The sequence below is a fragment of the Herbaspirillum camelliae genome (genome assembly GCF_001929405.1).
GTDB lineage: Bacteria > Pseudomonadota > Gammaproteobacteria > Burkholderiales > Burkholderiaceae_D > Herbaspirillum > Herbaspirillum seropedicae.
The window spans coordinates 4,684,861-4,739,273 of record NZ_KV880769.1 but is presented as its reverse complement, the minus strand read 5'-3'; the positions used below and the strand labels follow the sequence as shown (position 1 = coordinate 4,739,273).

Annotated in this window: 60 protein-coding genes and 1 riboswitch (2 of these 61 only partly in view); of the genes, 44 read left to right on the top strand and 16 right to left on the bottom strand. The window is 64.4% G+C overall.

Translation table 11 applies throughout. The annotated features are described in order from the left end of the window. A protein-coding gene (locus BGK68_RS21200) for an MFS transporter (RefSeq protein ID WP_075258704.1) crosses the window boundary here: on the top strand, positions 1-794 show its 3' portion. Its footprint begins 478 nt before the window's first position; the window shows 794 of its 1,272 coding nt (coding positions 479-1,272); its start codon lies off the left edge, out of view; the stop codon is at positions 792-794. Between the two features lie 26 nt (positions 795-820). On the opposite strand, the gene BGK68_RS21195 is transcribed toward BGK68_RS21200, so the two are convergent. Both BGK68_RS21195 and BGK68_RS21190 read right to left on the bottom strand, forming a co-directional pair. After that, positions 821-4,003 carry an EAL domain-containing protein gene (locus tag BGK68_RS21195; RefSeq protein ID WP_075258703.1) on the bottom strand — a complete coding sequence of 1,061 codons (3,183 nt, stop codon included), beginning with the start codon at positions 4,001-4,003 and terminating at the stop codon, positions 821-823. 196 nt (positions 4,004-4,199) lie between these two features. Continuing rightward, the gene (locus tag BGK68_RS21190) at positions 4,200-4,388 is read right to left on the bottom strand and encodes a hypothetical protein (RefSeq protein ID WP_143433131.1); all 189 of its coding nucleotides are present in this window, start codon (positions 4,386-4,388) and stop codon (positions 4,200-4,202) included. Between the two features lie 210 nt (positions 4,389-4,598). Here BGK68_RS21190 and BGK68_RS21185 point away from each other — a divergent pair, with 210 nt between their 5' ends. Continuing rightward, positions 4,599-5,705, top strand: coding sequence for an S-(hydroxymethyl)glutathione dehydrogenase/class III alcohol dehydrogenase (locus BGK68_RS21185; protein ID WP_013234687.1), 1,107 nt, complete (start codon positions 4,599-4,601; stop codon positions 5,703-5,705). Between the two features lie 10 nt (positions 5,706-5,715). Continuing rightward, positions 5,716-6,564: an S-formylglutathione hydrolase gene (gene fghA / locus BGK68_RS21180; protein WP_075258701.1), complete on the top strand. Its 849-nt coding sequence runs from the start codon at positions 5,716-5,718 to the stop codon at positions 6,562-6,564. 66 nt (positions 6,565-6,630) lie between these two features. On the opposite strand, the gene BGK68_RS21175 is transcribed toward fghA, so the two are convergent. Beyond that, positions 6,631-7,554 carry a Gfo/Idh/MocA family protein gene (locus BGK68_RS21175; RefSeq protein WP_075258700.1) on the bottom strand — a complete coding sequence of 308 codons (924 nt, stop codon included), beginning with the start codon at positions 7,552-7,554 and terminating at the stop codon, positions 6,631-6,633. A 57-nt stretch (positions 7,555-7,611) separates the two neighbouring features. Continuing rightward, entirely contained in the window at positions 7,612-8,601 is a 990-nt protein-coding gene (locus BGK68_RS21170; RefSeq protein WP_075258699.1) for an aldo/keto reductase, read from the bottom strand. 112 nt (positions 8,602-8,713) lie between these two features. Between BGK68_RS21170 and BGK68_RS21165 the strand changes: the two genes are divergently transcribed. Beyond that, positions 8,714-9,631, top strand: coding sequence for a LysR family transcriptional regulator (locus tag BGK68_RS21165; RefSeq protein ID WP_075258698.1), 918 nt, complete (start codon positions 8,714-8,716; stop codon positions 9,629-9,631). Positions 9,632-9,650: 19 nt separating this feature from the next. On the opposite strand, the gene BGK68_RS21160 is transcribed toward BGK68_RS21165, so the two are convergent. The 3 genes from BGK68_RS21160 to BGK68_RS21150 form a co-directional block, all read right to left on the bottom strand. Beyond that, positions 9,651-11,225, bottom strand: a complete 1,575-nt coding sequence (locus BGK68_RS21160; protein ID WP_075258697.1) for a DHA2 family efflux MFS transporter permease subunit — start codon at positions 11,223-11,225, stop codon at positions 9,651-9,653. A 43-nt stretch (positions 11,226-11,268) separates the two neighbouring features. Further along, positions 11,269-12,507: an HlyD family secretion protein gene (locus tag BGK68_RS21155; protein ID WP_075258696.1), complete on the bottom strand. Its 1,239-nt coding sequence runs from the start codon at positions 12,505-12,507 to the stop codon at positions 11,269-11,271. Between the two features lie 137 nt (positions 12,508-12,644). Then, positions 12,645-14,132, bottom strand: coding sequence for an efflux transporter outer membrane subunit (locus BGK68_RS21150; RefSeq protein WP_075258695.1), 1,488 nt, complete (start codon positions 14,130-14,132; stop codon positions 12,645-12,647). A gap of 272 nt (positions 14,133-14,404) precedes the next feature. Between BGK68_RS21150 and BGK68_RS21145 the strand changes: the two genes are divergently transcribed. From BGK68_RS21145 to BGK68_RS21105, 9 genes are all read left to right on the top strand, one after another. Continuing rightward, on the top strand, positions 14,405-15,058 hold the full coding sequence (locus BGK68_RS21145; protein ID WP_083657861.1) for a TetR/AcrR family transcriptional regulator: 654 nt from the start codon (positions 14,405-14,407) through the stop codon (positions 15,056-15,058). Between the two features lie 205 nt (positions 15,059-15,263). Beyond that, positions 15,264-15,893, top strand: a complete 630-nt coding sequence (locus BGK68_RS21140) for a methylamine utilization protein (protein ID WP_075259934.1) — start codon at positions 15,264-15,266, stop codon at positions 15,891-15,893. Positions 15,894-15,926: 33 nt separating this feature from the next. Then, positions 15,927-18,317, top strand: coding sequence for a putative bifunctional diguanylate cyclase/phosphodiesterase (locus BGK68_RS21135; protein WP_075259933.1), 2,391 nt, complete (start codon positions 15,927-15,929; stop codon positions 18,315-18,317). A 66-nt stretch (positions 18,318-18,383) separates the two neighbouring features. Next, positions 18,384-19,391 (top strand): DUF3034 family protein, encoded by a 1,008-nt coding sequence (locus tag BGK68_RS21130; RefSeq protein ID WP_075258693.1) that lies wholly within the window; start codon positions 18,384-18,386, stop codon positions 19,389-19,391. Positions 19,392-19,402: 11 nt separating this feature from the next. Beyond that, positions 19,403-19,837 (top strand): group I truncated hemoglobin, encoded by a 435-nt coding sequence (locus BGK68_RS21125; protein ID WP_075258692.1) that lies wholly within the window; start codon positions 19,403-19,405, stop codon positions 19,835-19,837. A gap of 112 nt (positions 19,838-19,949) precedes the next feature. Further along, the gene (locus BGK68_RS21120; protein ID WP_013234671.1) at positions 19,950-20,321 is read left to right on the top strand and encodes a COG4315 family predicted lipoprotein; all 372 of its coding nucleotides are present in this window, start codon (positions 19,950-19,952) and stop codon (positions 20,319-20,321) included. A 23-nt stretch (positions 20,322-20,344) separates the two neighbouring features. After that, on the top strand, positions 20,345-20,899 hold the full coding sequence (locus BGK68_RS21115) for an RNA polymerase sigma factor (protein ID WP_075258691.1): 555 nt from the start codon (positions 20,345-20,347) through the stop codon (positions 20,897-20,899). Continuing rightward, positions 20,896-21,732, top strand: a complete 837-nt coding sequence (locus BGK68_RS21110) for an anti-sigma factor family protein (protein WP_075258690.1) — start codon at positions 20,896-20,898, stop codon at positions 21,730-21,732. Before BGK68_RS21115 ends, BGK68_RS21110 begins: the two co-directional genes overlap by 4 nt. A 183-nt stretch (positions 21,733-21,915) precedes the next feature. Further along, a complete protein-coding gene (locus tag BGK68_RS21105; protein ID WP_075259932.1) occupies positions 21,916-22,104 on the top strand; it encodes a hypothetical protein in 189 nt (62 codons plus the stop codon). A 79-nt stretch (positions 22,105-22,183) separates the two neighbouring features. On the opposite strand, the gene BGK68_RS21100 is transcribed toward BGK68_RS21105, so the two are convergent. Beyond that, positions 22,184-22,519 carry a helix-turn-helix domain-containing protein gene (locus tag BGK68_RS21100; protein WP_075259931.1) on the bottom strand — a complete coding sequence of 112 codons (336 nt, stop codon included), beginning with the start codon at positions 22,517-22,519 and terminating at the stop codon, positions 22,184-22,186. Continuing rightward, a complete protein-coding gene (locus tag BGK68_RS21095) occupies positions 22,500-22,886 on the bottom strand; it encodes a type II toxin-antitoxin system RelE/ParE family toxin (RefSeq protein WP_075258689.1) in 387 nt (128 codons plus the stop codon). The genes BGK68_RS21100 and BGK68_RS21095 overlap by 20 nt, the downstream gene beginning before the upstream one ends. Positions 22,887-23,099: 213 nt before the next feature. Between BGK68_RS21095 and BGK68_RS21090 the strand changes: the two genes are divergently transcribed. From BGK68_RS21090 to BGK68_RS21075, 4 genes are all read left to right on the top strand, one after another. Beyond that, complete coding sequence (locus BGK68_RS21090; RefSeq protein WP_075258688.1) at positions 23,100-23,288, top strand: YjfB family protein; 189 nt, start codon at positions 23,100-23,102, stop codon at positions 23,286-23,288. Between the two features lie 194 nt (positions 23,289-23,482). Further along, positions 23,483-23,785, top strand: a complete 303-nt coding sequence (locus BGK68_RS21085; protein WP_075259930.1) for a helix-turn-helix domain-containing protein — start codon at positions 23,483-23,485, stop codon at positions 23,783-23,785. Then, positions 23,782-25,134, top strand: coding sequence for a type II toxin-antitoxin system HipA family toxin (locus BGK68_RS21080; RefSeq protein ID WP_075258687.1), 1,353 nt, complete (start codon positions 23,782-23,784; stop codon positions 25,132-25,134). The genes BGK68_RS21085 and BGK68_RS21080 overlap by 4 nt, the downstream gene beginning before the upstream one ends. Beyond that, on the top strand, positions 25,131-26,030 hold the full coding sequence (locus tag BGK68_RS21075) for a pseudouridine synthase (RefSeq protein ID WP_075258686.1): 900 nt from the start codon (positions 25,131-25,133) through the stop codon (positions 26,028-26,030). Before BGK68_RS21080 ends, BGK68_RS21075 begins: the two co-directional genes overlap by 4 nt. A gap of 11 nt (positions 26,031-26,041) precedes the next feature. Here BGK68_RS21075 and BGK68_RS21070 read toward each other — a convergent pair whose 3' ends face one another. Then, a complete protein-coding gene (locus tag BGK68_RS21070) occupies positions 26,042-26,710 on the bottom strand; it encodes a GntR family transcriptional regulator (RefSeq protein ID WP_075258685.1) in 669 nt (222 codons plus the stop codon). A 145-nt stretch (positions 26,711-26,855) separates the two neighbouring features. Here BGK68_RS21070 and dctP point away from each other — a divergent pair, with 145 nt between their 5' ends. The 14 genes from dctP (at position 26,856) to BGK68_RS21000 (ending at position 38,525) form a co-directional block, all read left to right on the top strand. Next, complete coding sequence (dctP, locus tag BGK68_RS21065) at positions 26,856-27,878, top strand: TRAP transporter substrate-binding protein DctP (RefSeq protein WP_075258684.1); 1,023 nt, start codon at positions 26,856-26,858, stop codon at positions 27,876-27,878. Further along, on the top strand, positions 27,875-28,453 hold the full coding sequence (locus BGK68_RS21060; RefSeq protein ID WP_075258683.1) for a TRAP transporter small permease: 579 nt from the start codon (positions 27,875-27,877) through the stop codon (positions 28,451-28,453). The genes dctP and BGK68_RS21060 overlap by 4 nt, the downstream gene beginning before the upstream one ends. Further along, a complete protein-coding gene (locus BGK68_RS21055; RefSeq protein WP_075258682.1) occupies positions 28,450-29,799 on the top strand; it encodes a TRAP transporter large permease in 1,350 nt (449 codons plus the stop codon). The genes BGK68_RS21060 and BGK68_RS21055 overlap by 4 nt, the downstream gene beginning before the upstream one ends. Next, positions 29,800-31,467, top strand: a complete 1,668-nt coding sequence (gene mdcA, locus BGK68_RS21050) for a malonate decarboxylase subunit alpha (RefSeq protein ID WP_075258681.1) — start codon at positions 29,800-29,802, stop codon at positions 31,465-31,467. A 35-nt stretch (positions 31,468-31,502) separates the two neighbouring features. Beyond that, on the top strand, positions 31,503-31,817 hold the full coding sequence (mdcC, locus tag BGK68_RS21045) for a malonate decarboxylase acyl carrier protein (protein WP_041310847.1): 315 nt from the start codon (positions 31,503-31,505) through the stop codon (positions 31,815-31,817). Further along, positions 31,814-32,710 carry a biotin-independent malonate decarboxylase subunit beta gene (locus tag BGK68_RS21040; protein WP_075258680.1) on the top strand — a complete coding sequence of 299 codons (897 nt, stop codon included), beginning with the start codon at positions 31,814-31,816 and terminating at the stop codon, positions 32,708-32,710. The genes mdcC and BGK68_RS21040 overlap by 4 nt, the downstream gene beginning before the upstream one ends. Positions 32,711-32,719: 9 nt before the next feature. Beyond that, positions 32,720-33,460 (top strand): biotin-independent malonate decarboxylase subunit gamma, encoded by a 741-nt coding sequence (gene mdcE, locus BGK68_RS21035; protein WP_013234655.1) that lies wholly within the window; start codon positions 32,720-32,722, stop codon positions 33,458-33,460. 5 nt (positions 33,461-33,465) lie between these two features. Next, complete coding sequence (gene mdcG, locus BGK68_RS21030) at positions 33,466-34,179, top strand: malonate decarboxylase holo-[acyl-carrier-protein] synthase (protein ID WP_075258679.1); 714 nt, start codon at positions 33,466-33,468, stop codon at positions 34,177-34,179. Beyond that, entirely contained in the window at positions 34,167-35,111 is a 945-nt protein-coding gene (gene mdcB / locus BGK68_RS21025) for a triphosphoribosyl-dephospho-CoA synthase MdcB (RefSeq protein WP_075258678.1), read from the top strand. The genes mdcG and mdcB overlap by 13 nt, the downstream gene beginning before the upstream one ends. Further along, entirely contained in the window at positions 35,108-36,052 is a 945-nt protein-coding gene (locus BGK68_RS21020) for an acyltransferase domain-containing protein (RefSeq protein WP_075258677.1), read from the top strand. The genes mdcB and BGK68_RS21020 overlap by 4 nt, the downstream gene beginning before the upstream one ends. A 151-nt stretch (positions 36,053-36,203) precedes the next feature. Beyond that, positions 36,204-36,452: a DUF6139 family protein gene (locus tag BGK68_RS21015; protein ID WP_041310845.1), complete on the top strand. Its 249-nt coding sequence runs from the start codon at positions 36,204-36,206 to the stop codon at positions 36,450-36,452. 33 nt (positions 36,453-36,485) lie between these two features. Further along, positions 36,486-36,728 carry a hypothetical protein gene (locus tag BGK68_RS21010; RefSeq protein ID WP_075258676.1) on the top strand — a complete coding sequence of 81 codons (243 nt, stop codon included), beginning with the start codon at positions 36,486-36,488 and terminating at the stop codon, positions 36,726-36,728. Positions 36,729-36,931: 203 nt separating this feature from the next. Continuing rightward, positions 36,932-37,864 carry a 2-hydroxyacid dehydrogenase gene (locus BGK68_RS21005; protein ID WP_075258675.1) on the top strand — a complete coding sequence of 311 codons (933 nt, stop codon included), beginning with the start codon at positions 36,932-36,934 and terminating at the stop codon, positions 37,862-37,864. A gap of 181 nt (positions 37,865-38,045) precedes the next feature. Then, positions 38,046-38,525: an acyl-CoA thioesterase gene (locus tag BGK68_RS21000; protein ID WP_013234649.1), complete on the top strand. Its 480-nt coding sequence runs from the start codon at positions 38,046-38,048 to the stop codon at positions 38,523-38,525. 16 nt (positions 38,526-38,541) lie between these two features. Here BGK68_RS21000 and BGK68_RS27655 read toward each other — a convergent pair whose 3' ends face one another. Beyond that, positions 38,542-39,090: a hypothetical protein gene (locus BGK68_RS27655; RefSeq protein ID WP_143433130.1), complete on the bottom strand. Its 549-nt coding sequence runs from the start codon at positions 39,088-39,090 to the stop codon at positions 38,542-38,544. A 243-nt stretch (positions 39,091-39,333) separates the two neighbouring features. On the opposite strand from BGK68_RS27655, the gene BGK68_RS27890 reads away from it, so the two are divergent. Beyond that, a complete protein-coding gene (locus tag BGK68_RS27890) occupies positions 39,334-39,501 on the top strand; it encodes a hypothetical protein (RefSeq protein WP_158035489.1) in 168 nt (55 codons plus the stop codon). Continuing rightward, a complete protein-coding gene (locus tag BGK68_RS20995; protein ID WP_075258674.1) occupies positions 39,485-41,098 on the top strand; it encodes a methyl-accepting chemotaxis protein in 1,614 nt (537 codons plus the stop codon). The genes BGK68_RS27890 and BGK68_RS20995 overlap by 17 nt, the downstream gene beginning before the upstream one ends. A 90-nt stretch (positions 41,099-41,188) precedes the next feature. Here the strand turns inward: BGK68_RS20995 and BGK68_RS20990 are convergent, their stop codons facing one another. Both BGK68_RS20990 and BGK68_RS20985 read right to left on the bottom strand, forming a co-directional pair. Then, a complete protein-coding gene (locus BGK68_RS20990) occupies positions 41,189-41,977 on the bottom strand; it encodes a 2-keto-4-pentenoate hydratase (protein WP_075258673.1) in 789 nt (262 codons plus the stop codon). 55 nt (positions 41,978-42,032) lie between these two features. Beyond that, entirely contained in the window at positions 42,033-42,482 is a 450-nt protein-coding gene (locus BGK68_RS20985; protein WP_013234643.1) for a CopD family protein, read from the bottom strand. On the opposite strand from BGK68_RS20985, the gene BGK68_RS28425 reads away from it, so the two are divergent. Next, complete coding sequence (locus BGK68_RS28425; protein ID WP_075258672.1) at positions 42,481-42,741, top strand: hypothetical protein; 261 nt, start codon at positions 42,481-42,483, stop codon at positions 42,739-42,741. The two genes, BGK68_RS20985 and BGK68_RS28425, sit on opposite strands and share 2 nt — an antisense overlap. 102 nt (positions 42,742-42,843) lie before the next feature. Here BGK68_RS28425 and BGK68_RS20975 read toward each other — a convergent pair whose 3' ends face one another. From BGK68_RS20975 to BGK68_RS20965, 3 genes are all read right to left on the bottom strand, one after another. After that, entirely contained in the window at positions 42,844-43,320 is a 477-nt protein-coding gene (locus BGK68_RS20975; RefSeq protein ID WP_075258671.1) for a hypothetical protein, read from the bottom strand. Positions 43,321-43,645: 325 nt separating this feature from the next. After that, the gene (galU, locus tag BGK68_RS20970; protein WP_075258670.1) at positions 43,646-44,653 is read right to left on the bottom strand and encodes a UTP--glucose-1-phosphate uridylyltransferase GalU; all 1,008 of its coding nucleotides are present in this window, start codon (positions 44,651-44,653) and stop codon (positions 43,646-43,648) included. Between the two features lie 79 nt (positions 44,654-44,732). Beyond that, positions 44,733-45,113, bottom strand: a complete 381-nt coding sequence (locus BGK68_RS20965; protein ID WP_075258669.1) for a zinc-binding metallopeptidase — start codon at positions 45,111-45,113, stop codon at positions 44,733-44,735. 413 nt (positions 45,114-45,526) lie between these two features. Between BGK68_RS20965 and BGK68_RS20960 the strand changes: the two genes are divergently transcribed. The 10 genes from BGK68_RS20960 to BGK68_RS20920 all read left to right on the top strand — a co-directional run. Continuing rightward, complete coding sequence (locus tag BGK68_RS20960) at positions 45,527-45,778, top strand: GlsB/YeaQ/YmgE family stress response membrane protein (RefSeq protein ID WP_008329542.1); 252 nt, start codon at positions 45,527-45,529, stop codon at positions 45,776-45,778. 288 nt (positions 45,779-46,066) lie between these two features. Then, positions 46,067-47,716: a phosphoglucomutase (alpha-D-glucose-1,6-bisphosphate-dependent) gene (gene pgm, locus BGK68_RS20955; RefSeq protein WP_075258668.1), complete on the top strand. Its 1,650-nt coding sequence runs from the start codon at positions 46,067-46,069 to the stop codon at positions 47,714-47,716. 261 nt (positions 47,717-47,977) lie between these two features. After that, positions 47,978-48,244 carry a hypothetical protein gene (locus BGK68_RS27645; RefSeq protein ID WP_143433129.1) on the top strand — a complete coding sequence of 89 codons (267 nt, stop codon included), beginning with the start codon at positions 47,978-47,980 and terminating at the stop codon, positions 48,242-48,244. 229 nt (positions 48,245-48,473) lie between these two features. Further along, positions 48,474-48,620: a hypothetical protein gene (locus tag BGK68_RS28080; RefSeq protein WP_198937240.1), complete on the top strand. Its 147-nt coding sequence runs from the start codon at positions 48,474-48,476 to the stop codon at positions 48,618-48,620. Between the two features lie 194 nt (positions 48,621-48,814). Further along, entirely contained in the window at positions 48,815-49,528 is a 714-nt protein-coding gene (locus BGK68_RS20945) for a hypothetical protein (protein WP_233149374.1), read from the top strand. A 168-nt stretch (positions 49,529-49,696) separates the two neighbouring features. Then, positions 49,697-50,233, top strand: coding sequence for a hypothetical protein (locus BGK68_RS20940; RefSeq protein WP_075258666.1), 537 nt, complete (start codon positions 49,697-49,699; stop codon positions 50,231-50,233). A gap of 80 nt (positions 50,234-50,313) precedes the next feature. Next, positions 50,314-50,547, top strand: a riboswitch (cobalamin riboswitch). 142 nt (positions 50,548-50,689) lie between these two features. Then, positions 50,690-50,896 carry a CbtB domain-containing protein gene (locus tag BGK68_RS20935; protein ID WP_075258665.1) on the top strand — a complete coding sequence of 69 codons (207 nt, stop codon included), beginning with the start codon at positions 50,690-50,692 and terminating at the stop codon, positions 50,894-50,896. Between the two features lie 10 nt (positions 50,897-50,906). Beyond that, a complete protein-coding gene (locus tag BGK68_RS20930) occupies positions 50,907-51,656 on the top strand; it encodes a CbtA family protein (RefSeq protein ID WP_041310817.1) in 750 nt (249 codons plus the stop codon). 74 nt (positions 51,657-51,730) lie between these two features. After that, positions 51,731-52,072, top strand: a complete 342-nt coding sequence (locus tag BGK68_RS20925) for a (2Fe-2S) ferredoxin domain-containing protein (RefSeq protein WP_041310814.1) — start codon at positions 51,731-51,733, stop codon at positions 52,070-52,072. Further along, a protein-coding gene (locus tag BGK68_RS20920) for a cobaltochelatase subunit CobN (RefSeq protein WP_075258664.1) crosses the window boundary here: on the top strand, positions 52,038-54,413 show its 5' portion. 1,800 nt of this gene lie beyond the right edge of the window; only the first 2,376 of its 4,176 coding nucleotides appear in the window; the start codon lies at positions 52,038-52,040; the stop codon falls past the right edge of the window. The genes BGK68_RS20925 and BGK68_RS20920 overlap by 35 nt, the downstream gene beginning before the upstream one ends.

The following is a 54,413-nucleotide window of genomic DNA, read 5'->3' as shown; positions in this document are numbered from 1 at the left end:
CGGCCACGCAGTTCGCCATCATCATCGGGCCGGCGCTGGGTGGTTTCCTCTACGTGGCCGGGCCGGCGGTGGTCTATGCCAGCAGCGGCGTGCTCTTCGCGCTGTGCAGTCTGCTGCTCTCGTTGATCCAGCGTTCTCCCCAGGCGGGGGCGCCGGCTGCTGCGGCCAAGCCAGCCGGGGCCAGCCTGTCGTCGGTGTTTGCTGGCCTGGCCTTCATCCGCAGCAAGCCGGCCATCTTCGGTGCGATCTCGCTGGACATGTTTGCCGTGCTGCTGGGCGGGGCTACCGCCTTGTTGCCGGTGTTCGCCCACGACATCCTGCACACCGGCGCGGCCGGACTGGGTCTGTTGCGCTCCGCTCCCGCAGCGGGAGCGCTGGCCGTGGCGCTATGGCTGGCGCGCAGGCCGCTGGGCGGGCGCGTGGGGCGCACCATGTTCGTGGCGGTCGGAGTGTTCGGACTGGCCACCATCGCCTTCGGCCTGTCGCGCTCCTTCCCGCTGTCGCTGGCGGCGCTGGCCGTGCTGGGCGCGGCCGACATGATCAGTGTGGTGGTGCGCTCGTCCTTCGTGCAGCTGGAAACGCCGGAAGCCATGCGCGGACGCGTCTCGGCGGTCAACTCGGTCTTCATCGGCACCTCCAACCAGCTCGGTGAATTCGAGTCCGGGCTCACGGCCGCCTGGTTCGGCGCGGTGCCGGCGGTGCTCATCGGCGGCGTCGGCACCTTGCTCATCGTGTTGCTGTGGGTGAGGATCTTCCCGGCGCTCTATCGGGTGGATCGCCTGACTTCACGCTAATCTGGGCGCAGCACAGCGTGGTGCGCTCAGCCTTGCCTGATCAGCCCTTGCGGCCTGTCCTGCTGGCCCTCAAGCAGTTGCACGAACTGCGCATAGGGCACCGGCTTGCTGAAGTAATAGCCCTGGTATTCATCCGAGCCGAACTCGCGCAGGGCCTGCAACTGCTTCTCCGTCTCCACCCCTTCTGTGACCACCTTCAGGTTCAGCGCATGGCTCATGGCGATGATGGCCTGCACGATGGCGCTGCTGTTGGGGTTGTCGGGAATATCGTTGATGAAGGACTTGTCGATCTTCAGCGTATTGACCGGGAAGCGCTTCAGGTAAGCCAGCGAGGAATAGCCGGTCCCGAAATCGTCGATGGAAATCGTGAAACCCTCTGCGCGGATGCCGTCCATGATGGCGATGGCGCGCTCGCGATTGTGCATCACCATGCTTTCGGTGATCTCGAATTCCAGGCAGGAGGGTGGGGTGCCATGCCGGTTCACCACTTCCTTGATGTCGTCCAGCAGCCGTTCGTCGCCGAACTGGCTGCCGGTCAGGTTGATGGAGATGCGCCCGCACGTCATCTGCTGCTGGCGCATCAGGCCGATATCGCGGCAGGCTATATCCAGCACCAGCAGGCCGATCTGGTCGATCAGCCGGGTTTCTTCGGCCAGGGTGATGAATTCTCCCGGCGGCAGCAGGCCGCGTAGCGGGTGCTGCCAGCGCACCAGTGCTTCGGCGCCGACGATGCGGCCTTCGGCCAGTTCGATCTTGGGCTGGTAATGCACCACGAACTCGGCGCGTTCGATGGCGCGCCGCAGTTCGGCTTCCAGGGCAATGCGCTCTACCGTGTTGGTGTTGATCTCGTCGGAGAAGAAGCGGTAGTCGTCCTTGCCATGGTGCTTGGCGCGGTACATGGCGATGTCGGCGTTCTTGATCAGGGTCTGGGCATTGTCGCCATCGCCGGGATAGGTGGCGATGCCGATGCTCACCGACAGCATGGCTTCCTGGCCATCGATGATGAAGGGCTTGCGCGCCTCGGTGAGCAGCTTCTGGGCGATCTCGCCCAGTTGCACCGGATCGTCGAAGTCATCCACCAGCACGATGAATTCATCTCCGCCCACGCGCGCCAGGATGTCCAGCTCGCGCAGGCTGTTGCGAAAGCGCTGGGCGATCTCCTGCAGCACGGCTTCGCCGGTCTCATGGCCGAAGGTATCGTTGATGTTCTTGAAGCGGTCCAGGTCCATCAGGATCACCGCCACCATGCCATTGCGGTGCTCGGCATGGGTGATGGCATTGGAGACGTGCTGGGTGCACAGGAAACGGTTGGGCAGGCCGGTCAGCTCGTCGTAGTGGGCCAGGTGGCGGATGCGTTCATCGGCGCGGCGGCTCTCGATGGCCACGCTGGCCAGGTCGGCGGCGATATTGGCCAGTTGCAGGTATTCATTGCTGGGGGCCTGGTTTTCCTTGAGCAGAGCGGCAAACACGCCCAGCAGTTGCCCCTCCTTGCCAATGATGGGCCAGGCGCCGCAGGAGGGGTAGATATCGACGTCGATCAGCGGGCGCAGGTGCTCGGTGATCGGGTCATGGGCGATGTTGGCGACGATGCAGGGGCCGCGCCGCAGCGCCGCCTCTGCGCCGACGCCGCAGCCATGGCGGATCGGCATGCCTTGCAGCGCACGGATGAGGCGTGGCGGATAACGATGGCTCAACACCGAGGTGAAGTGCGAGGCTTGTTCGTTGACCAGCATCACGCTGCACGCCCCATAGGGGATCTGCGCATCGGCAAAGCTGACGATCTCGTAGAGGACACCGTCGAGCTCATCGTCGGCCATCACCATGTGCAGCACCCGGTTCTGTTCGCTCTGCAGCAGCTCGGCGCGTTTGCGCGCGCTGATGTCGCGCAGGATGGCAAAGATGGCGTAGCCGCGTTCGAATTCGGCGCGGTTGAGCGTGACATCGGTATGGATGATCTTGTTACGCCGCACCGTCACCCATTCGAATTGCTGCGGCTGGCCGGCCAGGACGCGCGCGACCAGTTCGTCGATGTCGGGCTGCTCCATGTGGCGCGACTTCTGGCGCGAGAACAGGCCGACCTTGCGGCCGATGATGCGTTCCTTGTCCGGCACGCCGAAAAAGCGCAGCGCGGCGGCATTGCAGTCCAGGTAGCGCAGTTCGGCCGAGATCAGCACGATGGGATCATTGCCTTCCTCGTAGAGCTTGCGATACCGGTATTCGCTGGCCGAGAGCGCATGGTCGAGGCGGCGCTGGTAGCGGTAATAGACCAGGAAGGAAATGAGCGCAATGAGGATGAAGCCGAGGATGCCGGTGGTCAGCAGGATGCGGTTCTCGGTGCGGCTGCGCCAGGGCGCCAGCACATCGTTCATGCGCCGGGCATAGACGGCCACCAGCGACCATTTCTCCAGCCGCTTGTAGGTAAACAGCAGCGGCTCGCCGGTCAGGTGGGAATTCTCTTCGAAACTGCCTTCGTCGCCGCCGGCGCGGATGTACGTCATGCTCTTGGCGTCGGCCAGGTTGACGCTGAGCCAGCGTTCCTCGAAGGGCGAGCGCAGCATCATCGAGCCGCTTTCGGTGCGCAGCGAGACGATGGCCTCGAAATTGGTAATGCGCTTGTAGAAGTCGAAGAAGGTCGCCGCGCGCAGCTCGGCCACCAACAGGCCGATGGGGCGGGCGCTGCGGTCATACAGGTTCATGGCCACCGGCAGCACCAGCTCGCGGTTGTAGCGGCTGCGCATGAGCTGGCCCACGAACAGGTTGGGACGCGCCGGATTGCCATCGACGTAGGTCAGCTTGTGGTCTTCGGGAATGCTGCTGGTGTCGAAGCTGCGCAGGGAACTGGCGCGGGTATTGCCGTTGCGGTCCACATAGCGCAGCACCATCACCGTGGGCAGGCGCTGTTGCGTGCCGGCCAGCACGTTGTAGAGGCCCTGGTCGTTGTCCAGCAGTTCGGGGCCACCCTCGTGCAGTTGCTCGGCCGTGCTCCACATCATCTGTTCGAGGTCGCCGAACACGCGCGCAGCATGTTCCTGGATGCTGCGCGCAGCGGTCAGCGAACTGGCGCGCTCGGCGTCGATGGTCAACTGGCGGTCCTGGCGGATTTCCCACCAGGTCTGCACCACGATGAAGGAACCGACGAAGGCGACGAACAGCAGCAAGGTCTTGAGGGTATATCCCGTACGTCCCGGCGATTTGTTCTCTTTTCCCATGTAACCGATATCACCACACCTGTCGTTAGGCAGCCTGCGGCTGCGCGTTTTTTCGTCCCACCGGGGCGGAACGACCCTTTCGACAGCTCTCTCACGCCGCTGGCCCGGGCAGGACCCGTCCGCCGATGACCGCTGCAATGCAGCGCGATCCTAGCAGTTGAGTCTTGCTTACACCAGAGTTACGTGGATGCCCCCACTATTTGATACGTGATGATACGCGAGACAACAGCATGTCGCCGCCGTCCATCTTGCCTTGTGATACCCCTTGCCGCTGGTTGAACCAGACCGTTATTGTTTGCTCTTGGTCATCTGATCCGGCCAGATCATCCTGGCCCCGTACCGTTTCTTCTGTAGCAACCTTACCGCAAGCGGCGATCTTTGTCATTAAGCCACATTCTGCCGTTGTATGGACAGCCAGGAATTTCATGTCGGCAAGAAATTTTCAACGATTCCGGTATCGATAGGGCTACCGATGCAGTTTCATTTGCAATGCGATAATAGCGCCTTCGTTACAGAGCTCATCACGCCTGTCCCGGTCGAGCCGGACCCGGGCAGGGTGCGTACCCCCTCATTACCTAGCAAAGGACCCATCCCTATGAAGACAAGAGCAGCGGTAGCATGGCAGGCAGGCAAGCCCTTGACCATCGAGGAAGTCGAACTCGGCGGCCCCAAGGCCGGCGAAGTCCTGGTCGAGATCAAGGCCACCGGCATTTGCCATACCGACTACTACACCCTCTCGGGCGCCGACCCGGAAGGCATCTTCCCGGCCATTCTCGGCCATGAGGGCGCGGGCGTGGTGGTCGATGTCGGCCCGGGCGTGAAGTCGCTGAAAAAGGATGACCACGTCATCCCCCTGTACACGCCCGAATGCCGCGAGTGCAAGTTCTGCCTGTCGCAGAAGACCAACCTGTGCCAGGCCATCCGCGCCACCCAGGGCCGCGGCCTGATGCCCGACGCCACCAGCCGCTTCTCGCTGGATGGCAAGCCCCTGTTCCACTACATGGGCACCTCGACCTTCTCCAACTACATCGTCGTGCCCGAGATCGCCCTGGCCAAGATCCGCTCCGATGCCCCCTTCGACAAGGTCTGCTACATCGGCTGTGGCGTGACCACCGGCGTGGGCGCGGTGCTGTTCACTGCCAAGGTGGAAGCCGGCGCCAACGTGGTGGTATTCGGCCTGGGCGGCATTGGCTTGAACGTCATCCAGGCAGCCAAGATGGTGGGCGCCAACAAGATCATCGGCGTGGACCTGAACCCGGCTCGTGAAGCCATGGCCCGCAAGTTCGGCATGACCGACTTCATCAATCCCAAGGACGTGCCCAACGTGGTCGATGCCATCATCGGCATGACCGATGGCGGCGCCGACTACAGCTTCGAGTGCATCGGCAACACCACCACCATGCGCCAGTCGCTGGAGTGCTGCCACAAGGGCTGGGGCCAGTCCATCATCATCGGCGTGGCCGCCGCCGGCCAGGAAATCTCGACCCGTCCGTTCCAGCTGGTGACTGGCCGCGTGTGGAAGGGCTCGGCCTTCGGCGGTGCGCGTGGCCGTACCGATGTGCCCAAGATCGTGGACTGGTACATGGAAGGCAAGCTCAACATCGATGACCTGATCACCCACAAGCTGCCGCTGGAGCGCATCAATGAAGGCTTCGACCTGATGAAGAGCGGCGAGTCGATCCGTTCCGTGGTCGAGTTCTGAGGAGGGCGCGATGCTGGAGACTCTCTCCGAGCACGGCTGTTTCGGCGGCGTGCAGGGCTATTATCGCCACGCCTCGCCGGCCATCGGGCTGGACATGCGCTTCTCGGTCTTCGTTCCACCCCAGGCCAGCAAGGGCAGCCCGCTGCCGGTGCTGTTCTACCTGGCCGGGCTGACCTGTACCGAGGAAACCTTCATGATCAAGGCCGGCGCGCAACGCGTGGCCGCTGAGCTGGGCGTGATCCTGGTGGCCAGCGACACCAGCCCGCGCGGCGCGGGCATTGTTGGCGAAAGCGATAGCTGGGACTTCGGCGTGGGGGCGGGGTTCTACCTCGATGCCACGCAGGCGCCCTGGAGCCGGCATTACCGCATGGAGAGCTATGTGGTCGATGACCTGCGTCGCGCCGTGCTGGGCAATTTCCCCGCCGATCCGCAGCGCATGGGCATCTTCGGCCATTCCATGGGCGGGCACGGCGCGCTCACGCTGGCCTTGCGCCATTGCGACGTGTACCGCTCGGTGTCGGCGTTTGCGCCTATCGCTGCGCCGATCAACTGTGCGTGGGGCCAGAAGGCGTTCAGCCATTACCTGGGTGCGGATCAGCAGGCATGGAAGCAGCATGACGCCAGCGAGCTCATGCGTGCATTGCAGACGCCGTTCCCGCAGGGCATCCTGATCGACCAGGGGCTGGCCGACAAATTCCTGGCCGAGCAACTCTGCCCGGAAGCCTTCGAATCAGCCTGCCAGCAGGCCGCGCAGCCGCTGACGCTGCGTCGTCATGAAGGCTATGACCATGGGTATTACTTCATTGCGAGTTTCGTGGAAGACCATCTGCGCTTCCATCACCGCATCCTGACGGCCTAGTGGCCTGAGAGGCAGCGACCTCCGGAATGCCGTCATGGCGTTCCGGAGGCGCGTGCCTTGAGCGCATCAGACGAAGGCGTCGGTGACGATATGCTCCCCCAGCATGAACGCATCGGCCACATGCCGCAGCGGCGCCACATCCACATCCGAAGCCTGCTTGCGGATGAGCTGGCAGAAGTGCTGGTACAGCGAAGGATATTCGCCCTCCACCGGCAGTTCGCTCTGCTTCCCGTCGATCCACAGTTCATGCCCGCCTTTCTTCAGGTGGACATGGGTGCTGCCGGTCTCGATGATGATGTCCCAGGTCTGTTCCCCTGTCTGGCGCCAGTCGAAGTCGGCCTGCACATCGGCGCCGAGCGCATCGGTGAAGGCCAGACGCGCGGCAATCGGGGTCTGGCGGTTGGATGGCACTTCCAGCGCTGCCTGCTTCAGGAACATGGCCTGCGGCAGGATCTCAGTGACGATGGACAAGGCGTTGATGCCGGGATCGAACACGCCCAGGCCGCCCGGTTGCCAGATCCATTCCTGGTCGGGATGCCAGTGACGCACGTCTTCGCGCCAGATCACCTTGACCTGGCGTGGCGCGTGTTGCTGCAGGTGCCGCTTGACCACCTGGACCGCCGGCGCGTGACGTGAATGCCAGCTGGCAAAGAGCGTGACGCCCTGTTCGGCAGCCAGGTTCCTGAGCGACTCGACCTCGGAGAGCGTGGCGCCGGGCGGCTTTTCCAGGAAGACGTGCTTGCCGGCGCGGAGGGCTTCGCGCGCGGCTTCGTAGCGGTACTGCGGCGGCATGCACAGGGAGATGGCGTCGATGGCCGTGCCCGAGGCTAGCATCTCGGTCATGTTCTTGTAGGCGGTCACGCCGTCGATGCTGTGGTTGCGGCTGGCGGTGGCGACCAGCTTGAAATCGGTGTTGCCGGCAATGGCCGGGGCGTGCTGGTCATAGACGATCTTGCCGACGCCGGCAATGGCGAGCTGGATGGCTGTCATGGTGTCCTTGTTTATTGTTGGTTACATGAGTTGGTTACATGAAGGGGGGCACACAGATTACCAGCGTTGGTGGACGTATGGGGCGATGTCATGCAGATAGAGCTCGCGCAGCGCCTGCATCACCTCAGCCGTAATGGGAGGCAGGGCGCTGGCGGCGCTGTTGGATTGCGCCTGCGCCACATTGCGCGCGCCGGGGATCACGGTGCTGATGCCGCTTTCCATCAAGATCCAGCGCAGTGCGAATTGCGCCATAGGCACGCCCTGCGGCACCAGTGCGCGGATCTTTTCAACGGCGGCCAGGGCCACCTCGTAAGGCACGCCCGAGAAGGTCTCGCCGACATCGAAGGCTTCGCCATGACGGTTGAACTGGCGATGGTCGTCGGCGGCAAAGCTGGTCTGCGCGCTCATCTTGCCGGTCAGCAGGCCCGAGGCCAGCGGTACGCGGGCGATGACGGCGATGTCGCGGCGCTGCGCTTCCTGCAGGAACAGCGAGATCGGGCGCTGGCGGAAGATGTTGAAGATGATCTGGACCGATTTCACGTTCGGATATTCGATGGCCTTGAGGGCTTCTTCCACCTTCTCCACCGACACGCCGTAGTGGCGGATCTTGCCGGCCGCAACCAGCTCATCCATATAAGCGAACACTTCCTGCTGGTAATACACCTCGGTGGGCGGGCAGTGCAGCTGTACCAGGTCCAGGCAATCCACCTCCAGGTTCTTGAGCGAACGGTCCACGAAGGCGGTGAGATTGTCCTTGCTGTTGTAGCCGCTGGCCACATGCGGCGAGAGCCGGCGGCCGGCCTTGGTAGCGACGAAGGGACGCTCGCCGCCGCGCTCCTTCAATACCTGGGCAATCAGTTGCTCGGAGCGGCCGTCGCCATAGACGTCGGCCGTATCGATGACGCTTACGCCTGCGTCCAGCGCGGCATGCAGGGCGGCCTTGGCATCCTGGGTGGAGACATCGCCCCAGGAGCCGCCGATGGCCCAGGCGCCGAATCCGATTTCCGAGACTTCCGCACCGGTGCGGCCAAAGCGTCTTGATTTCATGTCTGCACTCCTTCGTGGCATTTTCAAAGCCGTATTTATACCGCGTGCCACGCGCGAGGTCGGTTGGATTAAGATGAGCTAGATTCATTCCTGAAGTGATTGAAATTCATCCATGTCCCTCCTCGACCATATCGAATTTTCCGATCTGCGGATCTTCGTCACCATCCTGCGTACCGGCAGCTTCAAGGCCGCCGCGATCCAGCTTGGCCTCACGCCCTCGGCCACCAGCCATGCCATGAAACGGCTGGAGGAGCGGCTTGCCACGCAATTGCTGTACCGCTCCAGTCGCGCCATCTCGCCCACGGCGGCGGGCAGTGAACTGGCGGCCAGGCTGGAGGAGGGATTCGAGCAGATCGCGCAGGCGCTGGGCCAGCTGGAAAGCTCGGCAGAGGGGACCTTGGGCGAATTGCGCATCAACGTCTTCGCCGATGCCGCCCATCTGCTGATCGAACCGGCCATTCCCGAATTCGTGCGCCAATGCCCCAAGGTCAAGCTCACCATCGTGGTCGATGACAAGCCCATCGACATCGTCAGCGAAGGCTATGACGCCGGTATCCGCTACGGGCATTACGTGCCGGAGGGCATGGTGACCGCGCCTCTCACGCGCGCGCATCGCTGGGTGGCAGCGGCCTCGCCGGCGTATCTGGATCGGCACGGGCGGCCCCTCACACTGGATGACCTGCAGCAGCACACCTGCCTGCAATTGCTGCTGGGGGACAATTCCAGCTATCAGTGGGAGTTCGGCCGTGGCAAGCATCGGCAGCGCATCCGCGTGCCGGGCCTGGTGACGATCAACAACACCGCCGCCACCATCGCGGCGGCCAAGGCCGGGGTCGGTATCGCCTATCTGTTGGAGGGAAGGATCAGCAAGGAAATCGAGGAAGGCTCGCTGGAAGCCATCCTGGAAGAATGGGCGGCCCCCAGCGAGCCTTTTCACATGTACTACAGCAGCCGGCGTCATGCGCATCCTGCCTTGCGCAAGCTCATCGACATCATCCGCCTGCAGCACGGCCTGTCACGGCTGCGTTAGCCGCGACAGGCCGGCCCGGTCAGTGTGCAGCCGAGGCTTCTGCCGCGCCCGCGCCACCCTTGGAGGGCTTGATGATCCAGATCAGCGGGATGATGACAATGAAGATCGCCGCCGAGACATAGAAGATGTCATTGATGCCCAGCATCGCCGCCTGGAAGGTGATGGTCCGCTCCAGCATGCCGGCGGTCTGCTCGGCATTGAGGCCCAATGTGCTGCTGAGGTTGTTGACTGTCTCCTGCAGCCAAGGGCTGTAGGGAGTCGCATGTTCCGTCAGTTGGGCGTGATGCAGGATGGTGCGATTGTTCCAGGCGGTGGTCGAGATGGACGTGCCGACAGCGCCGCAGAACACGCGCACGAACGACGACAGGCCGGCCGCCGCCGGAATGCGCTCCGGTGGCAGGCCAGAGAGCAACAGCACCGTCAGCGGCACGAAGAACATGGCCATCGGAATCCCCTGCAGCAGCGTCGGCAGGATCACCGTCATCTGGTCCACCTGCAGGTTATAGCGCGAGCGCAGCCAGAACACGATGGCAAAGCCGATGAAGGAGGCTGTGGCCACCTTGCGCGCATCCACCAGCGGCAGGAAGCGGCCAATGATGGGCATCAGGATCACCGCGAAGATGCCAATCGGTGCGGTGGACAGGCCCGAATCGATCGAACGATAGCCCAGGTATTGCTGCAGCCATTGCGGCAGGATCACCAGGTTGCCGAAGAAGACGCCGTAGCCGATGGAAATGGCAATGGTACCGCCGGCGAAATTGCGCCGCCCGAACAGGCGCAAGTCCACCACCGGGTGGTCATTGTTCAATTCCCACACCACGAAGTAGGCAAAGGCGATCAGCGCAATGATGCCCAGCGTGACGATGGTCGGCGAGGCGAACCAGTCCAGGTCCTTGCCCTTGTCCAGCATGATCTGGAAGGCTGCTACCCAGGTCACCAGCAGCGCCAGGCCGATCTTGTCGATCGGCAGCTTGTGGGTCGGCGTCTCGCGCGAGCGGTAGATGGCCAGGGTGATGCCGGCCGCGATCAGGCCCACGGGGACGTTGATGTAGAAGATCCAGGGCCAGGTGTAGCTGTCGGTGATCCAGCCGCCCAGCGCCGGGCCGGCCACGGGGGCGACCACTGCCGTCATGCCCCACAGCGCCAGGGCGAAGGAGGATTTCGATTTGGGGTAGGCCCCCAGCAGCAGCGATTGCGACAGCGGCACCATGGGGCCAGCCACCAGGCCTTGCAGTACGCGTGCGGCCAGGAGGATGGGCAGCGTCGGGGCCAGTCCGCACAGCCACGAGGCCAGCACGAACAGCAGCACCGAAGTGACGAACAGGCGCACCGCCCCCAGCCGCTGCGTCAGCCACCCGGTCAGCGGAATGGAGATGGCGTTGGCCGCGGCAAAGGAGGTGATGACCCAGGTGCCTTCATCGACCGACACCCCCAGGTTGCCCGAGATGGTCGGGATGGCGACGTTGGCGATGGACGAATCCAGCACGTTCATGAACACCGCCAGCGACACCGACAAGGTGCCCAGCACCAGGTTGGCGCCGGTCAGCGGGGGCGGCGGCGTGTAGGCTTGGGAGGGAGTAGGGCTAGTAGCCATGGGGCTCGATCATTGTCCAGTAGATGTCCGGCGAGGCGTCAGCTCAGGTGTGCGGTATCGCCACGGGTGCGGCGGCCGCCTTGCTCTTGTGCGCCTGCGGCAAGCCGCTGGCGTTGTCGCTGATGATGCGTTCGACGATGGCGTCGGCCTGCTTGCCGAGGTCGTCATAGACATTGGTCTGGTAATTGGTCGGCACCGCTTCCAGCGCCCGGCCATCGCCGTGGATGTCTACCGTGGCGGTGGTGGACAGGCCAATGCGCAGGGGATGCGCGCGCACCTGCTCCGGGTCCAGCGCGATGCGCACCGGCACGCGCTGCACCACCTTGATCCAGTTGCCGGTGGCGTTCTGCGCCGGCAGCAGCGAGAAGGCGCCGCCGGTGCCGGCGGAGAAGCCGATCACGGTGCCCTGGTACTTGACGCTGGAACCGTAGACGTCGGCGATCACTTCCACCGGCTGGCCGATGCGGATGTGCTGCAATTGGCTTTCCTTGAAGTTGGCGTCGATCCAGATCTGTTCCAGCGGCACGATGGCCATCAGCGGATTGCCGGCGGCGATGCGCTGGCCCACCTGCACCGAGCGCTTGGAGACAAAGCCCGAGACCGGCGCGACGATGTTCACGCGGGCATAGTTGAGGTAGGCGTTGCGCACGGCGGTGGCGGCCTGCAGCACGTTGGGGTGCTCGGTCACGCTGGTGTGGTCGGTCAGGGCGCGGTTGGCGGCGGCGGCGGCGCGGGCCTGGTCCAGCGCGGCCACGGCGCTCTTGACGGCGTCGCGGGCGTGCGAGACGTCTTCCTGCGAGACGGCGCCGGAAGACAGGCCGGCCTGGCGGCGCTGCAGGTCTTCCCGGGCGCGCGCCAGGTTGCTGTCGGCGGCGGCCACGTTGGCGGCCAGGGTGTCATTGTTCAGGAACAGCTGGCGGGTCTGGCGCACGGCCTGGGCCAGGGCGGCCTGCGCCTGGTCCAGCGCCAGTTTGGTATCGGCGGCGTCCAGCGCAACCAGTTGCTGGCCGGCCTTGACGACCTGGGTATCGTCGGCCTTCACGGCCACGACCGTGCCGCCGACCTGGGCGGAAATCTGCACGACGTTGCCGCCGACGTAGGCGTCATCGGTTTCTTCGAAGAAGCGGGCATGCAGGAACCAATACAGGAAGCAGGCCACTGCAATGACCAGCAAGACCAGGGTCAGGAGGATGAGCTGGCGTTTGCGCTTGCCGTTGCCATTGCCATTGCCATTGCCATTGGCTTGGGGTTGTGGTTGCGGTTGGGTGGTGCTGTCACTCATGGAGGACTCCGTTCTATCTTTTTGTAGGCGGTCAATCGGCCTGCCTTGGTAGGGCATGCCGTCCCGGTGGCCGGTGGGTCAGTGGAGAGACCGGCTGCCGGGCTGGGTTCGGTTCAGTTCAGGATGTCAGGCTGGCTTCACGGCTGCGCGCCATAGGCCAGGCCGTCGCGCTGGGCGTCAAAGCCGCCGCCCAGCGCCTTGTAGAGCGCGACCTGCTGGTCCCGGCGCTGGGCCTGCAAGGCCACCATCGCCTGGCGCTGGGCCAGTACCCCGGTCTGGGCCGACAGCAGCGTGAGCTGCGAGACCAGGCCCAGGCGATAGCGCTCGCGCGCCAGCGCATAGGCGCGCTCGGCAGACTGCAGGGCCTCGTTGCGGATGGGCAACTGGCGCTCGGTGGCATGGATCGCCGCGATCTGGCGCGCCACGTCGGCATAGGCATCGTTCAAGGTCTTGTTGTAGGTGGCCACGGCCAGCTCGTAGCTGGCGTACTCGCCCTTGAGTCCGGCGCGCAAGGCGCCGCCTTCGAAGATGGGCAGGGTGATGGCCGGGCCGAAGGCGATGCTCTTGCTGGCGGCGGTGAAGGGATTGCTGTCGAGCAAGGTATCGAAGCCGATCATGGCCGACAGGTTGATATCCGGATAGAAGCGCGCCTTGGCCACGTCCACGCCGCGGCTGGCGGCTTCGACCTGCCAGCGGGCGGCCACGATGTCAGGACGGCGGCCCATCAGGTTCAGCGGCAGGTCAGCTGGCAGGCCAGGCGTGGCCAGTCCTTGCAGGGTCGGGGGCGCCAGTTGCAGGCCGTAGTCCGGCCCCTTGCCGGCCAGTGCGCCCAGTTGCTGGCGCAGCAGCACGATCTGGCCTTCGCTCTGCGCCAGCTGGGCGCGGGCGTCGGCGCTGCTGGTGCGGGACTGGTCGCGTTCGATCTGGCTGTCCAGGCCGGTGCGCAGGCGCTCGGCGGTGATCTTTTCGAGCGATGTGCGCTGGTCCACCGTGCTTTGCAGGATGTCGTGCAAGGCGTATTGCGCCGCCAGCTGGCTGTAGACCGTGACGATGGAGGCGGTCAGGGCCAGGCGGGCTTCCTGTTCGCTGGCCTGGGCCGCCTTTTCGCTGGAGATGGCCTGGGCCAGGGCGGCCTGGTTCTTGTTCCAGAGATCAAGCTCATAGCCCACGTTCAGGCCGGCCTTCTTTTCGTTGTACCAGTTGCCGCCATAGGGCGGCGGATAGATGGTGGTGCTGGAGAACTGGTTGCGCGTGATCGAGGCTTCGGCGTTCACGCTGGGCAGCAGCGGCGCGCCGCGCGACTCGGCCAGGGCGCTGGCCGCGGCGATGCGGGCGCGCGCCTGTTGCAGGCTGGGGCTGCTGGTCAGCGCCTGTTCCACCAGGGCGACCAGTTGCGCATCGCCGAACTGGCGGACCCAGTCGCTGCCCGGCCACTGGCCATTGGGCGCGCCCGGATTGGGATCGGACAGGCTGCGCTGGGTGGCGAAGTCGCCCGCCTGCGCCACCTGCCGGTCGCTGCCGATGCCGGCGAAGCTGGCGCAGCCCGACAGGCCGAGCACGCCCGCCAGCGCAGCCACGGCGGCGATCGCCCGCAGCCGGAAGGCGGACGAATTGATACGGTTCATAGAATTCTCCACGACGAATTGTTTGGCGATACGAGTAATTTTTCTGAGTTTTGCGAACGACGCCACGCACACAGGCCAGTGGTAGCGGGAAAATCGTGCCTACGCCCGGTCGGCAGCACGCCTTACCCTCACCACGATTTACGAGTACCATGCCGGACGGGGCGAGTAAAAACTCATTTTTCGTATTATACTTCGATATACGAACAATCACTCATGTTGCCCTTATGGGCCAATTCGCGTCGGGGGCGAGCGAATTCTTACCAAATCAGCCAATGAAACTGCAACCCAGAAAAGAACCTCGCCAGGCGCGTTCGCGGGCGATGGTCGATACCATCCTTGATGCCATGTCGCGCGTGCTGGTCGAGCGCGGTTACGCCAAGACCAATACCAATCTCGTGGCCGAGTCGGCCGGCATCAGCGTGGGCTCGCTGTATCAGTACTTCCCCAACAAGGATGCGCTGATCTTTGCGCTGCGCGAGCGGCACGCCACCCGCATGCTGGCGCTGTTCGAGGACGCGGTGGCGCACATCGACGACTCCGGTACGCTCTCCAGTGACTTCGACCAGGTGATCAGCGCGGTGGTGGCGGCCCATCTGCTGGAACCCGAGCTCAACCGCATCCTGGAAGAAGAATTCCCGGCCTATAACCTGCCGGTCTCCACCGAGATCCGCCAGGGCTTCTTCGAGGCCATCCACCGCGTGCTGGAAAAGCACCGCGACAGCATCACCACACCCGACCTGGACCTGGCCGCCTTCGTGCTGCAGCGGATGTTGAAGGCCCTCATCAAGGCGGTGGTGCTGACCGGTCCGGGCGGAGTCTCGCCGGGTAGTGTGCGCTCGGAGATCCTGCCGGCGGTGATCGGTTATCTCACCTTGCCGCGTCCGGATCATTCTGCTCATTCTGATCGTTCTGATTCACAGGCATAATTGATGGTGTGAAGAAATATGAGGGTCTGCTGGCCGCAGGCGAGGGATCTGCTTGCGGCCGCACTCGCGTAGAAGGGGCGCGAGCGGGCACACTCAGAAACTTCCTTATATGAAATACGGGACAGTCCCGTATAGTGGCGGGAGTTTCTTGTCGGATTCATCACAACGCACAAGCACCGCCCTCAACTCATTCATCGCCAGCCATATGCAACAGAAGAACATGATCCGCACCGGCATCGCGGCAGGCCTGCTGCCTGCGCTGCTGGCGCTGGCCGCCGTAGCGCAGGCGGCAGTGTCGGTGCAGGTATTGGACGTCGCCGGCCAGCCTATGCCCAATGCCGTGGTCTATGCTGAACCGGCCGGCGCAGCGGCGCCGCCGGCCAAGGCGCCGCGCCAGGTCGAGATCGAACAGAAGAACAAGACCTTCATGCCGCTGGTGACGGTGGTGCAGACGGGCACGCCGATTCTCTTCCCCAATCACGACAATGTGCGCCATCACGTCTATTCCTTTTCACCTGCCAAGACCTTTGAGCTGAAGCTCTATTCAGGCGTGCCGGGCAGCCCGGTGGTCTTCGACAAGGCTGGCACGGTGGTGCTGGGCTGCAACATCCATGACGAGATGGTGGCCTATGTACAGGTGGTCAATACCCCCTTTTTCGGCGTCACCGACCGCAGCGGTTCGGTGAAGCTGGAGGGCTTGGGCAATGGCAAGTACACGCTCAAGGCCTGGTATTTCACCATGGGGCCCAACGAGGCCGCGGTGGAGCAGCCCTTGCAGGTCCAGGGTGAAGGCCGGGCCTCCATCAAACTCAACGTCAAGGCTGTGCCGCTGTAGGGCGGCATCCTCAGGGGAAGCGGGGTCAGGGTGGTGCGTCTATATCGTCTGGAAAGCAAGATCGTTGCACTGTTCATCACCTTGCTGGTGGTGGTGCAACTGGCTGGCTTCGTGGCCATCCGGACTGCCATCGATCGCAATGCCCGCGCCTCCATCAGCGAGGAGCTGGCCGTCGGCGAGCGCGTCTTTGCGCGCCAGCTGGACCAGAACGCCCAGAAGCTCACCCAGGGCGCGCGCCTGCTGGCCTCGGACTTCGGCTTTCGCCAGGCCATCGGCACCGATGACCGCGAGACCATCGCTTCGGTGCTGAGCAACCATGGCGCGCGCATCGGCGCTTCCATGGCCATGCTGATCGGCAATGATGGCCAGATCCGCGCTTCCACCGTCGAATATCCCGATACCGATTTGCAGCGCAGCAGCCTGGAGCTGGTGCGCAAGGCCGGCAATGGCAATGGCGCTTCCGAAAACGCGGTGGTGGGCGATCGCCTGTTCCAGATCGTGGCCGTGCCGATCAAGGCGCCGGTCACCATTGCCTGGGTGGTCATGGGCTTTCCCATCGATCATCAGTTGGTGAGCGACATGCGCGAGCTGTCCTCCTTGCAGGTGTCCATCCTGGTCAGCCAGCGTGGTGGGGTGGGCTGGAATGCCGATGTGTCGACCCTGGCCGCGCCGGCCGCGTCGATGTTGCTCAAGGAGGTCGGCCAGCCTGCCATGCGTGCGGGCGGCCTGATCGACCTGCAGATCGACGGCAACCAGTACCGTGCGCGCCTGTTGCCGCTGGCCCAGGCCAGCAATGGGCAGCAGGCCGTGGCGGTGCTGCAGCGCTCGGTCAGCGAGGCCGTGGAGCCCTACCAGCGTCTGCAACTGATCCTGCTGAGCATCACGGTGCTGGGCGTGCTGGGAGCGGCGGTGGCCAGCGCGGTGCTGGCGCGGCGCATCACCAGCCCGCTGCGCGACCTGGCGGACGTGGCCAAGCGGCTGGGGGAGGGCGACTACAGCGAAGGCCTGTTCATCCGCCGGCAAGACGAGATCGGCCGCCTTGGCAACGCCTTCGAGACCATGCGCCTGGAAATCGCCAGCCGCGAACTGAAGATCAGCCGGCTGGCCTACCAGGACCAGCTCACCGGACTGCCCAATCGCGTGCAGTTCGCCGACCTGCTGCGCGACGCCATTGCCGAGGCGGCGCGCACGCCCGGCGCGGCCTGCTACATCCTGATGATGGACCTGGACCGCTTCCAGCAGGTCAATGATGTGCTGGGCCATAGCTTCGGCGACGACCTGCTGCGCCAGGTGGCGCTGCGCCTGTCGACGCAGTTGCTGCATCCCGGCGCCAAGCTGTCGCGCCTGGGCGGCGACGAATTCGCCATCCTGCTGCCGGGGGTGGACCAGGATGGCGCGGTGGAGCAAGCCTTGCAGATCCTGCGCGCGCTGGAACAGCCCTTGTCCTTGCACCAGCAGACCGTGGACCTGGGCGCGGGCATCGGCATTTCCGGCTATCCGGCCCATGGCCAGAGCAGCGACGTGCTGCTCAGCCACGCCGAGGTCGCCATGTACACCGCCAAGCGCAAGGGCAGCGGGCTGGTCATCTATGATCCGGCCATCGACCAGAGCAGCCAGGAAAGCCTGTCGCTGCTGTCCGAGCTGCGCCGCGCGCTGGAGCGCGACGAATTCATGCTCTACCTGCAGCCGAAGCTGGACCTGTGCTCGGGCCAGGTGGTCGGCGCCGAGGCGCTGGTGCGCTGGATTCATCCGGAGAAGGGCTTCATCGGCCCGGACAATTTCATTCCCTTTGCCGAGACCACGGGTTTCATCCGCATGCTCACGCTGTGGATGATGGAACAGGTCGCACGCCTGTCGGAGCAGTTGCAGCAGCAGGGCGTGCAGCTCAAGTTTTCGGTCAACCTCTCCACCCGCGATCTGCTGGACCAGGAGTTGCCGACCGCGTTCGCCGCGATCCTGCAGCGGCACCGCCTGCAACCTGCGGCGCTGTGCCTGGAGATCACCGAAAGCGCCATCATGGACGACCCGGCGCGCGCGCAGAACACGCTGGAGCGCTTGTCCAACATGGGCTTTGCGCTGAGCATCGACGACTTCGGCACCGGCTATTCCTCGCTGGCCTATCTCAAGCGGCTGCCGGTGGATGAACTCAAGATCGACAAGTCCTTCGTCATGAAGATGGCGCAGGACCAGGATGACGCCAAGATCGTCCGTTCCACCGTGGACCTCGGTCACAACCTCGGCCTGCGGGTGGTGGCCGAAGGGGTGGAGAGCGAAGAAGTCTGGTTCCTGCTGCGGCAGATGGGGTGCGACCAGGGCCAAGGCTATTTCATGGGCAAGCCCATGCCGGTGCAGCATTTCCTCGCATGGCGCGAGCAATGGCGCGCGCCGGACATGCTCGACCAGTCGGAAAACATGGCCGTCTAGGCCGCACCGCTGGTGCGCCTGCACGAGCGGCAATACATCAATGAATACGGGGCAGGTGGGGGCGGGATGAAATACACGATCAGGGGCGCGGCGCTAGCCGTGCTGGCGATGCTGTGCGCGCCGGTGATGGCGCAAATGAGGCCGATGACGCCAGCCGAGCAGGAGGCCTGGACCGCAGCGCGCCAGCAGAAGGCGGCGCAGGCCATGCGCCAGGCCAGCACAGCAGAAGCAGCGCCAGCCCCCGAGCGCAATGACCGCTGGATGCCGGATCTGGCCAAGCTCACCGCCACCGGCGGCGTGATCCAGGTGGAAGGTGCGGGCGGCGGCGGGCTGACGCCCTGGGCGCTGATCACCGGCTATGGCAGCCGTGACAGCTATGGCGCCAATGCCCACTACACCTACCTGGCGACCCAGGACTACACCCTGACATCCTATGGCGTGGCCGTGGGCATCCTGGACCGGCTGGAACTGTCGGCGGCCAAGCAGGAGTTCTACGGCAGCGTGGCCCCGCTCAATGATCTGAAGATCACCCAGGATATCTTCGGCATCAAGCTCAAGCTGGCCGGCGACGCCGTCTATGACCAGGACCGCTGGCTGCCGCAGATCGCCGCCGGGGTGATGTTCAAGCGCAATAACGGCATCGGCGGGCTGGGTGCGGTCACCAGCGTGAAGCAACTGGGGGCGGCCAGCGATGCCGGCATCGATTATTACCTCGCGGCCACCAAGCTGCTGCTGGCGCAAAGCCTGCTGCTCAATGGCACGGTGCGACTGACCAAGGCCAACCAGATGGGTTTGCTGGGCTTTGGCGGCGACCGTGGCGACCGCTACCAGGCCATGGGCGAGTTCTCGGCGGCCTACCTGGTCCGGCGCGACCTGGCGCTGGGTGTGGAATACCGCATGAAGCCGCGCAATCTGGCGGCCGATCCTGAAAAGGATTACTACGACGCCTTCCTGGCCTGGTTCCCCAGCAAGAACCTGTCGCTGACCCTGGCCTATGTGGCGCTGGGCGACATCACCGTCTACAACCCCAAGCGGCAGCGCGGCGTCTATCTGTCGCTGCAGGCCGGATTCTGAGGAGCCTTCCCATGACACCCCGCATCCTGCCGCAAGCCCTGGCCGTGGCGGCGCTGGCCGTGAGCCTGTGGGCCCCGCCCGCGCATGCCGCCGATACCCTCTTTGCCGACCTGGGCGGCATGCCGGTGATCCGCCAGACCGTGCATGATTTCATGGCCAACATGCTGGCCGATGTGCGCATCCGGCATACCTTCGACAATTCCAACCTGAAGCGGGTGGAAGAGATGCTGGTGGAGCAGTTCTGCATGCTCAGCGGCGGTCCCTGCACCTACACGGGCGACCCCATGAAGGAAGTCCACCAAGGGCTTAAGCTGACCGATGCGGATTTCAACGCCCTGGTGGAGGATCTGCAACTGGCCATGGACAAGAACGGCATCCCTTTCCGCACCCAGAACCGCCTGCTGGCGCTCCTGGCGCCGATGCAACGCGACACGGTGACCCGCTAGGCGGGCGTGGCAAGTTTTTTTTCAGGCGGCTGGAATAAAGCCGGGCTGGCTGACGTATACGCTGGCATGGGTATGGCACACCGCGCAACCCGACCATGAAAAAGGAAATCACATGAGACTGCTCGCAACCTCCCTGCTGGCCCTGGCTTGCGCCTCGGCATCCGTCACTGCGCTGGCCCAGGGCGCTGGCGTGAAGGCCATGGACGGCATCCTGGTGGACGCCCACGGCATGACCGTCTACACCTTTGACAAGGACACCCCCAACAATGGCAAGAGTGTCTGCAACGGCCCCTGCGCCAAGCTGTGGCCGCCAGTCGCCCCCATGGGCAGCCCCGCCGCCCCGTACTCCACGGTGACCCGCGACGACGGCAGCGCCCAGTTGGCCTATCAGGGCAAGCCGCTGTACCTGTACGAGCAGGACAAGAAGCCGGGCGACCGTGCCGGCGATAACTTCAAGGATGTCTGGCACGTCGTCAAGCCCTGATCCGATCCGTCCAGAGACCCGCCATGTTCACACGCCAGGCCCGGCAGCAACGCCAGCAGCGTGAGCGGCAGGCCGACGAGCAAGCCATGCTCGCCTGCCTGCCGCGTCTGCGCCGCTATGCCCGGGCGCTGACCGGCGCACGCGAGGCCGCCGACGACCTGGTGCAGGACACCCTGGAACGCGCCTGGCAGAAGCTGGATAGCTGGCAGCGCGGCAGTCCCATGCGGCCCTGGCTGTTCTCCATCATGCACAACCTGCACGCCGATGCCCGTCGGCGCGCATCGCCCGCGACCGTCGCGCTGGACGAGTACGGCGAGATCGACCAGGCCCAGGCCGCGCTGGATCCGGGGGTCTTGCTGGACCTGGAAACCGCCCTGCAGCTGTTGCCGCCCGAGCAGCGCGAAGTGCTGCTGCTGGTGGTGCTCGAAGAGATGCGTTACGAAGAAGTGGCGGTCACGCTGGGCATTCCGACCGGCACCGTCATGTCACGCCTGTCGCGCGCCCGCGAGCGGCTGCGGCGCGTGATGCAAGGGCAGGGCGAGAGCTCGCCCGGTTCCAGTTTGAAGGTGGTGAAATGAAGACCCCGGCCATCCCTGAAGAAGATCTGCACGCCTTTGCCGACGGCCAGTTGCCAGCCGCGCGCGCCAGCGAGATCGCCGCCTGGCTGGAGCAAGACCCCACCCAGGCCGAGGCGGCCGAGCAAGTGCGTGACTGGCGCTGGCAGAAGCGCGCCCTGCATGCGCACTTCGACCCGGTGCTCGAAGAAGCTTTGCCACCCAGGCTGGTCGCGGCGGTGCTGGCCGGAGCGAGCCGCCAGGAGCAGCCCCGCGCGCCGGCGGCCAACGCAGCGCGGTGGTGGCGCATGGCGGCCATGCTGCTGTTGAGCATGGCCAGTGGCGTCGGGGGCTGGTATCTGCATGATATCGGTGACGATGGCCGACACGCCCGGGCGCAGGCGCCGCTGGTGCTGGCGCGCCAGGCCGCCGTGGCGCATGCGGTATTCAGCGCCGACCTGCGCCGCCCCGTCGAAGTCGGCGCGGACCAGGAACAGGCGCTGGTGACCTGGCTGTCGCGTCGCCTGGGGGCCAGCCTGCGTGCTCCCAAGCTGGCGCCGCTGGGCTACGACCTGATCGGTGGCCGCCTGCTGCCAGGCCAGAGCGGCCCGGTGGCGCAATTCATGTACCAGGACGCCGCCGGCCAGCGGCTGACCTTGTACGTCTCGCATGAGCAGGTACAGAACCGGGAAACCGGTTTTCGCTTCGCCCAGGAAGGCAAGGTCAACGTCTTCTACTGGATCGATGGCCAGTTCGGGTATGCGCTTTCTGGCGGCATCGCCCGCACCGAACTCTCGCGCATCGCCAGCTCGGTGTATGAACAGTTGTCTCCCCTGACGTCGTCCCCGCCACGCTGAGGTCGGCGTTTACAAGTGCAAAAGCGGGTAAGGAAAGGCCAACCACGGTTAAGACAGCGACCGTGCTGCCGCTAACATAATCATCCATGGCGTAAAGCCGCTTCACCCAAGGATGGGGGAAAGTGGAAACATGGATGAATGGCCGGCGCTGTGGTCCGGCTGCACTTCACAGAGGGAGCTCATATGGAAATGGCAACGATTGCCAGCGGTGTGGCAACAGCCTGGCTGGCGGACAAGGCGGCGCATGCGGTGTGCATCGACCTGGGCAAGATCGCCAAGACGGCCGTGGACGAGGTGGTCGGCGCGGCCACGGTGGTGGCGCGGTTGCCGGGGAATGTGAATATTGGGCGGATCATCAATACCATTGTCTAGTTTTAGTACAACGGCATGGCGTAACGCCGGCCGGACGCCCCAGTGTTCAATAAAGACGCTCTTGGCCGCTCATGCTGGCTTACGCCACCGTCAATGTCAGGTGACCCTGAACAGCGTTGGTCGGATGCAATTTGATCTCGATGTCATAGCCAAGTCGGTTCAGGCAATCCATCAGCTTGCGTTCCGACAGATTGCTGAAATCGCCACGCATCATGCCTGACACCTTGGGTTGGGAGATCCCCATGCGCTTGGCTGCGGCCTGTTGGGTGAGCCCGAGTGTACGCAAGGCTTTGCGGATTTCAACCACCAGGGCAGTCTTGATTTTGAGCTTGTCCGCATCGGGCAGACCGAGGTCGGCGAAGACATTGTCTGAACTGCGCAAGATAGGGGTGTCGTCAATGGTTCTTCTTTGCATGTCGTGCATGTCTTAGCTCCTCTGCGCGTGCGGCCGCGACTTTCAGCCGTGCCCGTATGATGTCGATGTCAGTTTTCGGGGTGGCAATACCGTGCTTGCTTTTCTTATGGAAGCAATGGAGGACGAAGACCGCCTCTTCGAACCTGATCACATACACCGCCCGATAGGTGCCGCTGGCCTCATCCTCAATGATTTCCAGCACGCCTGCGTCTCCAAATCCTCTTAGAACCTTGGCTGCATCGTCGCGATCTCCGAGTTGCGCCAACGATAGGGCATAACCAAAGCGTTGGCGGATAGCCGATGGCAGGGCCATGAGATCCTTGTAGCTGCTACCTATCCATTCAAGTGGTTTTTCTTTATCGTGCATGCTAGCAGGTTATACCTGTTCAGGTAAGCCTCGCTGTCGCGTCTCAAATAGAGAAGTTGTTTTAGAGAAATTTCTACTTGCTCAACAGAAGAGAGCCTGTAAGGGAATAGCAAGAAATGTCTTGATCACTGTAAAGAAACCCGACATCCTGCCGTAACCCTGTGTACCGGCCGATTAATCCTGTCAGCCGGTTTCCCTCAAAAGGAGCTGTCCATGGATGTCAATCAGATCGCATCGCTGGCCACCAGCATGGCAACAGCGCAGACTTCGGACCAGGTCAATATCCTGATGCTGAAGAAGGCGCTCAATACCCAGGCGGCGGCTGTCGTCGGCGCGTTGCAGGCCTTGCCGCCCGTGCCGGCCAATCCCAATATCGGCCGCAACGTCAATACGACCGCTTGAGCGCTGTCACAGGCTTTTGAAAATCGCAGTCTTCGGACTGCGATTTTTTTCGTCCCTATCCCATAAAAAGCATAATTAATTGGTCTTAATTAAATTTGAATAATTAAATGTACTTGCATGACGCTGAATGACCAATAAAATGGTATATATTCAAAAAGCCTTTTTTATTGGACTTCGCTTTTTCCATGATTTCCATGACCAATCTGCAAGACATCGGCCAACGCATCCGCAGCGCCCGCAAGGCGCGCGGCCTGACGGCCGTCGAACTGGCCGAACGCGCCGGCATGCATCGCAATACCTTGCTGGCGCTGGAAACCGGGCGCGGCAATATCGAGCTGGTCAAGCTCCTGGCCCTGTGCAGCGAACTGGACCTGGACCTGCTGGTACTGCCGCGTCAGGCCGCAGCCTTGCGTGCAGCCGACAGCCAGGGCGCCGGCGGGCAGACCGAGCTGGGCGAGCGCCTGCAAGCGCTCATGGGTGAGGGGGGCCGGGCATGAGCATGTTGCGTTCCCTGCGTATCCGCCTGGGCCAGACCGAAGTCGGTTCGCTGTTTGCCCTCGACGATGGCCGTTGCTATTTCCGCTTCGACGACGCCTATGCCTTGCAAGGTCCGCAACGGCCCGTCCTGTCCCAGCTCTACAACGCCTCTACCGAAGAACGCACCCGCGCCCAGTTGATCGATCCCACCCTGGCCGCCAACCGGGGCGATGGCCGTGGCGGCTTGCCGCCGTTCTTCCAGAACCTGTTGCCGGAAGGGCAACTGCGCAAGCACTTGGTGCAGCGCGCAGGCCTGGCGCCGGATGATGAATTCGGCCTGCTGGCCTATTGCGGACGCGACTTGCCCGGTGATGTGTCGGCCAGCGCCGAAGAGCTCGATGAGCGTGGCATGGGGCGCCTGCTGGGCCAGGGCCATGACAGCTACGAGATGAGTTCAGGCCAGTTGCCGGTGCCGGGCGGGGAATCGCTCTCAGGGGTGCAGCCCAAGCTGGCCCTGGTCAAGGAAGCTGGGGGGCGCTACGTCATGCGTTCCAAGGACAGCCACGGCAGCCACTTCATCGCCAAGCTGCCGGCCACCGATTATCCCAACATGCCGCAGGTCGAATTTTCCTCGCTCACGCTGGCGGCCGCGGCGGGTGTCCATACCTGTCGCTTCAGCCTGGAGCCGCTCTCAGCCATTGCTGAGCATCTGCCCTTCGGCTTGCGCAATGACGCCAGCCGCTTCCTGCTGGTGCAACGTTTCGACCGCGACGCGCCCACCCCCACGGGCCGGCTGCACATGGAGGATTTCGCCCAGGTCACCGGCACCGCGCCAGCGGCCAAGTATGTCGGCACCTATGCCGCCATCGGCGTGGTGCTGCTGGAACGCAGTACGCGCGGGGTGGAGGATGTCTACGAATTGCTGCGGCGGATCAAGGTCAACGAGCTGCTCGGCAATTTCGACGCCCATCTGAAGAACTTCAGCCTGCTCTATCACACGCCCCAGGCCGCCGCCTTGTCGCCGGCCTATGACATCGTGGCCTACGCCGCCTACGTGGGCGGGGATGGCCATGCCCTGGCCTTCGTGCCGGGCCAGAAGGGCAAGCAATTGCTCACCCCCGCCATCCTGCGCCAATTGGCCAATCTGTGGCGCATCCCGGAACCGAAGTTGCAGGCCGTGCTGGTGGACACGGTGGAGCGCGCCATGACGCAATGGCCAGCCTTGATCGCCAACCTGCCATTGACCGAGGCCCAGCGCACGCGGCTGCTGAGTCACCTGGACGCCAACGCCAGCGTACTGGCCTGGCGTCGCCGCGCCGCCCGCAAAGAGGCCGCCACCCAGGCCGCCGCCCGCGGGGAGGGCGCATGAGGCCGACCCCGACCCTGCCCATGCGCGAGGGGCTTTCACCCAGCTATCTGTGGCTGCAGCCAGGGCCGTGGCGCAACATGCTCTCTTTTCTGGCCGAGCGCTTTACCGCCGTGCCGGAGCCGGTATGGCGTGAACGCCTGCTGCGTGGAGAAGTGCGCAACCAGCATGGTGAAGCGTTGCAGCCTGATACGCCCTATCGCAGCGGTGACTGCATCTTCTACTATCGCGAACTGCCGCAGGGCGAAGCACACATACCGGTAGAAGAGAAGATTCTGCATCTGGATGATCACCTGCTGGTGGCCGACAAACCGCACTTCCTGCCGGTGATCCCGACCGGGCGCTTCGTGCAGGAGACGCTGCTGGTGCGCCTGAAGAAAGCCACCGGCCTGCAAGACCTGGTGCCTATCCACCGACTGGACCGCGAGACGGCCGGGGTGATCGTCTTTTCCCACCAGCCGGCCAGCCGGGGCAAGTACCAGTCGATGTTCCAGCAGCGCGCCATGTTCAAGGTCTATGAAGCCATTGCCCCGCTGCGCAGCGATCTCGAACTGCCGCGTGTGCATCGCAGCCGGGTGGAAGAGATTCCCGAGCAGTTCTTCAAGATGCATGAAGCCGAAGGCGCGCCCAATTCCGAGACCCATATCTCGCTCATCGAGGCCCGTGGCGCGCTGGGCTTGTACCGGTTGGAACCGGTCACCGGGCGGCGTCACCAGTTGCGGGTACACATGGCTGCGCTGGGCATCCCCATCCTCAATGACCTGTTCTATCCGGAGGCGGTGCCGGTCGGCGTGGCCGATGACCTGGACAAGCCCCTCAAGCTGCTGGCCCGTTCGCTGTTCTTCATCGATCCACTCGATGGCAGCGAGCGTCACTTCAGCAGTGAACGCAGCCTTTGAGGGTGGCCGCCTCAGGCGGCCGATTTCAGCTGATGCAGCGAGGCCACCAGGTCGGCAAAGCGCTGCCCCTGGATCATGATGTGCTCGCGCAGCAGGTCCACGGTCTTCTCGGCGTCGCCGGCGATGATGGCGTCGACCACTGCCTGGTGTTCGTCGAAAGAGCTCTTGAGCCTGTCCCGCACCCGCAGCTGCAGTCGGCGATAGGGCCGCAGGCGGCGGTGCAGGGCGCGCGCCTGATCGGCCAGGAAGCCATTGTGGCTGCCGGCGTAGATATGGCCGTGGAAGGCTTCGTTGAGATAGAAATAGGCATCCGGATCACTGGCGTCGCGCGCAGCCTGGCAGGCCTGGTGCGCCGCCAGCAGCTCGGCATGCTCGGCCGGCGTCATCCGGCGCGCGGCCAGGCGGCCGCACATGGCCTCGAACTCGGCCATCACTTCAAACATTTCAATGAGCTGCTGCGGGCCGATCTCGGCCACGATGGCGCCCCGGCGCGGGCGCATCTCGACGATGCCCATCGAGGCCAGCTGGATCAGCGCTTCGCGGATGGGGGTGCGCGAGACACCGAATTCCTCGGCCAGCGATGTCTCATCCAGATGCTGGCCGGGCGACAGCTTGCTGACCGCGATAAGTTCTTCGATTGACTCGCGTAGCGCTTCAGCGCGGGTTTTTGGCGTATCCATGGCGTTTGCCTCTAAAGTCAGCATTGTAAAAGAAAGGGCCTCCACGGGATTTATGCTTGACAATGTATGCGTTTCCTATGAAATTGTATACACGATGAGAGCATAAAAACACACGCAGTCCCATCAATCCTGGAGGAGAACCAGCATGAACGCATTCACCCGTCGTCAGTTTCTTGGCACCCTCGCAGCAGCCCCATTGGCCAGCGCCGTTCCAGCGGTCTGGGCGCAAACGGCCAGCCTGAAGATTTCGCACCAGTTCCCCGGCGGCACCCTCACCGAAGGCGACTTCCGCGACCGCCTGGTGCGCATGTTTGCCCAGCAGGTCAGCGAACGCACCAAGGGCGCCTTGAAGTTCGAGATCTACCCCGGTTCGTCCCTGATGAAGACCAATGCCCAGTTCTCGGCCATGCGCAAGGGCGCGCTGGACATGTCGCTGGTGCCGCTGAACTACGCCGGCGGCGAAGTGCCCGAAACCAATATCGGTCTCATGCCCGGCCTGGTGACGTCCTACCAGCAAGGCGCGGCCTGGAAGAATGCCGAAGTCGGCAAGGAACTGGCCCGCGTATTGGCCGAGAAGGGCGTGATCATCGTCAGCTGGATCTGGCAGGCCGGCGGCGTGGCTTCGCGCGGCAAGCCCATCGTCGATCCGTCTGACGCCAAGGGCATGAAGGTGCGCGGCGGTTCGCGCGAGATGGACCTGATCTTGAAGGAAGCGGGCGCCGCCGTGGTCACGCTGCCTTCCAATGAAATCTACGCCGCCATGCAGACCGGCGCGATGGATGCGGCGATGACCTCGTCCACTTCCTTCATGTCCTTCCGCCTGGAAGAAGTGGCCAAGGCCCTCACCACGGGCCGCGACAAGGCCTACTGGTACATGTTCGAACCGCTGATGATCTCCAAGGCCGTCTTCGAGCGCCTGCCCAAGGACCAGCAGTCCGTCATCATGGCCGTGGGTGCAGAGATGGAACAGTTCGCCACCAAGGCCGCTCAGGCCGATGACATCGCCGTGGCGCAGGTCTACCAGAAGGCCGGCGCCAAGGTGGTGGACCTGAATGCCGAGGTCGTCAAGAAGTGGCAGGACATCGCCCGCAACACCGCCTGGAAGGACTTCGCGGCGCGCAACGCCAATTGCGCCAAGCTGCTGGCCCTGGCGGAGAAGACCTTATGAGTCATGGCTTTGAAATGCCCGGCGCGGCGGCGACGCGCCCCGAAGTGCCGGCCAGCGCCCCGGTGGCCTGGCTGGCGGCCTTCCTGCGCGGCTACCATCGGGTGGCCGTGTTCCTGGGCATGATTGCGCTCCTGGTCACGTCCTGCATCCTCACCTATTCGGTGGTGGTGCGTTACTTCTTCCATCAGCCGACCGACTGGCAGGATGAAGCCTCGGTCTTCATGCTGGTGGGCGTGATCTTCCTGTGCTCGGCCTATGTACAGTCGCTGCGCGGTCATATCGGCATCGAGGCGCTGGCGGGCATGCTCTCGCCGTTGGCCAACCGGGTGCGCATGTTCATCGTGGATGTGGTGTCCTTGCTGTTCTGCGTCTTCTTCACCTGGAAATCGTGGGCGCTGTTCCATGAAGCCTGGGTGGAAGGGCAGACCACTTCCTCGACCTTCGCGCCGCCGCTGTGGATCCCGTATTCGCTCATGGCGCTGGGCATGACCATGCTCACGCTGCAATTGCTGGTGCAGGTGCTGGTGCGCATCACCGGCACCGTCCCCGCAACGCCGGCGGGAGGTGCGCAATGAGTCCGCTGACCCTGGGGGTGCTCTATGGCGTGGTCACCATCGTGGTGATGTGTTCGGGCATGCCGATCGCTTTTGCGCTGGGCGTGGTGGCGACCGGCTTCATGTATTTCTTCATGCCGGAATCGTCGCTGGACACCATCACGCAGAACGTCTACGAAGAAATCGCTTCCATCACGCTGCTGTCCATTCCGCTGTTCATCCTCAAGGGGGCGGCCATCGGCAAATCCCCTGCGGGCAAGGACTTGTATTCGGCCATCCACGCCTGGTTGAACAAGGTGCCGGGTGGGCTGGGCATCGCCAACGTGTTTGCCTGCGCGCTGTTTGCGGCCATGGCCGGCTCCTCGCCGGCGACCTGCTCGGCCATCGGTTCGGCGGGCATTCCGGAGATGCGCCGACGAGGCTACTCGCCCGGGTTTGCCGCCGGCATCATCGCTGCTGGCGGTACGCTTGGCATCCTGCTGCCGCCCTCGATCACCATGATCCTGTATGCGGTGGCGGCCGAGCAGTCGCTGGGCCGCCTGTTCCTGGCCGGCATCGGGCCGGGCGTGCTGCTGGTGCTCCTGTTTGCCGGCTATGCCGTCTACCGCGCCCGCAAGGAATACAGGCTGGCGCATGCGGTCTATACCGCCGGCGGCGCCAAGTCGGCCTACCTGGATGACGAGCATTTCACGCTGGCGCAGAAGGTGGAAATGCTGCCCCGCGTGCTGCCTTTCCTGATCCTCCTGATCGGCGTGATGGTGGCGCTCTATGGCGGCTTGGCCACGCCGTCCGAGACCGCCGGCCTGGGCGCGTTGCTGGCGCTGGTCTTGATCGCGGTGGTCTATCGCATCTACAAGCCGCGTGAGATTGCACCCTTCCTCAGTTCCACCATCAAGGAATCGGGCATGCTGCTGTTGATCATCGGCATGTCGCTGCTGTATTCCTATGTGATGAGCTACCTGCACATCAGCCAGTCGGCGGCGCAGTGGGTGGTGGACCTGCACCTGTCGAAATGGCTGCTGCTGGCGGTGATCCTGGGCATGGTGATCGTGCTGGGCTTCTTCCTGCCGCCGGTGTCGATCATCCTCATGACCGCGCCCATCATCCTGCCGCCGCTCAAGGCCGCAGGTTTCGACCTGATCTGGTTCGGCATCGTCATGACCGTGGTCATGGAGATGGGCCTGATCCACCCGCCGGTGGGACTGAACCTGTTCGTGATCAAGAACATCGCACCCGACATTGCCCTGGGCGATGTCATCAAGGGGACGATTCCTTTCCTGGCGCTGATGTTCCTGGCGGTCCTGCTCCTGTGCATGTTCCCCGGCATCGCGACCTTATTGCCTGATCTGTTGATGGGAGCCAAGTAGATGAGTAGCAGCGAACGCGTGTGGAATGCGCGCCAGAAGAACCGTGAACAGCGGCTGGCGCGCGCCACAGCCGTATTGGGCAGCCAGTTGCAGGGCAAGATCGCGCCTGCCGACAAGCTGGCGGACCTGCTCTATGCGGTGCTGGAAAACGGCGACCGGGTCTGTGTCGAGGGCAACAACCAGAAGCAGGCCGATTTCCTGGCCAAGGGACTGGCGGCGCTCGACCCGGCACGGGTCCATGGCTTGCACATGCTGTTCTCGGTGCTGGCCCTGCCGGAACATCTGGACGTGTTCGAGAAGGGCATCGCCGACCGGCTGGACTTTTCCTTCTCCGGTCCGCAAGCCGGTCGCTTGGCCAAGCTGGCCTCGGCCGGCAAGCTCAACATCGGCGCCATCCACACCTACCTGGAATTGTTCGGGCGCTACTTCGTCGACCTGACCCCGCGCGTGGCGCTGGTGGCCGCCCAGGCCGCCGACCGCCACGGCAATCTCTACACCGGCCCCAACACCGAAGATACGCCCGCCATTGCCGAAGCCACGGCCTTCTCCAGCGGCATCGTGATTGCCCAGGTCAACGAAATCGTCGATGAACTGCCGCGCGTGGATATCCCGGCGGACTGGGTGGGCTTTGCCATCAAGGCGCCCACGCCGCATTACATCGAACCGCTGTTCACCCGCGACCCGGCGCAGATTTCCGAAATCCAGGTGTTGATGGCGATGATGGCCATCAAGGGCATCTATGCCGAATACGGGGTGCAGCGCCTGAACCATGGTATTGGTTTCGATACCGCCGCCATCGAGCTGATCCTGCCGACCTATGCCGAATCGCTCGGCCTGCGCGGCAAGATCTGCAAGCACTGGGCGCTCAACCCGCATCCGGCCTTGATTCCCGCCATCGAAGCCGGGTTTGTGGAATCGGTGCATTCCTTCGGTTCCGAACTGGGCATGGAAGACTACATCCGCGCCCGGCCGGACATCTTCTTCGTCGGCCCCGATGGTTCCATGCGCAGCAACCGCGCTTTCTCGCAGACCGCCGGCCACTATGGCTGCGACATGTTCATCGGCTCGACCCTGCAGATCGACTTGCAGGGCAATTCCTCCACCGCCACGCTGGGCCGCATCGCCGGGTTCGGCGGCGCGCCCAACATGGGGGCAGACGCCCGCGGACGCCGCCATGCCAGCAAGGCCTGGCTCAAGGCCGGCCAGCAGGCCAGGGCAGGGCGTAATACCATCCCGCGTGGGCAGAAACTGGTGGTGCAGACGGTGGAGACCTTCCGCGAGCACATGCAGCCGGCCTTCGTCGAAAAACTCGATGCCTGGCAGCTGGGTGAACAGGCCAAGATGCCGATTCCGCCGGTGATGATCTATGGCGACGATGTCACCCACATCCTCACCGAAGAGGGTATCGCCAACCTGCTGCTGTGCCGTACCGAAGAAGAGCGCGAGCAAGCCATCCGTGGCGTGGCCGGCTATACGGCGGTGGGCATGGGTCGCGACCGTCGCATGGTGGAAAACCTGCGCGACCGTGGCATCATCCGCCGCGCCGAAGACCTGGGCATCGACAAGCGCATGGCCACGCGTGACCTGCTGGCGGCCAAGAACGTGAAGGACCTGGTGCGGGCCTCCGGTGGGCTGTACAACCCGCCCAAGCGCTTCCGCAACTGGTAAGCAATCCGCAACGACATCGCAATGAAAGCGACGATATGGAAACTTTGACTTTTCGCTTCGAGCACGGCCAGCGCCGCCTCAAGGCCGCGCCTGAACTGGTCGGCGTGGTCAGCTCCGGCAACCTGGAAGTGCTGATCGAGAATGCGGCCTTGGACGGCGCCTGCGCCATCGAGGTCAAGACGGCGGCACGCGGTTTCGGCGCCATCTGGGAAGCCGTGATGCGCGACTTCCAGCAGCGCTGGCAACTGGCCGACGCCCGCATCTCCATCAACGACATGGGCGCCACGCCTGCCGTGGTCAGCCTGCGCCTGGACCAGGCCGTGGAAGCCATGGTGGAGGAGGGCCAATGAGCGCGAGCTATCTGGAAGCCACCGCGCGCGAGCGCATCCTGGCCGTGCTGGACGCCGGCAGCTTCAAGGAACTGTTGCCGCCGGCCCAGCGCGTGGTCAGTCCGCACCTGGGCCAGCTGGATGCGCCGGTGTCCTTCGATGACGGCGTCATCATCGGCGAAGGCCTGCTCGATGGCCAGGCCGTGATGGCCGCCGCGCAAGAGGGCGGCTTCATGGGCGGAGCCGTGGGCGAGGTGCATGGGGCCAAGCTGGTGGGGCTGCTCAGGCGCGCCGTGGTCAAACAGGCGGTCGGGGTGATCCTGCTGCTGGAAACGGGCGGTGTGCGCCTGCATGAAGCCAATGCCGGCCTCATCGCCGTCTCCGAAGTCATGCGCGCCGTGCTGGAAACACGGGCTGCCGGTATTCCCGTGATCGTGCTGGTGGGCGGCGCCAATGGCTGCTTCGGCGGCATGGGCATCGTGGCGCGCTGCGCCAATACGGTCATCATGTCCGAGGAAGGGCGGCTGGCCATGTCCGGCCCCGAAGTGATCGAGACCGCCAATGGCGTGGAAGAATTCGACTCGCGCGACCGCGCCCTGGTCTGGCGCACCACCGGCGGCAAGCACCGCTACCTGATCGGCGATTGCCAGCAACTGGTCAGCGACGACACAGCGGCCTTCCGGGCTGCCGCCATCGCGGCGCTGGCGCAGGTGAGCGCCCCGCAACTGACGCTGGCTGCGCTGGAAGTCGAACAGGAAATGCTGCGCCGTCGCATCGCCACCTTCGGCCTGGCCGACGACCCCATGGATATCTGGGCCGAACTGGGCGTGTCCCGTCCGGACAGCGTGCCGATGCTGGAGGCCGACGCCTTCACGGCCATGGCCCAGGCCCATCGCATCACATCGCCCGCCTGAGAGGACGCCATGACCGCAACCCCGACTCCCGGCCAGGTGGACTGGCGCGCATTGGCGCAGACCTTGTTCCCGCAGGGCCACCAGATCACTGAATCAGAGCATTTCCTTTCCGGTACCGCCCAGGTCGATGGCCACACCGTCACCGTGGTCGGCACCACCGGTCACACGCCCATCGGCATCGAGATTGCGCTGGCGCAAGCCACCGCCATCCTGGACACCGTGCGCAACCATCCGGGCCGCGCCATCGTCATCCTGGTCGATACGCAAGGCCAGCGCCTGCGCCACCGCGATGAAATGCTCGGCATCAACAGCTACATGGCGCACCTGGGCAAGTGCGTGGAACTGGCGCGCCGCCAGGGCCATCGCGTCATCGGCCTGGTCTATGACCAGGCCTTGTCGGGCGGCTTCATCACCAGCGGCCTGATTGCCGACGCCTGCTACGCCTTGCCCGACGCCACCATCCGCGTCATGGGCCTGCCGGCGATGGCGCGCATCACCAAGGTGCCCGAAGAACGCCTCACCGAACTGGCCAAGAGCAATCCGGTCTTCGCGCCGGGTCCGGAAAACTACCTGCGCATGGGCGGCGTGGCCGAGATCTGGAGCGGCGACCTGGCCCAGGCCATGCGCCAGGCGCTGGCGAGCGCGGACAATGCCGATGTACGGGCCGCGCTGGGCCGTGCGCGCGGCGGGCGTCAATGGGCGCAGCGCGTGATCGACGCCGTGGCCCACGATGCACCCTTGAACGGGTGACAGCGATGACGCCGGTGCAACGTCATCATCTGCTCTGGCTCACCGAGGCCGCCTGGACGCGCTTGCAGGCGCAATCCCAGGACAGCCGCGAGCAGGCGGTGCTGGCGCGCTGGCAGCAGATGCGCTGGCCGGTTGTGGTGCGCCGCGCCGAGGCCGATGCCCGTGCCGACGAACTCTGCGCCGGCATCGCCTTGCCGCCCGATGCACAGGGCAACAAGCCGCGCCTGGCCTTGCGCGTGCAACGCGCCGAGGTGGCGGCCAGCCATGCTCCCTATCAGTTGCGCGATATTGCGGCGGCGCGTCTGCGCGATCTGCCGCACGGCTGGCAGGCGGGCATGGACGAGTTGCAGCAGCAGATGCAGGCCGCGGGCATTGCCTTGGCGGTATTCGGTTCGCTGTCCTGGCAGGCCATCACCGCCCAGGCATACGTGCGCAGCAGTTCCGATATCGACCTGCTGTTCGTGCCGGACAGCCAGGCGCAACTGGCGCAGGGGCTGCAGCTGCTGGCCCGGCAGGCGGCCATGCTGCCGCTGGATGGCGAGATCGTCTTCCCGGATGGCGCAGCGGTGTCGTGGAAGGAATGGCAACAGGTGATGAGCAAGGATACGAAGAGCGACGCCAGGGTGATGGTCAAGCGGCCTGCGGCTGTGGCGCTGGAACCGGTGGCGCAACTCATGGCTGCCTTGGCCGCCAGGGAAGGGCAGGCATGCGCCGTCTGATGGCCCATCCCGCCCTGCTGGCGGTGCCGCTGCATCCTCTGCAACAGCGCCGCGCCGTACGCCAGAACCTGCAGTTCTGTCGTCAGCTGGCGCGCCTGGCGCTGCGCAGCCTGCATCAGGAACTGGTGCTGTATCCCAAGCCGGGGCTGGTCTCGCTGATCGACAACGGCAGCCATGACGACATGGACGCCAGCACCTTTCTGCGTAGCCTTTTTTCGCTGCGCCACTATTTCTTCCAGATTGCTGCTGCGGGCCTCAAGGGCGCGCCTTTCCATCACCTGCAGAAGCTGGCCATTGCCGCCGAAGCCCGCATGCTGCGCGCCACTGGCGGCGTGAACACCCATCGCGGTGCGATCTTCGCGCTGGGCATGCTGTGCGCCGCCATGGCCTGTTGCCGTAGTCGCAAGCTGCCCTTGCAGGCCGAGGTCATCCGCGCCACGCTGCTGATCCAGTGGGGCGATGCGCTGGCGCGCCATAGTGGCGTCAATGACAATAGCTGCGTCGGCCAGCGCAGCCACGGTCAGTCGGTAGCGCTCGCGCATGCCGTGGGCGGGGCGCGCGAAGAGGGCGCGCTGGGCTTCCCGGCGGTCTTCGAGGTCGCCTTGCCGCAGTTGCAGTCCACGCTGGCGCAGGGGCGCGCACCGCACGAGGCGCGCATCGACGCGCTGTTCGCCTTGATGGCCCATATCAGCGATACCAATGTCTATCATCGCGGCGGCGCTGAGGGCGCGCAGCGCGTGCGCCAGCAGAGCGCCGCCTTCCTCGCCGCCGGCGGCACCGGCGCGGCGAACTGGCGGGCGCAGGCGCTGGCCTGCCATCATGATTTCGTGGCGCATCGGCTGTCGCCGGGCGGCGCGGCCGACTTGCTGGCCGCGGCCTGCCTGGTGCATCAGGCGATGGCGCTGGAGCTGGAGCTGGAGCGCGGCGCATGAGCATGCGGCTGGCCATCCTCTGCCCGGGGCAGGGCGCACAGCATGCCGGCCTGTTCGACCTGCTGCGCGAAGATGAACAGGCCGCCGCTTTCCTCGACCAGCTTCCCTTGACGGACTACTTGGATGCACCGTTGGCGCAGGTGCTCTCGCAGCCCACCCGTCTGTACGCCAATGGCAATGCACAGGTCTTGATCGTGGCCGCGCAACTGGCCGCCTGGCAAGCCCTGCGCGAACCCCTGGCCGCTATTGCCGGGCCGCCGGTAGCGGTGGCCGGCTATAGCGTGGGCGAGCTGTCGGCCTATGCGGTGGCCGAGGTGATCGACCCTGTGGCGGCCGTGGCGCTGGCTGCGCAGCGCGCTGCGGCCATGGATGCGGCGGCGCGATCCCGGCCCGGGCAGGGTCTCATGGCGCTGGGCGGCATCGATCTGGCCGCCGCCCAGGATTGCCTACTGCGGCATGGCGCGCATGTGGCCATCGTCACCGGGGACGATACCCTCATTGCCGGTGGTTCCAGCCCGGCGCTGGAGGCGGTCGCTGCCGAGCTGGCCGGGCGCGGCGCGCGCACCACGGTCTTGCCCGTGGGGCTGGCCTCGCACACGCCGCTGATGCAGGCCGCCGTGACGCCCTTTGCCGCAGCGCTGGAAGGGCTGTCCTTGCACGCCCCCAAAACGGCGCTGCTGGCCGGCGTCAGCGGTCAAGGGATCGCTGATGCGCACCAGGCCTGTGCGCTGCTGCTGCGCCAGCTGACCGAGCCCATCCAGTGGGTCGCCTGCATGGACGCCTGCGTGGAGCGCGGCGTGACCGTTGCCCTGGAACTGGGCCCCGGCGCGGCGCTCTCGCGCATGCTGCGCGAGCGCCATCCCCATCTGTCGTGCCGCTCCCTGGCCGATTTCCGCAGCCTGGCCGGACTGTTGAGCTGGCTACGCCGCCAGGCTGACTGAACTCTGCAGCAAACGCTGCTGGCATCCCCCTGGCGCAACTGCTATGGTGAAGCGAGTCGCTGCGCGTGAACCAAACTTCATACCGCAAGTCGCACCTTCAAGGAGCGCCCATGGCGCACCGCCATTGTTCAACCCGACCAGGAGGCTGATAATGAAAGTCGACGTGTACAAGCGCCCGGATGGCGCAGGTTTGTTTTCCTACCTCGTCATTCCTCACGAAAAGATGTTGCCGGACGAAGTCACCAATACCGACTGGCAGATCCATGAGCAGAACGTGGACTTCGAGCGCGACGGCAAGCGACATTTCACCCTGCAGGCCGAGGACGCCTTCATGCAGATCGGCGAGAAGGGCTACGCCATCACCCATCTGGCCGAACGCAGCGGCGACGGTGCGTCCTGAGCGGCGCAGCACAACGCAACGAGGAGACAGACCATGCCCACCGAACAGATAGGCGATTACGAAGTCGAGTATGCCGGCGTGCGCGTCGTCGGTGGCCAGGAGTGGGTGGCGCAGGTTGCCATCTTCGGCCATTCCACCAACCCCATGCACCGCAACCCGGTGTTCCCGGCCCAGCGGGTCTTGGCCGACCAGACCTTTGCCGATGAAAAATCGGCCGAGGCCGGTGCGCGCCAGGCCGCCCATGAGTTGCTGGAACAGCAGCAGGTGCGGCACTGATCGCGCAGGTCCTCGCATCCCTCCCATCCTTGCCAATGACAGGCCCGCTCGCGCAGCGCAGCGGGCCTCTTCATTTCTGTTTGCTGCTGGCACGGAACTGGCATAGGAATCTCCAGCCATCCCGGCAACTGCCCCGTTTGACCGATTCGCAATAGAATGTGGACATTGCATTTTCCTTCACCCCCGCATTGCCAGCCCATCTCATGAAACCGCCCTTACTCGTCCTGATCCACCTCTCCGAGGAAAGCACCGCCACCATCGCCGCCCACTACGACATCCTCTACGCCCCCGACCGCCAGCGGCGCGACGAGATGATTGCCGGCCCGGCCCGCAAGGTGGCCGTGGTGCTCACCAACGGTTCCACCGGCCTGACCGCGGAAGAGATGCGCGCCTTGCCGCACCTGCAACTGGTCTGCACCCTGGGCGCAGGCTTTGAGAACGTCGATGTGGCGCACGCCGAGGCGCATGGCATCGAGATCGCCACTGGCGCCGGCACCAACGAGGATTGCGTGGCTGACCACACCCTGGGCCTGCTGCTGGCCATCCTGCGCAACATCCCGGTGCTGGATCGCTACACCCGCGATGGCGGCTGGCGCGAGACCCTCCCGCTGCAGCCGCAGCTGGCCGGCAAGCGCGTGGGCATCGTCGGCATGGGCAATATCGGCAAGAAGATCGCCCGCCGCGCCGCCGCCTTCGATGCCGAGATCGCCTATTGCAACCGCAAGAAGCGCGACGATGTCGATTACCACTACTTCCCGGACGTGGCCCAACTGGCCGGCTGGGCCGATTGCCTGGTCGTGGCCGCGCCCGGCGGAGCCCAGACCCGGCACCTGATCAATGCGCGCGTGCTGGAGGAACTGGGGCCGCAGGGCTATCTGGTCAACATCGGCCGCGGCAGCATCGTCGATACCGAAGCCTTGGGCGCGGCGCTGTCCTCGGGACGCCTGGCCGGCGCCGGACTGGATGTCTATGAAGGCGAGCCGCAGCCGCCGGCAGCGTTGATTGCCTTGCCCAACGTCGTGCTCACGCCGCATATCGCCGGCTGGTCGCCGGAAGCCATTCGCGCCTCGGTCACGCAGTTCCTGCGCAACTGCGAAGAGCACTTTGCCGCTGCCGAGCCGGTGCTGCGGGCCTGAGCGGCCCAGCGTTTTTTTGCCATGGATGGGCTGGCTGGCCGATAATAGCGGCCGCGGCGGGGCTGCTTTCCTCCACGAAAGCAGCCCCGGCTGGTCGCGTCTGCGCTCGGGGGAGCGCCGCGCCGGCAAGCCGTTTGACCCCATCACCCAACGCCACCACAAACAGAGAGAGCCACGCACCATGGATCTGCCATCTCACCAACTCACCATGACCGTCCTGATGACCCCGGACATGGCCAATTTCGCCGGCAACGTACACGGGGGAACCATCCTCAAGCTGCTCGACCAGGTCGCCTACGCCTGCGGCAGCCGCTATGCCGGGCAATACGTGGTGACCTTGTCGGTGGACCAGGTGATGTTCCGCCAGCCCATCCACGTGGGCGAGCTGGTGACCTTCCTGGCCAGCGTCAATCACACCGGCAAGTCGTCCATGGAGATCGGCATCAAGGTGGTGGCCGAGAACATCCGCACCCAGGAGACGCGCCACGTCAACAGTTGCTTCTTCACCATGGTGGCGGTGGATGACCAGCGCAAGCCGATTCCGGTGCCGCCGCTGCGACCCTTCTCGCAGGAGGAAAAGCGCCGTTTCGAGGCGGCCGTGATCCGCAAGTCGCTGCGCCAGGAGCTGGCGCGCCGCTATGATGAAGTCAAGCCGGGATGAGGATCGTTTGATCGGATCAATCCACCTCGCGCACCAGGCTTCCCGTCGCCCCTGAACCCTCCTTGGACGTTGTAGAAGGCAGCCCCTGAATGCCTTGATCGGGTGCGAAGGTATCGCCCAGCATTGAGGTGGGCGCGCCTTCGTGGCGGTCTACGACCAACTCCGCACCGATGAATTCCTTCCTCATCGCACACACAGTGGGATATGGTTCAAGCCATACAAAGCGCCGTTGAGCCGCGCCGCCCAAGTGAGGATCAGCCATCAGCAGTGAGCCGCACCGGCAACGGTATGCGCTTCTCAACCTGCATTTCCGTTCTCCCTCGCCAGCTTTGCTAGAGAAGGTCGGCGTCTGGCGCTTCCTCTGCAGCGTAATGCTGTCTCGTCGTTCCCATCTCATGTATTGCACTGTGAAACGCAACACACCTTCGCTTGCCGGAGGTGGTTTTGTTGCCACGCTACGCTGTCGATCGAAAAAAAACATTAAAAATGCAACATTAAGAAATAATAAAATGAAGAAAATATAAAATATGTTGTAAATATTAATTATGATGATGGGTCGGGGCAATATTTCCCTGGCCGGCTGAGTGCATCGAAAGGACGGTTATTTCAGTGGCGTCGTTGACGGAAATTCTCTCTTGGTTAGGTGTTTTTGCAATCACCTATCTGCTTTATCTGGCTATTGGTGCATGTGCCTTTGCAGTTTGGTTTGTTGCTAGAGCAAGCAAACAAAGACAGGGCGAGGACAGGCGGCGTTCTCTCCCCATCCGCGATCGAGAATAGTGCGCCAGCGCCTGTCAGGTATTGCTGAATGCGCAAGTTCATTACACCCCAACAGTTGCGCGAGGCGGATGCCGAATACGCTCAGCCAACGCCAGGCTCAACCCTGTTCTCCCAAGCGGTACAGGCGTTCACCCGGTGGGGCAGCAAAAAATCATCTCTAAAAGAAATCGGGGCGTATTGTGAAGAAATTTCGTGATCTTAAGATCTCCAGAAAGCTGTTTGTCTCGTTTGGACTGATCCTGGTACTGGCGACGGTGACCGGGATCTTTTCCCTCTGGCAGCTCAGCCTGGTCAACCAGTCGGCCAATGAGCTTGCGACCAACTGGCTTCCCAGCATCAAGACCCTGGGCGACGTCAAACTGCTGCTGGCCCGGTTGCGCAGCAACGAGTCGCAACTGATCCTCTATGCTGCCGACCCGGAATTGACCAAGACGCTGCAGGCCCGCACGGAGGATGTGTTGAAGGATCTGAATGCCGCGCTCGATACCTATCGTTCGCAGATATCGGAACCCGAGGAAAAGGCCATCTATCCGGAGGCCATTCGGCGGCTGGAGCAGTTGCTCAAGCAGCACGGAGCATTGATGAACGCACTGGCGCAGCAAGATGTCGTGGCCGCCAAGGCCATCTTCGCTGGCCCGTCGTCAGACCTCTATTTTTCCTTGCTCAAGGATTTCAGCACCCTGGCCGAAGTCAATCGGCGCGGAGGAGACCAGTCCGCAGCGGATACCGCGCGGATCTATCGGGAGTCGCTCATGTGGGGCGCTGCAAGCCTGCTGATCTCGACGTTCATCGGCGTTGCCTTGGCGGTGATCATCGCGCGCATCATTTCGTCACCGCTCTCGCTGGCCGCGCGCATTGCCGACACCGTCGCCGCAGGCAACCTGAGCACTGATATCGGCGCTGCAGGCAGCGACGAAACCGGGCAGGTCATCGGTGCTCTGCGCAAGATGAACCAGAGTCTTTGCCACATCATCAGCGGCGTCAAGACCTGTAGCGAGACGATCGCCACCGCCTCGCAGCAGATCGCCACCGGCAACCTGGATCTGTCTTCACGTACGGAAGAGCAAGCCAGTTCGCTGCAGCAGACAGCGGCAGCGATGGAGCAGATCACCGGCAGCATGCTGGAGACGACCGCGCATTCCCGGCGCGCCAACGAGCTGGCCCTGGGCGCCTCTTCCGTTGCTGGCGAGGCGGGACAGACGATGAAGGAGGTGGTCACCACCATGTCCTCGATCAGCTCGGCATCCGGTCGCATCGTCGAGATCATTTCGGTCATCGACAGCATTGCATTCCAGACCAATATATTGGCGCTCAATGCAGCGGTGGACGCCGCCCGCGCGGGCGATGGCGGGCGCGGCTTCGCCATTGTGGCCGCCGAAGTCAGAAGCCTCGCTCAACGTTCGGCCACGGCGGCCAAGGAAATAAAGACCCTGATCGACAACACCGTGGACCAGGTGGGTGCCGGTAGCCAGTTGGTGCAGAAAGCGGGGCAGACGATGCAAGCCGTCGTCGCCAGTGTGGAGCAGGTCACCACCATCGTCGCCGATATCGCCGCCGTGAGCGACCACCAGAGCAAGGAGATCTCTGAAATCAATTTCGCCATCGCCCAGATGGACAGCGTCACCCAGCAAAATGCAGCGCTCGTGGAAGAGGCCGAAGCCGCGTCCCAGGCCTTGCAGGAGCAGGCCATGCAGCTGTCCTCCATGGTCAGCCGCTTCAGGTTGCCGGCGTCGAGCGCAGCGCTGGCTCGCGCCGGCGAGGCAAAGCCCGCATCCAACGCTCATCAAGCGTGAGCATGCGGGGATGAGCCGTTCTGTGATTTCTGCCCAAGAGCAGAGGGCAGGGCAGGCGTCTTGCACCGGCAAGCTGCCCTCGCTGGCGTATCAGGTCAGATGGACCGTCACCGAGCCCAGCACGCCGAGATCGGCGCGCACCGTCTGGCCGACCTGCACGGGCATGGGGACGATGGTGGAGCCGGTGGCGACCAACTGGCCGGCCGCCAGCGTCAGGCCGTGCTGGCGCAATTCATTGACCAGCCAGGTCAGCGCAATGCGCGGATCACCCAGCACCTGCGCACCACTGCCGCTACGCTGTTCGCCCCCCTCGATGAAAGCGCTGGTGGCCAGTGCGGCCAGGTCCAGGCTGCGCCAGTCCATGCTGGTCGGTGCGCCCAGGACGAACTGGTCGGCGCAGCAGTTATCAGCGATGAGCTGATAGGCGCCGACTTCGCGAAACTGCTGGTAGCGGGTATCGGGGATCTCGATGCCTGGATGCACCGAGCCGACCGCCTCCATGACCTCTTCCTGGGAGTAGGGCTGGGGGCGCGGCGGCAGGGCGCTGCGCATGCGGAATACCACCTCGGCCTCGATCACGCTCATGAGGTTGTCTCCCAGCGTGACATGCGCGCCGTTGCGGTGCATGCGCTCGGCCAGCAGACGGCCTGCCATGGGGCCATCGACATTGAGCAACTGCTGCCCGCCCGGCCCGGTCGCGCCGATCTTCCAGCCCGCCAATGGGGCAAAGCTGCGGGCGTCTAGGCGGCCCTGGATGTCATAGGCTTGCTGCCGGTCGGCTGGCTGCAGATGCGGCGGCAGTTGCGCGATGCGGCGGTTGTGCGCCCAGCAGTCCCAAAGCAGGTCGGCGGCTTGCTGGCGTTGCGATTCGTTCAGCACGGGTGATTCCCCCTGTAGTGTTGTGATCGACAGTCTGTCTCTTGCATGGCGGCGCTCAGGCCGACAGCGGGCCGAGCGCGCCGATGGCGATGGTCAGCAGGCCCAGCAGCAGATTGATGCTCACCAGCTGGCGCACCTGGCCCAGCGCCCGGGCGGCGCGGTCCCAGTCCTGCTGGGCGGCGGCCAGCTTGAGGCGGCGGAAAGGAGCGAAGAAGATATGGGCAAAGATCAGCATCATCACCACGCCGATGCCGGTCATGGCATGGACATAGGGCGGGGCGTGGCCGGCGCCGAGCATGGCCATCATGTGCAGTCCGCTGCCCAGCACCAGGGCGATGGCGATCCAGACCCAGACGAAGAAGCTGGCCAGCACGGCGGCCATCAGCGTCAGGCGCTGCTCCGGATGCAGCACCGCCAGCGCCGGGCGCAGCGCCATGTGGGCGAAGAACATTCCGCCGACCCAGATGGTCAGGCCCAGCAGGTGGAAGAACTTGGCGATGAGCATGGCTTTCCTTTCTGGTCAGTGTGCAATAGACAACAATGCGGCATTGTCGCATGAGAGGCCGTTCCTGCGCCCGGAGCATGCCGGTGCGCGCCAGACCGTGGTAATGTCGGGCCGCAAGCTCAACCTCAATCCTTCCTGCCAGCGTCGGCTCTCATGCGTGGAGGGCGAGCTTAGCTTTGGCCAGGACGCCATCGGCACTGGCGGGGAGGGTGGGGTGATCGAAGTCGGGCAGGCGGTGCAATGGGAGTGGAATTTCTGATCTGCGCCGCCCCAAAGAAAATGCCGTCCGGCATGCTCGTGAGCAGCGGGACGGCATCGTCAGCACAGGGGGGAGGCGCCAGCGGCGCCCCGAGGTCCTGATTTACTTCTTGGGACGACCGACCTTCAGCGGGGTCAGGCCGGCCAGGATGTCTTTCAGTTCAGCGATCTTCAGGTTCTTGATCAGCGACACGCCGATGCGCAGCAGGTCGCTCTTCTTGATCTCGACACCGGCCTTCAGGCAGGACTTCTTGACCTGGGCCAGCACCGCATATTCGTTCTCGGGCATGGTGAAGCTGTCGCGCACCTGCTTGACCTTCTTGGGCTTGGCGGCCTTTTCGATTTTTTCGGTCTTTTCCGCCTTTACGGGCTTCTCGATCTTCTCGACTTTCTCTACCTTCTTCTCATCCTTGGGGGCGGCTGCCGGCTTGGCAACGGGCTTGGCTGCGGCGACCTTGGGGGCGGGACGGGCGGCCGGCTTGGCTACCGGCTTCTTCACGGCGGGCTTGGCGGGTGCTGCCTTGGCAACGGGTTTCTTCTTTTCGGTCGGTGCTGCTGCGGCTTGAACACGGGTGGCCATGAATACTCCTGTTAAAAAATTGATATAAACAATATATATTTTTTGCGCCTTCACCGCAATGCAGCTGATCAATTGTGAACGATTTCACCAACAATTTCTGGTTTGCAAACGTTTACAAGTCGCTGGTGCGCTGCAGCGACGGTTGCCCGGTCCCGGCGCAATGAATTTCTGGAGATTCACGGCGGCGATCCTAGCAAGCCCAGGTTAAAGCTCTGTGACAATGATGGAAAACAATTTACGGCGGGCTACTGCGCCGTGCAGGCGAAAAAAAGCAGTCCGGCCCAGACGGGCGGGACTGCAATGAACAACGGTCTCTACTGGGGACTTACATGACGCTGTTGGCTGCTACAGGCTGCTTTTCCTGGCCTGCGCTGCCGTGGGCGGGCGCGGCATTGGGCTTGAGCGGGGTGACGGTGGCCGGGCCCTTGGGCTGGGCGGCCTGCTGCAGGTCGTGCTGGGCGGCGAAGTCCTGCAGGAACTGGGCAAAGCCGCTGCCCACTTCCTTGTGCTTGATGCCCATGGCCACGGCGGCCTTGAGATAGCCCAGCTTGGAACCGCAGTCGAAACGCTGGCCCTCGTAGCGATAGGCCAGGATCTGTTCCTGCTGCAGCAGGGCCGAGATCGCGTCGGTGAGCTGGATCTCGCCGCCGGCGCCGGTGCCGATGTTTTGCAGGTGTTCGAAGATGGCGGGGGTGAGCACGTAGCGGCCCACCACGGCCAGGGTGGAGGGGGCTTCTTCAGGAACGGGCTTCTCGACGATGCCGCTCATCAGTTCCAGACGGTCGGCATAGGCGCTGCCGCTGACGATGCCGTACTGGCGGGTCTCGGGGCGCGGCACGTCCTGAACGGCCAGGAGGCTCTTGCCTTCGCGTTCGAACATGGCGGTCATCTGCGCCATCACGTTCTTCTGGCCGGCTTCCACATCCATGAAGTCATCGGCCAGCAGCACGGCGAAGGGCTCATCGCCCACCAGCGGCTTGGCCAGCAGCACGGCATGGCCCAGGCCCAGCGGCTCGGCCTGGCGTACGTAGACGCAGTTGATGTGCTTGGGGACGACGTGGCGGATGGTTTCCAGCAGCTTGACCTTGCCAGCGGCTTCCAGCTCGCTCTCCAGTTCATAGGCCTTGTCGAAGTGATCTTCGATGGCGCGCTTGTTGCGGCCGGTGATGAAGATCATTTCAGTGATGCCAGCTTCAACGGCCTCTTCGACGGCGTACTGGATCAGGGGCTTGTCGACGATGGGGAGCATTTCCTTCGGTTGCGCCTTGGTGGCGGGAAGGAAACGGCTGCCCAGACCGGCGACGGGGAAGACTGCTTTGGTGATTTTTTTCATGGTAGGCCCAGGTAGATTAAGTTGAAGGACGTGGCATCCTCACCCACATGCATCGCAGGTCGCGCAGCGCTAACGCGCCTTACGCCTGCTTGTTGTTCTTGATCATCTTCATGCACGGCAACATCCTGCCGCCGTGCAAGAGAGCGGCAATGCCTGCGAGGAACTGACCCGGCAAGTTCAATGCCGCCAGCAACACGCTGCGCGAACGCGGCGCGGCAGGCGCGTCGGCCGCGCCCAGTGTGATGCTGTGCTGGGCGCAGCCTTCGTTGAGCTGTTCCAGTACCGAAGCCAGCTGCGGCGCCTTCTTCGAGATCTGCTGCAGCAACTGCGCCGAGTCGCTGGCGTAGCGTGCATACTGTTCTGCGAAGTCTTCGCTGCCGCGCGCGCTGCCTGCGAAGGAGTGCAGGGCGAACTGGTTGGCGAATGTGGCGCTGTCCCTTCTGGTATCGATATCGGGCATGGTCGTTGGCTTTTCTGCTTGGCTGATCGCGGATGCAGGCTCCGAAGGGGAGGCTGCTTCAAAGTCAAGGTCGTGCAAGTGGCACAGCATTGGCAGTTGCGCGGTGTGCCATGCTGCGCTGCTTCAATTGGACGCTAGATTATGAAAACTCGCGCTGTCGCTCTATAGGATGGCTTCGGTTTGATGTGTAGGAAAAGAGGAAGCGTGGAGGAAGCTTCGCTGCCTCTGCGTTGCACTGCGCCGAACCGCATGATGCGTATGGCGGGCTTGTCCTACAGGGAAATGGGCCGCTGTCCGATACCTGCGGGAGACGTCCGTTTCTAACATGACCTCATCCGTTGGCCGCCCTGCGTGGCGGTGGCGGAGAAGCAATCAACACGGGGCATCCCCATAACGACAGGAAAGGGAAGATCATGGAACACGGACTCATTGCATGGCTGATCATCGGTGCGGTTGCCGGCTGGCTGGCCGGCGTGCTGGTCAAGGGCGGCGGCTTCGGCCTGTTGGCCGACATCCTCATCGGTATCGTCGGCGCGGTCATCGGCGGCTGGCTGGCCGGCCTGCTGGGCATCGCCGTGGGTGGCGGCATCCTGGCCTCCATCGTCACGGCCACGCTGGGCGCGGTGGTCCTGCTGGTCATCGTGCGGGCCTTCAGGCGCGCCTGACGCAGGCTGGCCCATCCGCCATCCAGTCTAGTCTGATGCTGCAGATGCAGGCCGATGCAGTGATGGCCAATGCGCCCGGGTTCGCGCCCGGGCGCATTGCGCTTTCCGGCAGCGATGGAGCGGATTGCTTCAGGCCATGCAGGAGAATGGGCTCGCAGCCGTTACAATGCCGGCCGGAACCTTTAAAAAACATTCACAAGAACATCAAGCCAGGCGAAGCCATGAACGTTGTCCCGCCTGGGCTTGTCCAAACGCTGTTTCTGTTTCCATTCATTAAGAAAAGCCATCATGAGTAGCGTCAATCCCCTGGCCGGCAAGCGCGCCGCCCCTTCGGCACTGGTCGATCTGCCAGTGCTGGTCTCCAATTACTACAGCCTGCGTCCGGATGTGGCCGAAGCCAGCCATCGCGTGGCCTTCGGCACCTCCGGCCATCGCGGCAACGCCAATGCCCACAGTTTCAACGAATGGCACGTGCTGGCCATCACCCAGGCCATCTGCGACTACCGCAAGGAGCAGGGTTTCAAAGGCCCGCTGTTCCTGGGCATCGATACCCATGCACTGTCGGAACCGGCCTGGCACAGCGCGCTGGAAGTGCTGGCCGCCAATGAAGTGGTGACCATGCTGGCCGAGGGCAGCCCCTATGCGCCCACGCCTGCCGTCTCGCACGCCATCCTCACGCATAACCGCGTCCACCGCGATGCGCTGGCCGATGGCATCGTGGTCACGCCCTCGCACAATCCGCCCGACAATGGCGGCTTCAAGTACAACATGCCCAATGGCGGCCCCTCCGACTCCAATGTCACCGGCTGGATCGAACAGCGCGCCAACGCCTACCTGGAGCAACAATTGCAGGGCGTGCGCCGCGTCAGCTTCGAGAAGGCGCTCAAGGCCGGCACCACGCGGCGCTACGACTACCTCGACAACTACGTCAGCGACCTGCCCAACATCATCGACCTGGCCGCCATCTCCGGCGCCAATGTCAAGATAGGCGTGGACCCGCTGGGCGGTGCAGGCCTGCATTACTGGTCTGCCATCGCCGACCGCTACAAGCTGAACCTGGAAGTGGTCAACACCGAGGTCGACGCCACCTTCCGCTTCGTGCCGCTGGACTGGGATGCGCAGATCCGCATGGACCCGTCCTCGCCGCATGCGATGAGCGAACTGATCGCACTGAAAGACCGCTTCGATGTCGCCATGGCCTGCGATACCGACCATGACCGCCACGGCATCGTCGCCAAGAGCCGTGGCCTCATGCCGGCCAACGATTACCTTTCGGTGGCGGTGTACTACCTGTTCCGCCACCGTCCGGCCTGGCGCGCTGACGCTGCCATCGGCAAGACCCTGGTGTCGAGCCAGATGATCAATCGCGTCGCCAAGCACCTGGATCGCAAACTGCTGGAGATGCCGGTGGGCTTCAAGTGGTTCGTCGATGGTCTCTACGACGGCAGCCTGGCGTTCGGCTGCGAAGAGAGCGCTGGCGCCTCCTTCGTGCGTTTCGATGGCCAGCCCTGGAGCACCGACAAGGACGGCATCACCGCCGCCTTGCTGGCCGCCGAGATGACCGCGCGCACCGGCAACGACCCCGGCCAGATCTACGAAGACCTGACCCATCAGCTGGGTGCTCCCCTCAATGGCCGCAAGGAAGCCGCCGCCACGCCCGAGCAGAAGGCGCGCCTGTCCAAGCTCTCGCCCCACGATGTCAGTTCCACCGAACTGGCCGGCGAGCCTATCCGCGAAGTGCTGACCACCGCGCCGGCCAACGGCAAGCCCTTCGGCGGCCTGAAGATCGTCACCGACAATGGCTGGTTTGCGGCGCGCCCGTCCGGTACGGAAAGCATCTACAAGATCTACGGCGAGAGCTTCCGCGATCAGACCCACCTCGACAAGATCTTCGCCGAGGCCCAGGACATCGTCACCCGCGCCCTCCAGGCTGGCTGAACGGCTGATTGCGGCGGGCTGCACCCGCACCGGATCGGACAAACACCCCGTCACGTGTCTGCATGGCGGGGTGTTGTTGTTTCGGCTCTGGTGGGGAAGGGAGTAGCCGCCTGAGCTCGCCCGACCGAAACTTGGACGTTTTCCTGCGGCGCCGGGCTGCCGTCCCTCCTACAGGCAAATCGGCCGATGTCCGGCTGAGGGGCCGGGCGCGTCTTCGTATGATGAACGTGTCGCATCCAACGCGCATCACAGGAGCCCGCCATGCAGCCAGACCCTGCCTCTCCCGACACGCCGGCTGCGGCCTTGCTCAGGCCGCCTGCTGCTACCCAAGCCGACCCAGCTTCGCGCCAGCCGTCGCCGGACGACCCACGCGCGAACGCAGACGCTGAGGTCGAACCCGACGGCACCGAAGATCCCTTGGCCAATGCCGATGACGGCGTGGTGCCAGGGCAGGGCGCTGATGCGCGCTCCCCCCGCGCCCGGCGCAGTCCTCTTCTTCAGAATCCGAACCCGGACCGCAGCCGCTGAGGCTGCGGCCAGGCCCGCCGGCGCTGGCCTCCAGCTGCCGCTGTCCCGCTGTCCCTTACTCAAGCTCAACAGGAGACCCTCATGCACAAGCCCCAGGATACGCCCCCAGTCGAGGTCCCCCCGCTGGATCCGACCCCGCCGCAAGACCCCATCCCGCACCAGAACCCCACCGCCAGCGCGGCGTGATGCGCCTGTGCTGGCTGCGCTCACTATTGCCCAGGAGGTCCGCTTGAATTTCGCCTTGCATACGCCCCAGGAAACGCCGCCTGCCCACGATCCCCATCTGCCGCCGCCAGAAATGCCTGACGACGATCCCATCCCGGTGCAAGATCCGCCGCTCAATCCGCGTCCCGCCGACAAGCCCATCCGTATGTAGGCGGGCGGCGCAGCCTTCCTGTCAGGCGGTGCAAGGCCGCGTGCCGGGAAGGTGGCGAGCGTGAACCTCAAAAGAGGGGCGGTATTCGAATTTTTGCAATGTTGTCGCTCTTGAAATTGTGAAAGCATCCGCCCTTCATCCGGCGTTGCATGCGCTGCCGGCCTGTTCACGCCCGTCACGAAGGAGCGCTTGTCTTGCACCGGAATCCCTCTTCACCCGCAGATTTTCCATCTGCGGGCGCGCCCCGTCCCCATGTCCTGACTGCCCATCCGATGCTCTACCTGCTGGTGCGGGCGCATCCGCCTGCGGCTGCAGAGGGCAAATGCGAAGTCATGTGCGAATCCATTGCCGCGGGTTCGCTGGCGGGCCGCGATGCCATGGTGGTCTACCTTTCGCCGCTGGAGGCCGACATCGACGCCGCCTGGAACGCCCGCGGCGGCGGCCATTACCAGGTCCTGGCGGCGCAGGATTTCCTGCCTGATGAGCTGCTGCGCCAGCATCGCGACAGCCTGCCGTATTGCCTGCACATCGGCTGGGGCGCGCGCGATGGCCGGCTGGTCGTGCGCCGCGACGGCGGATTGGTACGGGTGAGCGCAGCCGCCCTGGCGTGGGTGTCGGCCGACGTCGAGGCCGTGCGCCTGGTGGTCGAGCCGTTCCAGCTGGAGAGTCGCAGCCGGCTCTGGGAAGGCGCCGGCCTGTACGCCCACGCCGAGGTCGAGGCCAAGGCGCTGGCCTGCACCGAACCCGAGTTGCGCCGCCACGCCCAGCGCGCCATCGTGCGCCTGCCTGGCACCGTGGCAGCGCCGCCGGGCATCAATCAGCTGGCCCTGTACGACCTGGAGTCGGCGCATTGGCACTTCGTACCATTGAGTTTGGCGCAGCAGATACTGTCTCAACAGGAAGATTGAGACTGTCGTCTCCAAGCTGATTTTTTTCAGACTTTTCTGATACCGGACACTTTCCTGTTCTGTAACGATGACATCGACCGGACTGAGTGATCAGTTCTTCCCTGTTCATCGACAAAGATCCCGACAAGTGAACGACTGTCTGACTCCCTCTGGTTTGCCATCCGCCCCATGACGCGTACGCTGTTGCCGATCCTGCTGCTGGCCCCGATCGTCTCCTGCACCAGCGCCCAGCAGCCGCCCGAAGCGGTCATGGAGAGCTGCCTGCTCTTCGATCGCGCCACGGATCCCTCCATCTTGATCTCGCCCATCAGCGGCCGCGCCCAGGTGATGGAGCAGGGCGGCCCGGCGCCTTACCGGCTGTTCCTGCCCGACGGCGACAACAAGGCCATGCGCGTGGGCTACGCCAGCGGCAAGGGCAAGGAGGGCGATTACATCTTCGTCAATGCCCATCGGGGCTACATCGATCGCGCCGCTGCTGCGGGTTTCTTCTCTCCACGCCGCCTGGAAGCGCCGCGGCAGGCCTCGTTTGCCCTGCTGCGCCAGCGCGGGACGCGCTACGTGTGCGTGATGGAAGGACGCGGCCGGGGTGGTTCGACCATCCTGCGCTCGGCCTTCGTGGCGCGCATCCCGCCCAAGATGGGGGGCGAGCTGATCCTCTACTACCGCCTGCAGGACATGCGCCAACTGGCCCGTAACGGCCCCTGAATCCCTTCCTGAACCGGCCCGGTCGCGTCCGTGCCGCAAAATTGCCGGTTGCCCCTGTGGCCTGGCCGCCTGTATACTTCGCCCCTAGCATTGCTTCTGGTATTGCGTGTGCAGCCGCGCACGGAATTGAAACGGGAAGCCGGTGCGGCCCGCATGAATGAATCCATGGGCCAAGGCCGGCGCTGCCCCCGCAACGGTAAGCGAGGAAGGACACGCACTACGCCACTGTGCCATCGGCATGGGAAGGCGCCTGTCCGCGAAGCCCCAGGCTTCATCCCGCCAGCCCGGAGACCGGCCAGTGGCAACATTCTTGAATGCATCGCGGAGGGCGATCATGCGGAGAGCTTCCCTTGTTTCCAACCGGCATTTCCCGGTGTCGCCTGTGGGCGGCAGGATAGGGCATGGGCGCTTGACGCAGGGTCTCCTCCGGTTTCTTCATCCACCCAAGGAAAACACATGTCCACCACCTCCGGCCTGAATGCCAGCAATACCGTCGAGACCACCCAAGCGGGCAGCCATGTCTGGCGCGACCGCATTGCTCCTGCGCTGCTGGCCCTGGCGCTGGGCGTGGCGCTGATCTATGGCGCCGGTTTCGCCTCCAAGGTCGAGCTGCACAACGCCGCCCATGATGGCCGCCACTCGGCCGGCTTCCCCTGCCACTGAGGAGCGCGCGATGAACTGGACAGTCTTTCGGCGCATGGCGTCGGCGGTAGTCGTGGCCGGCGCCTTGTCGGGTGTGTTGCTTTCGGGCGTGCAGCAGTTCCAGGTGGAAAAGCTCATCCTGCAGGCCGAGCAGTACGAGAAGGCGGCTGAAGAGGGCGCCTCCGCTGCCCCCCAGGCAGCCCATGAGCACGAACACGACCAAGCGCATGAACACGCCGCCGCCAGCGCCCATGCCCACGAGCACAGCCATGACGCCGACGCCTGGGAACCCGCCGATGGCGCAGAACGCACCGGCTATACCGTGCTGGCCAATGTCAGCATGGCCGTGGGCTTTGCGCTGTTGCTGGTGGCGGCCATCACCCTCAGTGGCCGCCAGGTCAGCTGGCGCAGCGGTCTGCTGTGGGGCTTGGCGGGCTATGGCGTCTTCTTTGTCGCCCCCTCGCTGGGCCTGCCGCCGGAAGTGCCGGGCACCCTGGCCGCGCCGCTGCAGGCACGCCAGTTCTGGTGGGTGATGACGGCGGTGATGACCGCGGCCAGCCTGGGCCTGTTCGTCTTTACACGCGCCTGGTGGTGCAAGCTGCTGGCCGTGGCCCTGCTGGTGGTGCCGCACCTGGTGGGCGCACCGCAGCCCGAGGTGCATGGCGGCGTCGCCCCCGAAGAGCTGGCCCATGCCTTCATCCGCGCCACCGCCCTGGCCAACGCCGTCTTCTGGCTGGCCCTGGGCGGGCTGACCGGTTTCTTCTACCGCCGGTTCGGCTGAACCACCCGGCGCCGGTCTGCGGGCCGGCGCCATCCGCATTGGCCTCGCATCGCGGCGCTCCTGAAAGTCAAGCAATGAGAACTCATCACCGCCACGTGCTCATGTGCGTCGGCCCGCGCTGCACCGAGAACGGTGTCCTGGCCGAAGCCATGTTCGGCGTCCTGGGCGAGCAGATCGATGCCCGTCCCGACCTGCGCGTCAAGCGTACCCGCACCCATTGCATGGTGGCCTGCAAAGCACAGGCGCCGGTGGTGGTGGTCTATCCCGAGGGGGTCTGGTACCGCTGCGAAGACGCCAGCGCCATCGAGCGCGTGGTGGTCGAACACCTGGAGGGCGGGCGCGAAGTGAGCGACCTGGTCTTCCATCGCCTGGGCAGCGGCGATGTCCATCCCGAACCGGAGAGCAGCGATGTCTGAGCCGCTGGCGCGCATTGCGCTCTTGACCCACGCCCCCACCGACCTGGCCATGCTGGCCACCGCCCGTGCGCAGTTGCCGGCGGACTTCCCTGTCGTAGCAGGCTACGACCTGCAGCGGCTGCAAGCCGCAGATCAAGACCAGGCGTCGCAGTGGCCCAGCCTGGCCTCGCTGCTGCGCGGCGAGCTGGCGGCGGCGCAGGTGATCGTCTTGCGCGTGCTGGGCCGGCTGGGAGCGGTGCAGGGCTTTCCCGACCTGCTGCGTCTGGCTCGTGCCGAAGGGCGGCAACTGATCGTGCTGTCCGGCACCGGCGAGCCCGACCCGGAACTGGCCGCCGCGTCCACTGCGCCAGCCGATGTGCAGCAACAGGCGCTGGCCTATTTCAACGGTGGCGGCAGCGTGAATCTGGCGCAGATGCTGCGCTGCCTGTCGGACCGCCTGCTCTTGAGCGGCTACGGCTATGAACCGGCCCAGGCCCTGCCCGAGCATGGCCTCTATCATCCCGACCTGGAACAGGACGCCGGCATCGCCGACTGGCTGGCGCTGCGCGCCCAGGCCCCGGCGGGCAAGCCGGCCGTGGGCATCATCTTCTACCGGGCGCACTGGCTCTCGGGCAATACCGCCTTCATCGATGCCCTGGTCGCGGCGCTGGAGGCGCGCGGGCTGGATGTGCTGCCGGTGTTCACCTCCTCGCTGCGTGTGTCGGCCGGCGGCGGCCAGGCCTTGCCGCCGGCCCTGCAGTATTTCGGCGCAGGCCAGGTGGACCTGATCATCAATACCACCTCCTTTGCCATGGGCGAGATCACTGCTGGCGGCGTCACGCCGGCTGGCTGGTCGGTCTCGGTGCTGGAGCAACTGGACCTGCCGGTGCTGCAGGCCATCACCAGCGGCATGACGCAGGCGCAGTGGCAGCACTCCACACGCGGCATGAACCCGCTGGACGCGGCCATGAACGTGGTGTTGCCCGAATTCGATGGCCGCATCATCGGCGTGCCGCTGTCGTTCAAAGAGACCACCGACAGCGGCGCGGTACAGTACCAGCCACTGCCCGACCGGGTCCGCCGCATCGCCGGCCTGGCGCAACGGCTGGTGCGCCTGCGCACCACGCCCAATGCGCACAAGCGCATTGCCTTCATCTTCACCAATTCCAGCAGCAAGGCCTCGCAGATCGGCAATGCCGTCGGCCTGGATGCACCGGAGTCGCTGATGGCCGTCTTGCGGGCGCTGTCGGCCGATGGCTATGCCATCGATGCATTGCCGCAGACCGGGACAGCCCTGATCCACGAACTGGTGGACCGCTGCTCCTACGACGACATCCTGCTGACCGAAGACCAGTTGCGCCGCGCCGCCGCCCGCATTCCGGCGGCGCGTTATGCGCAGTGGTTCGCCGCCTTGCCAGCGGCGCTGCAAGAGAAGATGCAGCGCCAGTGGGGCGCGGCCCCTGGCCAGGCCTATGTGCATGACCAGCATCTGGTCATCGCCGGCCTCGACCTGGGCAACGCCTTCGTCGCCCTGCAACCGCCACGCGGCTATGGCATGGACCCCGACGCCATCTACCACCAGCCCGACCTGCCGCCCACCCATCACTACTACGCGCTGTATCGCTGGCTGGACGAAGAATGGGGCGCACACGCCATCGTCCACGTCGGCAAGCATGGCACGCTGGAATGGCTGCCTGGCAAAGGTGTGGGCCTGTCCGACGAGTGCTTCCCGGATGCGCTGCTGGGCGACATGCCGCTGTTCTATCCCTTCATCATCAACGACCCCGGCGAGGGTTCGCAGGCCAAGCGCCGCGCCCATGCCGTGGTGGTGGACCACCTGACGCCGCCGATGACCACCGCCGACAGCTACGGCGCACTGGCGCAGCTGACGCAACTGGTGGACGAGTATTACCAGGTCGAAGTGCTGGACCCCTCCAAGCTGCCGCTGCTGCAGCAGCAGATCTGGGAGCTGGTGCGCCAGACCAATCTGGATACCGACCTGCAATACAAGCTGCTGCATCACGACCATGACCATGATCATGACCACGGCCATGATCACGATCACCACCACCATCATCATGGTCACGCCCACCATCATCACGACCACGGCGACCATGAGCATCACGATCACGATCACGCCCACGAAGAGGGCGAGCTGCCGCATGCCCTCACCGAGCTCGACGGCGCCGGCGTGGCCCACCTGATCGAAGACCTCGACGGCTACCTGTGCGAGCTGGGCGCGGCGCAGATCCGCGACGGCCTGCACATCCTGGGCCGCACGCCCGACCAGGCGCAGATGCCCGACATGCTGGTAGCGCTGACCCGCCTGCCCAACCAGGACCTGCCCGGCCTGCAGGAAGAA

Excerpts from the sequence above, each read along its gene's own strand:
- BGK68_RS27645 (WP_143433129.1), top strand. The coding sequence starts at position 47,978 with ATGCAGCCAGACCCTGCCTCTCCCGACACGCCGGCTGCGGCCTTGCTC.
- BGK68_RS21075 (WP_075258686.1), top strand. The coding sequence starts at position 25,131 with ATGAGGCCGACCCCGACCCTGCCCATGCGCGAGGGGCTTTCACCCAGC.
- mdcC (WP_041310847.1), top strand. The coding sequence starts at position 31,503 with ATGGAAACTTTGACTTTTCGCTTCGAGCACGGCCAGCGCCGCCTCAAG.
- BGK68_RS21190 (WP_143433131.1), bottom strand. The coding sequence starts at position 4,388 with ATGACAAAGATCGCCGCTTGCGGTAAGGTTGCTACAGAAGAAACGGTA.
- BGK68_RS20960 (WP_008329542.1), top strand. The coding sequence starts at position 45,527 with ATGGAACACGGACTCATTGCATGGCTGATCATCGGTGCGGTTGCCGGC.
- BGK68_RS21185 (WP_013234687.1), top strand. The coding sequence starts at position 4,599 with ATGAAGACAAGAGCAGCGGTAGCATGGCAGGCAGGCAAGCCCTTGACC.
- BGK68_RS21105 (WP_075259932.1), top strand. The coding sequence starts at position 21,916 with ATGGAAATGGCAACGATTGCCAGCGGTGTGGCAACAGCCTGGCTGGCG.
- BGK68_RS21090 (WP_075258688.1), top strand. The coding sequence starts at position 23,100 with ATGGATGTCAATCAGATCGCATCGCTGGCCACCAGCATGGCAACAGCG.
- BGK68_RS21145 (WP_083657861.1), top strand. The coding sequence starts at position 14,405 with ATGAAACTGCAACCCAGAAAAGAACCTCGCCAGGCGCGTTCGCGGGCG.
- BGK68_RS21175 (WP_075258700.1), bottom strand. The coding sequence starts at position 7,554 with ATGACAGCCATCCAGCTCGCCATTGCCGGCGTCGGCAAGATCGTCTAT.
- BGK68_RS20925 (WP_041310814.1), top strand. The coding sequence starts at position 51,731 with ATGAGAACTCATCACCGCCACGTGCTCATGTGCGTCGGCCCGCGCTGC.
- BGK68_RS21005 (WP_075258675.1), top strand. The coding sequence starts at position 36,932 with ATGAAACCGCCCTTACTCGTCCTGATCCACCTCTCCGAGGAAAGCACC.
- BGK68_RS21155 (WP_075258696.1), bottom strand. The coding sequence starts at position 12,507 with ATGAGTGACAGCACCACCCAACCGCAACCACAACCCCAAGCCAATGGC.
- mdcB (WP_075258678.1), top strand. The coding sequence starts at position 34,167 with ATGCGCCGTCTGATGGCCCATCCCGCCCTGCTGGCGGTGCCGCTGCAT.
- BGK68_RS21195 (WP_075258703.1), bottom strand. The coding sequence starts at position 4,003 with ATGGGAAAAGAGAACAAATCGCCGGGACGTACGGGATATACCCTCAAG.
- BGK68_RS21160 (WP_075258697.1), bottom strand. The coding sequence starts at position 11,225 with ATGGCTACTAGCCCTACTCCCTCCCAAGCCTACACGCCGCCGCCCCCG.
- BGK68_RS20935 (WP_075258665.1), top strand. The coding sequence starts at position 50,690 with ATGTCCACCACCTCCGGCCTGAATGCCAGCAATACCGTCGAGACCACC.
- BGK68_RS21120 (WP_013234671.1), top strand. The coding sequence starts at position 19,950 with ATGAGACTGCTCGCAACCTCCCTGCTGGCCCTGGCTTGCGCCTCGGCA.
- BGK68_RS21150 (WP_075258695.1), bottom strand. The coding sequence starts at position 14,132 with ATGAACCGTATCAATTCGTCCGCCTTCCGGCTGCGGGCGATCGCCGCC.
- BGK68_RS21040 (WP_075258680.1), top strand. The coding sequence starts at position 31,814 with ATGAGCGCGAGCTATCTGGAAGCCACCGCGCGCGAGCGCATCCTGGCC.
- BGK68_RS27890 (WP_158035489.1), top strand. The coding sequence starts at position 39,334 with ATGCGCAAGTTCATTACACCCCAACAGTTGCGCGAGGCGGATGCCGAA.
- BGK68_RS20930 (WP_041310817.1), top strand. The coding sequence starts at position 50,907 with ATGAACTGGACAGTCTTTCGGCGCATGGCGTCGGCGGTAGTCGTGGCC.
- BGK68_RS21115 (WP_075258691.1), top strand. The coding sequence starts at position 20,345 with ATGTTCACACGCCAGGCCCGGCAGCAACGCCAGCAGCGTGAGCGGCAG.
- BGK68_RS21095 (WP_075258689.1), bottom strand. The coding sequence starts at position 22,886 with ATGCACGATAAAGAAAAACCACTTGAATGGATAGGTAGCAGCTACAAG.
- fghA (WP_075258701.1), top strand. The coding sequence starts at position 5,716 with ATGCTGGAGACTCTCTCCGAGCACGGCTGTTTCGGCGGCGTGCAGGGC.
- BGK68_RS20975 (WP_075258671.1), bottom strand. The coding sequence starts at position 43,320 with ATGGCCACCCGTGTTCAAGCCGCAGCAGCACCGACCGAAAAGAAGAAA.
- galU (WP_075258670.1), bottom strand. The coding sequence starts at position 44,653 with ATGAAAAAAATCACCAAAGCAGTCTTCCCCGTCGCCGGTCTGGGCAGC.
- BGK68_RS21125 (WP_075258692.1), top strand. The coding sequence starts at position 19,403 with ATGACACCCCGCATCCTGCCGCAAGCCCTGGCCGTGGCGGCGCTGGCC.
- BGK68_RS21085 (WP_075259930.1), top strand. The coding sequence starts at position 23,483 with ATGACCAATCTGCAAGACATCGGCCAACGCATCCGCAGCGCCCGCAAG.
- BGK68_RS21010 (WP_075258676.1), top strand. The coding sequence starts at position 36,486 with ATGCCCACCGAACAGATAGGCGATTACGAAGTCGAGTATGCCGGCGTG.
- dctP (WP_075258684.1), top strand. The coding sequence starts at position 26,856 with ATGAACGCATTCACCCGTCGTCAGTTTCTTGGCACCCTCGCAGCAGCC.
- BGK68_RS21015 (WP_041310845.1), top strand. The coding sequence starts at position 36,204 with ATGAAAGTCGACGTGTACAAGCGCCCGGATGGCGCAGGTTTGTTTTCC.
- BGK68_RS21055 (WP_075258682.1), top strand. The coding sequence starts at position 28,450 with ATGAGTCCGCTGACCCTGGGGGTGCTCTATGGCGTGGTCACCATCGTG.
- BGK68_RS21070 (WP_075258685.1), bottom strand. The coding sequence starts at position 26,710 with ATGGATACGCCAAAAACCCGCGCTGAAGCGCTACGCGAGTCAATCGAA.
- mdcE (WP_013234655.1), top strand. The coding sequence starts at position 32,720 with ATGACCGCAACCCCGACTCCCGGCCAGGTGGACTGGCGCGCATTGGCG.
- BGK68_RS20965 (WP_075258669.1), bottom strand. The coding sequence starts at position 45,113 with ATGCCCGATATCGATACCAGAAGGGACAGCGCCACATTCGCCAACCAG.
- mdcG (WP_075258679.1), top strand. The coding sequence starts at position 33,466 with ATGACGCCGGTGCAACGTCATCATCTGCTCTGGCTCACCGAGGCCGCC.
- BGK68_RS21130 (WP_075258693.1), top strand. The coding sequence starts at position 18,384 with ATGAAATACACGATCAGGGGCGCGGCGCTAGCCGTGCTGGCGATGCTG.
- BGK68_RS21060 (WP_075258683.1), top strand. The coding sequence starts at position 27,875 with ATGAGTCATGGCTTTGAAATGCCCGGCGCGGCGGCGACGCGCCCCGAA.
- BGK68_RS21165 (WP_075258698.1), top strand. The coding sequence starts at position 8,714 with ATGTCCCTCCTCGACCATATCGAATTTTCCGATCTGCGGATCTTCGTC.
- BGK68_RS21020 (WP_075258677.1), top strand. The coding sequence starts at position 35,108 with ATGAGCATGCGGCTGGCCATCCTCTGCCCGGGGCAGGGCGCACAGCAT.
- BGK68_RS21140 (WP_075259934.1), top strand. The coding sequence starts at position 15,264 with ATGCAACAGAAGAACATGATCCGCACCGGCATCGCGGCAGGCCTGCTG.
- BGK68_RS21110 (WP_075258690.1), top strand. The coding sequence starts at position 20,896 with ATGAAGACCCCGGCCATCCCTGAAGAAGATCTGCACGCCTTTGCCGAC.
- pgm (WP_075258668.1), top strand. The coding sequence starts at position 46,067 with ATGAGTAGCGTCAATCCCCTGGCCGGCAAGCGCGCCGCCCCTTCGGCA.
- mdcA (WP_075258681.1), top strand. The coding sequence starts at position 29,800 with ATGAGTAGCAGCGAACGCGTGTGGAATGCGCGCCAGAAGAACCGTGAA.
- BGK68_RS21000 (WP_013234649.1), top strand. The coding sequence starts at position 38,046 with ATGGATCTGCCATCTCACCAACTCACCATGACCGTCCTGATGACCCCG.
- BGK68_RS21080 (WP_075258687.1), top strand. The coding sequence starts at position 23,782 with ATGAGCATGTTGCGTTCCCTGCGTATCCGCCTGGGCCAGACCGAAGTC.
- BGK68_RS20985 (WP_013234643.1), bottom strand. The coding sequence starts at position 42,482 with ATGCTCATCGCCAAGTTCTTCCACCTGCTGGGCCTGACCATCTGGGTC.
- BGK68_RS20940 (WP_075258666.1), top strand. The coding sequence starts at position 49,697 with ATGACGCGTACGCTGTTGCCGATCCTGCTGCTGGCCCCGATCGTCTCC.
- BGK68_RS21100 (WP_075259931.1), bottom strand. The coding sequence starts at position 22,519 with ATGCAAAGAAGAACCATTGACGACACCCCTATCTTGCGCAGTTCAGAC.
- BGK68_RS21170 (WP_075258699.1), bottom strand. The coding sequence starts at position 8,601 with ATGAAATCAAGACGCTTTGGCCGCACCGGTGCGGAAGTCTCGGAAATC.
- BGK68_RS28425 (WP_075258672.1), top strand. The coding sequence starts at position 42,481 with ATGGCTTTCCTTTCTGGTCAGTGTGCAATAGACAACAATGCGGCATTG.